Origin of the sequence: Pseudomonas sp. WS 5011, assembly GCF_012985775.1 — a bacterium.
GTDB classification, from domain to species: Bacteria; Pseudomonadota; Gammaproteobacteria; order Pseudomonadales; family Pseudomonadaceae; genus Aquipseudomonas; species Aquipseudomonas peli.
Window position 1 is genome coordinate 1 of record NZ_JAAQXA010000022.1, and the last position, 50,044, is coordinate 50,044.

47 protein-coding genes and 4 pseudogenes are annotated in these 50,044 nt (G+C 58.0%); 32 read left to right on the plus strand and 19 right to left on the minus strand.

Annotation, left to right across the window (positions count from 1 at the left end; all coding sequences use genetic code 11):
- Nucleotides 1-79 precede the first annotated feature (79 nt).
- The gene (locus HBN63_RS18470; protein WP_345940499.1) at nucleotides 80-424 is read left to right on the plus strand and encodes a histone-like nucleoid-structuring protein, MvaT/MvaU family; all 345 of its coding nucleotides are present in this window, start codon (nucleotides 80-82) and stop codon (nucleotides 422-424) included.
- A 275-nt stretch (nucleotides 425-699) separates the two neighbouring features.
- Nucleotides 700-894 (plus strand): AbrB/MazE/SpoVT family DNA-binding domain-containing protein, encoded by a 195-nt coding sequence (locus tag HBN63_RS21995; RefSeq protein WP_262499024.1) that lies wholly within the window; start codon nucleotides 700-702, stop codon nucleotides 892-894.
- 238 nt (nucleotides 895-1,132) lie between these two features.
- Here HBN63_RS21995 and HBN63_RS18475 read toward each other — a convergent pair whose 3' ends face one another.
- From HBN63_RS18475 to HBN63_RS18485, 3 genes are all read right to left on the minus strand, one after another.
- Nucleotides 1,133-3,043: a UvrD-helicase domain-containing protein gene (locus HBN63_RS18475; RefSeq protein WP_170050431.1), complete on the minus strand. Its 1,911-nt coding sequence runs from the start codon at nucleotides 3,041-3,043 to the stop codon at nucleotides 1,133-1,135.
- Nucleotides 3,040-4,962 carry an AAA family ATPase gene (locus tag HBN63_RS18480; protein ID WP_170050432.1) on the minus strand — a complete coding sequence of 641 codons (1,923 nt, stop codon included), beginning with the start codon at nucleotides 4,960-4,962 and terminating at the stop codon, nucleotides 3,040-3,042. The genes HBN63_RS18475 and HBN63_RS18480 overlap by 4 nt, the downstream gene beginning before the upstream one ends.
- A 221-nt stretch (nucleotides 4,963-5,183) precedes the next feature.
- Entirely contained in the window at nucleotides 5,184-6,566 is a 1,383-nt protein-coding gene (locus HBN63_RS18485; protein ID WP_170050433.1) for a hypothetical protein, read from the minus strand.
- 182 nt (nucleotides 6,567-6,748) lie between these two features.
- On the opposite strand from HBN63_RS18485, the gene HBN63_RS18490 reads away from it, so the two are divergent.
- Nucleotides 6,749-7,324: a hypothetical protein gene (locus HBN63_RS18490; RefSeq protein WP_170050434.1), complete on the plus strand. Its 576-nt coding sequence runs from the start codon at nucleotides 6,749-6,751 to the stop codon at nucleotides 7,322-7,324.
- On the opposite strand, the gene HBN63_RS18495 is transcribed toward HBN63_RS18490, so the two are convergent.
- Together HBN63_RS18495 and HBN63_RS18500 are read right to left on the minus strand one after the other, a co-directional pair.
- Nucleotides 7,317-8,093, minus strand: coding sequence for a hypothetical protein (locus HBN63_RS18495; RefSeq protein WP_170050435.1), 777 nt, complete (start codon nucleotides 8,091-8,093; stop codon nucleotides 7,317-7,319). The genes HBN63_RS18490 and HBN63_RS18495 overlap by 8 nt on opposite strands.
- Before the next feature lie 62 nt (nucleotides 8,094-8,155).
- Entirely contained in the window at nucleotides 8,156-8,548 is a 393-nt protein-coding gene (locus HBN63_RS18500; protein ID WP_170050436.1) for a hypothetical protein, read from the minus strand.
- A gap of 64 nt (nucleotides 8,549-8,612) precedes the next feature.
- Here HBN63_RS18500 and HBN63_RS18505 point away from each other — a divergent pair.
- From HBN63_RS18505 to HBN63_RS18530, 6 genes and pseudogenes are all read left to right on the plus strand, one after another.
- Nucleotides 8,613-8,747: pseudogene (locus HBN63_RS18505) on the plus strand (integrase); the annotation flags it as partial.
- A 162-nt stretch (nucleotides 8,748-8,909) separates the two neighbouring features.
- Nucleotides 8,910-9,677, plus strand: a complete 768-nt coding sequence (locus tag HBN63_RS18510; protein WP_170050437.1) for an efflux RND transporter periplasmic adaptor subunit — start codon at nucleotides 8,910-8,912, stop codon at nucleotides 9,675-9,677.
- The gene (locus tag HBN63_RS18515; RefSeq protein WP_170050438.1) at nucleotides 9,674-10,993 is read left to right on the plus strand and encodes an HlyD family efflux transporter periplasmic adaptor subunit; all 1,320 of its coding nucleotides are present in this window, start codon (nucleotides 9,674-9,676) and stop codon (nucleotides 10,991-10,993) included. The genes HBN63_RS18510 and HBN63_RS18515 overlap by 4 nt, the downstream gene beginning before the upstream one ends.
- The gene (locus HBN63_RS18520; protein ID WP_170050439.1) at nucleotides 10,994-13,093 is read left to right on the plus strand and encodes an HlyD family secretion protein; all 2,100 of its coding nucleotides are present in this window, start codon (nucleotides 10,994-10,996) and stop codon (nucleotides 13,091-13,093) included.
- 106 nt (nucleotides 13,094-13,199) lie between these two features.
- Nucleotides 13,200-18,596, plus strand: a complete 5,397-nt coding sequence (locus HBN63_RS18525; RefSeq protein WP_170050440.1) for a putative Ig domain-containing protein — start codon at nucleotides 13,200-13,202, stop codon at nucleotides 18,594-18,596.
- Nucleotides 18,597-18,652: 56 nt separating this feature from the next.
- Nucleotides 18,653-20,137 carry a TolC family protein gene (locus tag HBN63_RS18530; RefSeq protein ID WP_079742365.1) on the plus strand — a complete coding sequence of 495 codons (1,485 nt, stop codon included), beginning with the start codon at nucleotides 18,653-18,655 and terminating at the stop codon, nucleotides 20,135-20,137.
- Nucleotides 20,138-20,313: 176 nt separating this feature from the next.
- Here HBN63_RS18530 and HBN63_RS22000 read toward each other — a convergent pair whose 3' ends face one another.
- Nucleotides 20,314-20,493, minus strand: a complete 180-nt coding sequence (locus HBN63_RS22000) for a hypothetical protein (RefSeq protein WP_262499025.1) — start codon at nucleotides 20,491-20,493, stop codon at nucleotides 20,314-20,316.
- Between the two features lies 1 nt (nucleotide 20,494).
- Nucleotides 20,495-20,719, minus strand: coding sequence for an AbrB/MazE/SpoVT family DNA-binding domain-containing protein (locus HBN63_RS18535; protein WP_170050441.1), 225 nt, complete (start codon nucleotides 20,717-20,719; stop codon nucleotides 20,495-20,497).
- Nucleotides 20,720-21,110: 391 nt separating this feature from the next.
- Between HBN63_RS18535 and HBN63_RS18540 the strand changes: the two genes are divergently transcribed.
- The 6 genes from HBN63_RS18540 (at nucleotide 21,111) to HBN63_RS18565 (ending at nucleotide 25,494) form a co-directional block, all read left to right on the plus strand.
- Nucleotides 21,111-21,731 (plus strand): tyrosine-type recombinase/integrase, encoded by a 621-nt coding sequence (locus tag HBN63_RS18540; RefSeq protein WP_170050442.1) that lies wholly within the window; start codon nucleotides 21,111-21,113, stop codon nucleotides 21,729-21,731.
- Between the two features lie 201 nt (nucleotides 21,732-21,932).
- On the plus strand, nucleotides 21,933-22,760 hold the full coding sequence (locus tag HBN63_RS18545; RefSeq protein WP_170050443.1) for a radical SAM protein: 828 nt from the start codon (nucleotides 21,933-21,935) through the stop codon (nucleotides 22,758-22,760).
- Entirely contained in the window at nucleotides 22,757-23,356 is a 600-nt protein-coding gene (locus tag HBN63_RS18550) for an AAA family ATPase (RefSeq protein ID WP_170050444.1), read from the plus strand. The genes HBN63_RS18545 and HBN63_RS18550 overlap by 4 nt, the downstream gene beginning before the upstream one ends.
- An 8-nt stretch (nucleotides 23,357-23,364) precedes the next feature.
- The gene (locus HBN63_RS18555; protein WP_170050445.1) at nucleotides 23,365-24,108 is read left to right on the plus strand and encodes a haloacid dehalogenase-like hydrolase; all 744 of its coding nucleotides are present in this window, start codon (nucleotides 23,365-23,367) and stop codon (nucleotides 24,106-24,108) included.
- A 19-nt stretch (nucleotides 24,109-24,127) separates the two neighbouring features.
- Nucleotides 24,128-24,700 (plus strand): uracil phosphoribosyltransferase, encoded by a 573-nt coding sequence (locus HBN63_RS18560; RefSeq protein ID WP_170050446.1) that lies wholly within the window; start codon nucleotides 24,128-24,130, stop codon nucleotides 24,698-24,700.
- Between the two features lie 95 nt (nucleotides 24,701-24,795).
- Complete coding sequence (locus HBN63_RS18565) at nucleotides 24,796-25,494, plus strand: hypothetical protein (protein WP_170050447.1); 699 nt, start codon at nucleotides 24,796-24,798, stop codon at nucleotides 25,492-25,494.
- Between the two features lie 78 nt (nucleotides 25,495-25,572).
- On the opposite strand, the gene istB is transcribed toward HBN63_RS18565, so the two are convergent.
- Entirely contained in the window at nucleotides 25,573-26,322 is a 750-nt protein-coding gene (gene istB, locus HBN63_RS18570) for an IS21-like element IS1474 family helper ATPase IstB (RefSeq protein ID WP_033901416.1), read from the minus strand.
- Nucleotides 26,210-26,668: pseudogene (locus HBN63_RS18575) on the minus strand (IS21 family transposase); the annotation flags it as partial. The pseudogene HBN63_RS18575 and the gene istB, both read right to left, overlap by 113 nt.
- A 246-nt stretch (nucleotides 26,669-26,914) precedes the next feature.
- On the opposite strand from HBN63_RS18575, the gene HBN63_RS18580 reads away from it, so the two are divergent.
- Genes HBN63_RS18580 through HBN63_RS18590 form a run of 3 tightly spaced genes read left to right on the plus strand, consistent with a single transcriptional unit; the run spans nucleotide 26,915 to nucleotide 30,561 of the window.
- The gene (locus HBN63_RS18580; RefSeq protein WP_003089107.1) at nucleotides 26,915-27,154 is read left to right on the plus strand and encodes a ribbon-helix-helix domain-containing protein; all 240 of its coding nucleotides are present in this window, start codon (nucleotides 26,915-26,917) and stop codon (nucleotides 27,152-27,154) included.
- Nucleotides 27,154-27,564, plus strand: a complete 411-nt coding sequence (locus HBN63_RS18585; protein ID WP_003150546.1) for a putative toxin-antitoxin system toxin component, PIN family — start codon at nucleotides 27,154-27,156, stop codon at nucleotides 27,562-27,564. Before HBN63_RS18580 ends, HBN63_RS18585 begins: the two co-directional genes overlap by 1 nt.
- Nucleotides 27,565-27,567: 3 nt before the next feature.
- Nucleotides 27,568-30,561, plus strand: coding sequence for a Tn3 family transposase (locus HBN63_RS18590; protein WP_003299771.1), 2,994 nt, complete (start codon nucleotides 27,568-27,570; stop codon nucleotides 30,559-30,561).
- 12 nt (nucleotides 30,562-30,573) lie between these two features.
- Here the strand turns inward: HBN63_RS18590 and HBN63_RS18595 are convergent, their stop codons facing one another.
- Genes HBN63_RS18595 through HBN63_RS18605 form a run of 3 tightly spaced genes read right to left on the minus strand, consistent with a single transcriptional unit; the run spans nucleotide 30,574 to nucleotide 31,432 of the window.
- Complete coding sequence (locus HBN63_RS18595) at nucleotides 30,574-30,786, minus strand: GDCCVxC domain-containing (seleno)protein (protein WP_003089113.1); 213 nt, start codon at nucleotides 30,784-30,786, stop codon at nucleotides 30,574-30,576.
- Between the two features lie 7 nt (nucleotides 30,787-30,793).
- Nucleotides 30,794-31,069 carry a mercury resistance system periplasmic binding protein MerP gene (gene merP, locus HBN63_RS18600; RefSeq protein ID WP_003150552.1) on the minus strand — a complete coding sequence of 92 codons (276 nt, stop codon included), beginning with the start codon at nucleotides 31,067-31,069 and terminating at the stop codon, nucleotides 30,794-30,796.
- 12 nt (nucleotides 31,070-31,081) lie between these two features.
- Nucleotides 31,082-31,432: a mercuric transporter MerT family protein gene (locus HBN63_RS18605; protein WP_003089115.1), complete on the minus strand. Its 351-nt coding sequence runs from the start codon at nucleotides 31,430-31,432 to the stop codon at nucleotides 31,082-31,084.
- 74 nt (nucleotides 31,433-31,506) lie between these two features.
- Between HBN63_RS18605 and merR the strand changes: the two genes are divergently transcribed.
- Nucleotides 31,507-31,905: an Hg(II)-responsive transcriptional regulator gene (gene merR / locus HBN63_RS18610; protein ID WP_003089120.1), complete on the plus strand. Its 399-nt coding sequence runs from the start codon at nucleotides 31,507-31,509 to the stop codon at nucleotides 31,903-31,905.
- A 91-nt stretch (nucleotides 31,906-31,996) separates the two neighbouring features.
- Nucleotides 31,997-32,098, plus strand: a pseudogene (locus HBN63_RS22005) (isoprenylcysteine carboxylmethyltransferase family protein); the annotation flags it as partial.
- A 215-nt stretch (nucleotides 32,099-32,313) separates the two neighbouring features.
- On the opposite strand, the gene HBN63_RS18615 reads toward HBN63_RS22005, so the two are convergent.
- The 3 genes from HBN63_RS18615 to HBN63_RS18625 all read right to left on the minus strand — a co-directional run bounded on the left by HBN63_RS18615 (nucleotide 32,314) and on the right by HBN63_RS18625 (nucleotide 35,119).
- A complete protein-coding gene (locus HBN63_RS18615; protein WP_003463565.1) occupies nucleotides 32,314-33,234 on the minus strand; it encodes a cation diffusion facilitator family transporter in 921 nt (306 codons plus the stop codon).
- Between the two features lie 74 nt (nucleotides 33,235-33,308).
- On the minus strand, nucleotides 33,309-33,872 hold the full coding sequence (locus HBN63_RS18620) for a recombinase family protein (protein WP_003799980.1): 564 nt from the start codon (nucleotides 33,870-33,872) through the stop codon (nucleotides 33,309-33,311).
- A 218-nt stretch (nucleotides 33,873-34,090) separates the two neighbouring features.
- Entirely contained in the window at nucleotides 34,091-35,119 is a 1,029-nt protein-coding gene (locus HBN63_RS18625) for an IS30 family transposase (RefSeq protein WP_170050448.1), read from the minus strand.
- A gap of 190 nt (nucleotides 35,120-35,309) precedes the next feature.
- On the opposite strand from HBN63_RS18625, the gene HBN63_RS18630 reads away from it, so the two are divergent.
- From HBN63_RS18630 to HBN63_RS18650, 5 genes and pseudogenes are all read left to right on the plus strand, one after another.
- Nucleotides 35,310-35,705 (plus strand): GtrA family protein, encoded by a 396-nt coding sequence (locus tag HBN63_RS18630; protein ID WP_170050449.1) that lies wholly within the window; start codon nucleotides 35,310-35,312, stop codon nucleotides 35,703-35,705.
- Between the two features lie 16 nt (nucleotides 35,706-35,721).
- Nucleotides 35,722-36,672, plus strand: coding sequence for a glycosyltransferase family 2 protein (locus HBN63_RS18635; protein ID WP_143509477.1), 951 nt, complete (start codon nucleotides 35,722-35,724; stop codon nucleotides 36,670-36,672).
- Entirely contained in the window at nucleotides 36,672-38,087 is a 1,416-nt protein-coding gene (locus HBN63_RS18640) for a glycosyltransferase family 39 protein (RefSeq protein WP_170050450.1), read from the plus strand. The genes HBN63_RS18635 and HBN63_RS18640 overlap by 1 nt, the downstream gene beginning before the upstream one ends.
- Nucleotides 38,088-38,357: 270 nt before the next feature.
- Nucleotides 38,358-38,984, plus strand: a complete 627-nt coding sequence (locus HBN63_RS18645) for a LysE family translocator (RefSeq protein ID WP_170050451.1) — start codon at nucleotides 38,358-38,360, stop codon at nucleotides 38,982-38,984.
- 79 nt (nucleotides 38,985-39,063) lie between these two features.
- Nucleotides 39,064-39,294: pseudogene (locus HBN63_RS18650) on the plus strand (DUF4158 domain-containing protein); the annotation flags it as partial.
- A 206-nt stretch (nucleotides 39,295-39,500) separates the two neighbouring features.
- Here HBN63_RS18650 and HBN63_RS18655 read toward each other — a convergent pair.
- The 4 genes from HBN63_RS18655 to HBN63_RS18670 all read right to left on the minus strand — a co-directional run bounded on the left by HBN63_RS18655 (nucleotide 39,501) and on the right by HBN63_RS18670 (nucleotide 42,593).
- A complete protein-coding gene (locus HBN63_RS18655; RefSeq protein ID WP_345940500.1) occupies nucleotides 39,501-41,135 on the minus strand; it encodes a TrlF family AAA-like ATPase in 1,635 nt (544 codons plus the stop codon).
- A gap of 266 nt (nucleotides 41,136-41,401) precedes the next feature.
- On the minus strand, nucleotides 41,402-41,938 hold the full coding sequence (locus HBN63_RS21720) for a transposase (protein WP_223181886.1): 537 nt from the start codon (nucleotides 41,936-41,938) through the stop codon (nucleotides 41,402-41,404).
- 11 nt (nucleotides 41,939-41,949) lie between these two features.
- Nucleotides 41,950-42,345 (minus strand): type II toxin-antitoxin system VapC family toxin, encoded by a 396-nt coding sequence (locus HBN63_RS18665; protein WP_003159186.1) that lies wholly within the window; start codon nucleotides 42,343-42,345, stop codon nucleotides 41,950-41,952.
- Nucleotides 42,342-42,593 (minus strand): AbrB/MazE/SpoVT family DNA-binding domain-containing protein, encoded by a 252-nt coding sequence (locus HBN63_RS18670; protein WP_003108276.1) that lies wholly within the window; start codon nucleotides 42,591-42,593, stop codon nucleotides 42,342-42,344. The genes HBN63_RS18665 and HBN63_RS18670 overlap by 4 nt, the downstream gene beginning before the upstream one ends.
- Before the next feature lie 181 nt (nucleotides 42,594-42,774).
- Here HBN63_RS18670 and HBN63_RS18675 point away from each other — a divergent pair, with 181 nt between their 5' ends.
- The 7 genes from HBN63_RS18675 to HBN63_RS18705 all read left to right on the plus strand — a co-directional run bounded on the left by HBN63_RS18675 (nucleotide 42,775) and on the right by HBN63_RS18705 (nucleotide 49,929).
- A complete protein-coding gene (locus HBN63_RS18675) occupies nucleotides 42,775-43,341 on the plus strand; it encodes a recombinase family protein (protein WP_003159185.1) in 567 nt (188 codons plus the stop codon).
- Nucleotides 43,342-43,591: 250 nt separating this feature from the next.
- On the plus strand, nucleotides 43,592-44,722 hold the full coding sequence (locus HBN63_RS18680; protein WP_130202167.1) for a TniQ family protein: 1,131 nt from the start codon (nucleotides 43,592-43,594) through the stop codon (nucleotides 44,720-44,722).
- An 826-nt stretch (nucleotides 44,723-45,548) separates the two neighbouring features.
- Entirely contained in the window at nucleotides 45,549-46,175 is a 627-nt protein-coding gene (locus HBN63_RS18685; protein WP_130202166.1) for a response regulator, read from the plus strand.
- 158 nt (nucleotides 46,176-46,333) lie between these two features.
- The gene (locus HBN63_RS18690) at nucleotides 46,334-47,464 is read left to right on the plus strand and encodes a methyl-accepting chemotaxis protein (RefSeq protein ID WP_130202165.1); all 1,131 of its coding nucleotides are present in this window, start codon (nucleotides 46,334-46,336) and stop codon (nucleotides 47,462-47,464) included.
- Nucleotides 47,465-47,481: 17 nt separating this feature from the next.
- Nucleotides 47,482-47,847 (plus strand): response regulator, encoded by a 366-nt coding sequence (locus HBN63_RS18695; RefSeq protein ID WP_130202164.1) that lies wholly within the window; start codon nucleotides 47,482-47,484, stop codon nucleotides 47,845-47,847.
- A 5-nt stretch (nucleotides 47,848-47,852) separates the two neighbouring features.
- Entirely contained in the window at nucleotides 47,853-48,131 is a 279-nt protein-coding gene (locus HBN63_RS18700) for an STAS domain-containing protein (protein WP_130202163.1), read from the plus strand.
- Nucleotides 48,132-48,141: 10 nt separating this feature from the next.
- Nucleotides 48,142-49,929 (plus strand): chemotaxis protein CheA, encoded by a 1,788-nt coding sequence (locus tag HBN63_RS18705; RefSeq protein WP_170050452.1) that lies wholly within the window; start codon nucleotides 48,142-48,144, stop codon nucleotides 49,927-49,929.
- The last annotated feature ends 115 nt before the right edge of the window (nucleotides 49,930-50,044 follow it).

The window sequence follows — 50,044 nt, forward strand, 5'->3', positions numbered from 1 at the left end:
GACGCCGGGCACCTCAGACTAACAATGCCAGCCCTGCGTCGCTGCGCTCCGACTGCCTGTCCGAATGATCGTGGAACAGGTGTCCGGATCAGCGTGGGCTGAGTGTCCGAATGGCGTGGAATCCGCACTTGAAGTTCTCAAAGGCGACGGAAAGCTCAAACGCGAAATCGAATTTGAAACCAAACTCCGCGCTCTGCTGGCTGACTACAACTACTCCCTGCGGAACGTGATCGCTCTGCTCGACCCAAGTGCCGGCAAAGGTGCTGCTGCCCCTGCTAAAGGTGCTCGCCGTGAGCGCGCTCTGAAACGCTACAAGAACCCGCATAACGGTGAAGTAGTGGAAACCAAAGGCGGCAACCACAAAGTGCTGAAAGCTTGGAAAGAAGAGTTCGGCGCTGAGAAGGTTGAGAGCTGGCTGCAGTAAGCTGGTTTTAGGCTTTACAGAAGGGCCGCATTCGCGGCCCTTGTTGTCTCCGGATTGAGCAGGCAGGCGATGAAGAAAGGGCGTTCTGGACATTAGCGCTGACGGAGTACGGTGCTCGATCCCTTGAACTGCAAGTCTGAATCGCCCCTCGCCGCTGCTGGCCGGGAGTCGCCGGTTGTAACAGGCTGGTGTCGGCCAAATGCTGCCCCACCGTACGAAGCGAATCTGCCCGAGATGAAGCTGCCATACTGTGCATACTGCGTGAGGGCGAATCTATGACTACTACATCTGAAAGCTGGCGAGTTGTATGCCAAGACCCTGGGGATGGCAGCGGAGACGTCATCGTTGAGCTTCCATCCGAGCTACTTGAGCAGCTCGGATGGAGTCTGGGTGATGAGCTGTCAGTTGAGGCAGGAGAGGAAAACATTTGCCTGAAACTCAAGAAACGAGCTGATGGCACCTCGTCATAGCAATCCAAATAATGTTTGATTGTGGTTGACTGCTTCGCTTCAAGAACGGCTGCTAGCGGCCGTTCAGAGGCTCTATAGAATTTAGGTTGATTCAACTTTCAGGTTTCGAGGAACTGACAGGTTTGTCGAAACACATGCTCATCAGAGGGATTGATGTGCAGCAGCAGGAGACGCTGGTGAAGGTCTTCCGGGGAGCACATACATTTGCGTGACCTACGGGCGTCGTTGCAGATGGGGCTCATGCCAGATGAATTATGGTCCAACCTTGCCCCTGCAGTGCAGCTTTGCATTCTTCGCTAACCCTTCCAGCATTCACTGCCAAGCAGAGAAAACTCGTAGCACGCGACATGCCTACGTACAGATTGCGGAGCTGAGATAACTGCCCTTCTGGCAGTTTTGCTGCTCGAGCTTTAATCCCGGCAATGACAGGCAAGGCCTCTTCCAGATCGAAGCGGCGACTCGGATGGCCCAGTGACTCAAGTACGAGCGTGGCCAGGTGAGTTTCGCCTTTCATGGACGCCAAGCTACCAATCTGGATGTCGAGTCGGCGGCCATACTTTTCAACAGTACAAAATGTACTCTGCTTCTCTGGAATAACTGGTGCTGCAGGCTCCGAGAAAATCGGCATTGCGGCAAAGGCACCTACAGCCATGTGCCCAGGCAGCAGTGGCTGTAACCGTTCAAATAACATGATCGGGATAGCTCGTCGCCCTTCCTCGGTGACTGCGGACGCTCGATCCATACACAAATCGCGTAGCAACAAACGGAATCCCGAAACGTCTCCGCCGATCTCAATCAACTTACGGAGCAACTGGGAATCGGCCTTCAGGTCACGAACCACGTCAGCGCCTGCAGCTCGCAAAACGAGAAACATCGCTCGACGGACTTCGTCGACTCTAGCGGAGAGTGATGACTCTCCCTGCTTTGTTGAACCAGCCAGCAACGACCAGAAGCGCTCTAGCCTCAAACCGGGGGTATAAGTGCTGGCAATGGCCGGCCAGTAGTCGAGGAGTGTTCTACCAGCAGCGGACTTCGTCGCATCGCCTTGCTTCCGAGCACAGAGGGCTTTAACGGATCCCTCACTCAAAACCTTCTCATCAAACCGATCAATGACCTCCGCTCCGAAGGCTTCAATGACTTGGCCCACTCGTTCCGTCGAATAGACCATCAACATGGGCGCGTGGTGATCAACACCATCGCCAGTAACCGGAACTCCCGACATCTGTGCACTAGCAACAATTTGTGCAATGGCTGGTCCGAACCTTTTACTCGTCGAGATCGGAAGGGCATTCGCTCGCGGGAAAGTCAGGTTCTGAGCGCCCTCACTACTCCCTAGTATTCGCTGGTTGATGTCTCCGAAACGCTGAATGATCACTGTCTCGTCGAGGATCAGTTGGAGAAGTCGCTCCTGCACCCAGGATGTGTCCTGCATTTCGTCGATAAAGACGATGGGGAACCGTTGGGACAGTAAGGCTCGGACTTGCGGTGAGGCCACCAGTAATCGCTCAGCAAAAGCGAACATGTCCGCATGGCGATACACACCTTCCAGTGTCAGATCGCCCTTGATGCCTTGGATTACCGGACGTGTTTTCGAGCCTTCCTTAGGCAGTGCTCCGAATTCGCTAGCAACCTCCAGGTCAGCACCTCTATAGATCAAGCCCGCAACCATTGGCGCGACACTGGCGTTTTTCTCCATGTATGTGCGCAGAGTCCAATTCTTAGCGGCCATGGCGAGTGCTTTTCGGCTGAAGACATCGTTGTCGATAACTCCCACTTCGAGACCATTACTACGCAAGTATGGCAGGGCCAAAAAATGGTTCACGAACGCGTGAATGGTGCCGATGAAGTGGGGATGCGCCAATAAGCGGCTCCCTTCAACGCTGCCGCCGAGTCGCTTCTGTATCTCGTCGCGTGCAACATTCGTGTGGCTAAGCACGCAAACACCACTGCACTTGGACTCCCAGTTGCGAGCCAGCATCAAGAGCTTCGCGGCAAGGACAGTTGTTTTGCCGCTGCCAGGAGCCGCGTTGATGTCTCTTGAGCCGTTCTCTAGGAGTACTGCGCGACGCTCCTGATCCTCAAAATTTAAGTCAGGCGTCAGCAGGGCCAGAACCTCAAGGTCCAGTTCTGTGATAGCAGGGACCGTCACTTCACCACCATGCCGGTAAGGTGGTGAAGGGCGCGCTGTAGGTAAGGCGGTAGGCGAAGATAGAGGTCATCACCGACGCCATACTCACCAGTGAGAACTAGGTGAGCAGCATACTGAGCAGCGATTGCTTTAGAGGCATCGCCCTCGGCCAAAGGCTGATAGATGATCGAGGCAAGCTCAACTTCCGAGTGGCCAGCAGCCGCTAAAGCTGCCCACAGCTCCTTAGCTTCCGTGATCGTTGCCAGCTCATCTTCCTCCGTCAGTCGCTCTCCTCTTGAATCTGCTTTCTTGGCCAAATGAATGGCGTTATGCATGAGCTCTGCACAGCCGTACCTGGCCAAGTCGAACTCAAGAGTCCACTCGTCTGACACACACACCAGGGTACTCCCACCCTGGGCACGGTCTTGCTTAGCCTGGACAAGCGCTGTGAGCTCTTCGACCGAATAATCAGAGATGAAACGCTTGCGACCATTAGTGGGCCGAGAGATGTATACCGCCTCATCAGGGACCACGTCCCGGTCCGTAAGACAAACGACCGGGATAGGGATAGCGACCCCGTCAAATGGCTGCAGTATCCGGACATAGTGGTAAAGCCCCACGCCACCGACGTTTACGCAAGAGATACCGTGCTCATTGAATGAGCAACCTGAAGCTGCGGCTAGGGCGGGAAGCAACAACGCTTCGGCCGGCCCCTCAACAATAACTACACCACGGGCAAAGAATAGATTGGCTTTTGTGGCGTCGATGAAGCGCCGTAGGAAATCGTAGTCACTCTTCTTCAGCTTTGTTTTCCCGTGCGCCAAGCTGAACAGCTGTGCCCGATTCACCAGAGTCATGCTGGCAATGTCAGCCCCAGCAGCGAGCGACGGGCTGTGCGTTGTCATAACGATTTGCACTGGGCGACTGCCATCATCGGCCGCTTTTGATGTGCGCTCGAGCAATTGTTGAACACGTTCCTGCAACTGCGGGTGAAGGTGTGCTTCCGGCTCTTCGATCAAAAGCAGAGCAAGCTCTTCACCATCACGCAGCAATACCAGCTCAGTTGCCATAAAAAGCGCGTTGTTATAACCGAGTCCACGAACACAGCGTTCGTTGGGGTCGATACCTGGTGCTGGAAGCAGCCCAAGCTCAAAGCGCTCGAGGATGGGTTGAAGCCCAAGATCGGGGGTTATCTGGATTCGTGATGACAGCGCATCGTCGGCGAAGGCGAACTTGTTCAGATAGTTGTTGTTGATGTCGTCCTGAACATCCCTGATGACTTGGTGGTTTCCCAGGTGATGCTGAGCGAATGCCATCAGGCCAACCAGGTTATTAGGTACGGTGGCTGGGTTTGCGAGATCGAAATCATTCTGATTCTGGCCGTCAATGCTCCTGTGAGCGGCCAGAATCTGGGATAGGCGCGACTGCCTACCAGGTCGAAGTTCGGCTTCTGCGTCTCGCAAAGGCCTGAGGTAGGTCGCTCGGATAAGTTCGCGTACTGCAGTGCCTATTTCTTGGCCTGCGCCATTACGTCCAGCACATGTGACGGCTTCTACTCGACCTCGCTTGTTTCCCTTGGGTGCTACCCATCTGGCCTGCAGGTGAATGATCAAACTGCGACTGCCATCCTCTTCATGAGTCAGCCATTCAAGAACTGTCGCCTCCTGTGCGGGGGCCAAATCAACCAACGTGGCCTCTATGAACAGTGATCGAGCTCGGCCTGCCCCGTTGATATTAAAGTCAGACTCAAATAGGCGGATGAACTCATAACTGGTGGTCCACAGCACGTAACGGATCGCGTCGATGACCGAGGTCTTGCCGGAATCATTCTCCCCAACAAGGATGTTAAGTCCTGGAGACAGCTCCCAATCTAGTGCCGGCGACTGAGCGCCGTCACCAAACGCACGAAAGTTGGCTGCCCGAATCCGCTGCAGATGCATCGTTGCTTCCTTGTATGATTTAAGTGCTACCGAAGTATGTGCTCAGTGACCGACTGCCTTTGGCCGATATAGCCGCCTTCATCTAACGTCGTCTTTCAATCTCAATGACTGAAGCAGGACAGCCGGCCTTTGCCGTCTCATCGCTTTGGCAAAGCGCAGATTGGTGAACGTGATTTAACTCGGGGGCGATTACCTTCGCATTTCTTGAGACAACGTCTTAGTCACTGCGAGACCTTTGCCGCTTTGTCTTGTGCCCAATGAGTGGTGCCCTCAACCGCGGTTGCCGGGCCAGAAGCTAGCATCAAGGTCTGAAGAGGGAATAGATCCATCAAGTCCGGAATACGGGAAAAGTCTTGTACCGTCTCGGCCCATTCGTAGTTGTCCTCGAATGGGTAGTAATTGACGGCATGCACGAAGACCCCGAGCACTGTTGTGTCAGAAGCGTCGAAGCTGGAAATGTTGTCGACGTTCTTAACCCGACGAAGCTCTTCAATCTCCACTCCATCTCGAGTCTCAAACCAGACGTGCACAACGCCAGGGCGATCAGAAGGAATCTGGTTCACGCCATCATTTACCAAGCCCTTAAAGTGCCTAGAACGAAGGGATAGCGACACCTCATGGTCACAGCGCCATTGGGCCCCAACGCACTGGCCAACGTCTTTGACGAACATGTTGAGGATGTCATTATTGGTACCCGGTCGAATAACCTGTGCAGCGATGGTTGCGATGCTTCGCCTCTCATTACTGTCCACATCGCCGAATACCAGTAACTCGTGCTGAGGGCTATTGGCCCTGACTGAGAACGCCTTGTAGTGGTGCTTGAGGCTCTTCTTGTCGATGGCTCGTATTTGCCCACTGATCGACCCGGCTCTCACCCTTTCCCCTCCAGCCTTGATGGCCAGGCCCACAAATTTGATCACCTCGTCCGGTGACACATCGGCGACCTGGTCATGGAAAGTTAGGTCAACGGTGCTCCATGGCGCGGCCTTGAGCATGTGGTGGCTCAACTGAGTCCAGATGTTTGCCCAAGCCACCTCTTCGGACAGCGAGTACTTCGTCTGCTTGTCCGCCCGCTTGCATTCAACGTAAAACTCCAAGTCGCCAAATTTGACGAGCAGGTCTGGAGATTTCTTTTTCCCATTAGGCCAGGTGATGCTGTTTTCGGGGATGAAAGAAACCTCGTAGCCATTCTTCAAGTAGAACGAGGCGGTCAGCAGCTCAAATAGCTGCTTCTCGGGCTGATTGTTGTTCGCCAGCATCTTGTCGAGAACAGTGTCTATGTGGGGCACGCTGCGAAGCTGATCAGCGACTGCACCGATTGCCATGGCATAAGTGAACACGCGCCTGCTGCTATAGGTGGAGTCACTAAAAGGGAAGTCATGGGCCAGGTATGACGCGAGGATGTACCAATCGATGTCATCGTCTGCGGGTATGAAGAGCTGGGACTCTATCGGCAGCCTAATGTTGAAAGTCGATTCCTTTTCTCGAATGCGCTTCACATAGGCGGCTTTGCGCTCAGCCCAGACATCTTCGCCAAACCGATCCACAAGCAGCTTGTAAAACGCTTTGATTCTTGCGCGTTCAACCAGATCGACGTCATCCATAGGATCCCTTCATGATGTGAGCAGTGAGATTACCTCGGAAAAATATCAAACTGTACCTCGACACAACTGACTATCCTTTCATGACTGGGGGCCAATCTGAATGTTTTTAGTGAGTGGCAGAATCCACATGGTCACATGCCTTAAGATTTACACTCTGACTCCCAAAAAATGGAATTGACTTGATGGGTAAGCAGACAGTCCTCCTCGATAACAACGCATGGGACTTTCTAAAGGATCGCGAGGTCGACCTTCGAGCTGAGGCCGGTACTGACCTGCATTTCACTATCAGCCGCCTTGGTGAGATGGAAATACCTCCTAAAGGGCACACGTCTGCAGACGCTCGTGCTACCAATGCCTACGCGACTGAACAGTTGGCCAATCTGGCTGCAACTCCTGTTGAGTGGTTTGTGCTTGGCGACTTGAATGATCCGGATGCAGGCTCTGGCGGGTTTGGTGACCTTCAGCCCAACGGGGAGATCATTGGAGGAGGGTACATTGGCAGTCTTGAAGGGCAGGCCTACGTTGCCGACGACTCAAAGCACAAGAAACTCGGGGGAAGCTCTGGCACCGCCACTCGCCCCACAGGCCTTCTGCAGAACCAGACCGATATCGACTATGGCCAGTGGGCAATGGACATCCCCGTAGTTACCAAAAACATAAAAGACTTCAAGCACGCCAGGCTCGTCATCGACCTCAACAAATGGGTCACGGGCAGCTTTGGGGATTTCATTCGAACTGAGATGGCTGCGTTTACTTGATTCGTTCCAGATGATTCTTGAGCAGGAACCAACACATATTGAGAGCGAATGACCGGCCGAGACGGGACATCTGGTCTTGCGGAATGCCTACTGAACGGTGGGCTCCGACGCTCAGGAAGCCATATACCCCGGCCAATCCTTTCTCTTCCTCCAGCGATATCTCACCGCACTTACGCAGAAAGGCAATTACCTCACCCCATTTAGTTAGGTCATATGGTGATGGTGTCGCCTGCCGACTAGCTGCATTTAGAGCTATATCAGCGGCCAAGGTCTCCAGCGCAACTCGGGCGTGCACCAGAGTGGCGTTGAAATCAGGTGGACTGGCCCTGAAGGTACTTGCCGAGTCGTTGATTCTGGCGATGATTTCCGCCTTTCTTGGTGCCCAGAAATTACTAAGTGCCTGGATCAAGTCATCCTCAACAGGTGAGGCACCAGCAATGGATGGATCCGTTAGGACCAGTTTTTTGTTTTGGACTAGGTAGCCATCCAAGAGCAAGCACTGCGTCAAGTCGGCCATACGCTCATCAAACCGATATTTCGGATTGATTCTGGCCCGCAGATCACCATCTGATGCCACTACCTCGGAAAGCACCAGCATTGTTGTGTGTTCATCAAGCGATAGCAGCACACTTTCCAGCGCCCGCAGCAGCTGCAATGGAGGTAATGACACATCCGGCACATTGTATTTCTGCAGCAGAATACGGGTAACGTCGGGTTCCTGTAGGCCAAGAAACTGAACGAGCGAATATCGTGTCCTTGCTCCAATCATGCTGATCTCCGGGTTGATTGCTGGCTGGGGCGGCCGAGCTTACTAGGTGGCACCAGGTGCGCCTACACATCTACGTTCAACAGATCCCGGACAGCTGCAGAGTGTTTCATCCGGCCTTTCGTGGCAGTGACCTTCGAGGTTGTTGTTCTCACCTCAACGGTCATCCTATAGCCGTCAGCGTATGGCCGCCCGGTGAAGGCCACCCTCAACCAATCGCAGAAACGCTCTGCAAGCTCAACGCTGTCCAAGAACAGCTCCTTGTTCATCAAACGGCCTGTTGGTGACGGGTAGAAGTGGCCAACGTAAGCAGGACCATCTGCCAAGCACCCCGAGTGCCCCCCGGGGAGCAAGTTCACAGGTAATTTGTCTTCTTGGACATCGATGAGGATCGTCGCATATTCGACCGCTGACTTATTTGGAAAGTCTCCGGCGCTGCGCAACAGAGTTTCGGTCATCTCGACTCCTCCAAGGAGTTAATTTTCAGGCAGTGGCTACCAGTTGCAGTCCTTGACACTAGTCCTGATCTATCGCAGGACGAAGAACCTGCGGGCGGTTCAATTGCTGCTCGGCCATACGAAGCTGGAGAGCACCGTTCGGTATCTGGGGATTGAGGTCGATGACGCCCTGGAGATGGCGGAGCAGACTGAGGTTTGACCATGCATAGCGACGGTCGAAGTCAGCCCGTCGCTAACCGGCCAAAAGCAGCCACTCGAATGCACCTAAAAAGCGAGGGGCGACTCACTTCTCAACTACGTTCCTATTGCTCAGCTGTTCTCTAGTAAACTCCCGTGAGGCGTCGACATTAGGGAAGTCTGTATGAAAATTATGCTTTGGGCACTGCTAAGCCTAATGGCCACTTCAGCGTGGGCGGAGGAGCCACTGGATGACCCTCTGCTCGACATTCCAACTTCAGTAGGTACAGAGCGTGCCGCTCGCGGCGTATTACGTGCCCGCGATCAGGCAGTGCTCTCCAGCGAGCTGGCCGGACGCATCATCGAAATGCCCTACACCGATGGTCAGGACTTCAAGAAGGGTGATGTACTGGTGCGCTTTGACTGCAGCGCCTATCAGGCCCAGCTCAATGCAGCCCAAGCGGCGGGCCGGGCCGCGCGTGAAGAGCTCGCTCACAAAAAGCAATTGGCAGCCCTGAACTCGGTTGGCCGTTTTGAAGTGGCGCTTGCCGAAGCCAAGCAGGCCCAGGCACTCGCGGAAACACAGGTTTATCAGGTGCAGGTCAAACGTTGCAGCGTCACCGCCCCTTTCAATGGCAGCGTGGTGCAGCGACGAGTGCAACCCCACGAAAGTGTCGCAGGCGGCACGGCCCTGCTGGAGATCGTCGACAACCGCACGCTGGAAGTCCATCTGCTGGTGCCGTCGAGTTGGCTCGGCCGTCTGAAACCCGGTGCGACATTTCAGTTCACTCCGGATGAAACCGGTCAGCCCTTACAGGTCGAAATCAAACGTATGGGAGCACGCATCGACGAAGGCAGCCAGACCCTGCAGCTGATCGGCAGCCTGCCGCCGGAGACTCAGGGTCTGCTCGCCGGCATGAGCGGCAGCGCACAGTTTGCGGAGGCACAATGAGCGCGGCAGTACCAGGCCTCGCTGAACGGGTCTTCGCGCAGTTCCTACAGCTCGAACGCCAGGCCCGTGCGGCAAAGAACATCGATAGCTTGGCCTATGTTCTGGCCAATGACGCCCAAGGCCTATTCGGCTATCGCCATGCAGCCCTGCTGATTGCCGGCAAGGTGCGCGCACTGACCGGTGTCAGCGTGGTTGAGCCTAACGCTCCGTTTGTTGCCTTTGTCGAACACGCTGCCAGTCAGCTTCTGACTCAGGGCCGCTCGACACAGGCGCAGGTTATTCCTGCGGAGTCATTGGATACTCAATCCCAGGCTGACTGGCAGAGCCTGTCGGCGGCAGCCGTGTTCTGGTTGCCGTTACTAGATAAACAGCAACAACCATATGGCGGGCTGTGGATTGCCCGCGACCACCCCTGGACTGACGCCGAACAGGCGCTGCTGATACAACTGGGCGATGCCTACAGCCATGCCTGGCTGGCATTGCAACCTGGTAAACCCTGGCGTTTGCGCTGGCCGCGCAAGAAAGTCATAGGTGCCACGCTCGCCGCCTTGCTGCTGTTATTACTACCGGTGCGCCAATCAGTCTTGGCCCCGGCGCAGGTGGTTCCCCTGGGCGGCCAGGTAGTAGCCGCGCCGCTGGACGGAGTAATTACCGAGTTCCTGGTCAAGCCCAACCAGCCTGTGAGTAAAGGGGACATCCTGTTGCGCTTCGATGCCACCAGCATCAAGGCCCAGGCTGATGTAGCCGAACGCAGCCTGAATGTTGCCGAGGCGGAACTCAAAGCCAATAGCCAGCGGGCTTTTACCGACGCCGACTCGAGCGCACGGATTGACCTGTACGCCGCCCGTGTGGAACAGAAACGTGCAGAGCGCGACTATGCCCGTGAATTGCTGGCACGCAGTGATGTACGCGCCGAGCGCGACGGCATCGCGGTGTTCGCCGACGCCCAGCGCTGGACCGGCAAGCCGGTGCAAACGGGGGAGCGACTGATGGAAATCGCCGCCCCTGATCAGGCCGAACTGCGTATCGAACTGGCTGTAGCCGATGCCCTGGACTTCCAACCGGGCACCGAAATCGATCTATTCCTCGACAGCGCCCCCCTGCATAGCCACTCCGCGCGCCTGCAACGCAGTGCTTACGAAGCGCAACAGACGACCAGCGGCCAGCTTGCCTATCGTCTGGATGCCACGTTTGATCAGTCACCACCGCGGATCGGTCTGCGCGGCACGGCAAAAATCTATGGCGAACGCGGCCCACTAGCTTTCTACTTATTGCGGCGGCCGCTTGCCGCTCTGCGCCAGACGGTAGGACTGTAGATGCAACTGCCCGTCCTGCGTGCTGATCTGCAATTGTCTCCCGCCAGCCCGACGTTGGACGGCGCACCGCAATGGACCCTCGCCGACCCCTTGCGTGGTCGTTATTTCAAACTCGGCGCAGCCGCCATGCGCTTGCTGCGGCACTGGCAACTGGGCGATACCGAGCGTGTGTTGCACGCTGCCAATCGCGAGCCAGGCCTGCCGCTAGGTAACAGCGAACTGGAGGAGCTGCTGCGTTTTCTCCGTGGCCACGACCTGATTGCCGCCCTCGACAGCGAGCAGCGTGAAAGCTACGCCAGCAAATCGGCTCATCAGCGGCAGGGGCTGTGGCAGAAACTGCTGCATCAATACCTGTTTTTCCGTATTCCGCTGTGGCGGCCAGACGCCTTTCTCGACCGCACATGGCCCTGGCTCAATCGTCACGGACCAGGCCTGCTGCGCTACGGTTTGCCCGTACTGCTATGCCTAGGCGTGTTTCTGGCTGCCCGCGACTGGGAACGCTTTATCGCCACCTTCCCGCATCTGTTCAGCCTCGGCGGAGCTGTTTCCTTTGCTATCGCCCTGACCTTTGCCAAGCTCTGCCACGAGTTTGGCCACGCCTATATGGCCAAGCGTGCCGGTTGCCGCGTACAGAGCATGGGGTTGGCCTTTATGGTCATGCTGCCGATGTTCTACACCGATGTAAGCGACGCATGGCGCGTCAACGACCGTCGTTCCCGCCTGTTGATCGGCGCTGGCGGCGTACTCGCGGAACTGTTGCTGGCCTGCATCGCGTTGCTCGCCTGGTCATTGCTGCCGGACGGCCCAGCACGTACCGCGGCCTTTATGCTGGCCAGCGCCACCTGGATCACGACCCTGGTGATCAACCTCAACCCCTTTATGCGCTTCGACGGCTACTTCCTGCTCAGTGACCTGTGGGACGTGGACAACCTGCAGGGCCGTGGTTTTGCATTGTGCCGCTGGCACCTGCGCGAGACTTTGTTCGGCTTCGGCGAACCCGCGCCAGAACCCTGGTCAGCGAACATGCAGCGCAGATTGCTGATCTGGGGCTATGGCTCCTGGCTATGGCGCGCCGCACTGTTTATCGGCATCGCCGTGGCGGTGTACCACATGTTTTTCAAACTACTGGGCATCTTCCTGATGCTGGTAGAACTGGCGTGGTTTATCGGCCTGCCGATCTGGCGTGAGATGCAGGAGTGGTGGCAACGCCGTGAACAGGCGCATCCAGGCAAAAGCCTGCTGCTTGGCATAGCGTTACTCGGGTTGCTGGGCATTCTGCTGGTGCCCTGGCGCAGCGCTGTGGAAGTTCCAGCGTTTCTTGAAGCCAGCCGGGTCAGTGCGCTACATGCGCCGCTAGCTGCGCGCCTCAAGCAGCGACACGCCAGCAATGGCCAAGTGGTGCGCAGCGGCGAGCTGCTCTTGGAACTTGAATCCCCTGACCTTGAGTCGCGGCTGACCATCGTCCGCAGTGAAATCGAGATTCTTCAGTTGCAGCTCAAACGGCAGGCCGGGCGTAGCGAGACGGCGGCCGACAGCGCCATCCTCGAACAGAACCTGGCCACCGCCGTCGCCGAATACCGCGGGCTCGCCGCTCAGCGTCAACGCCTGCAGCTGCGCGCGCCACACGACGGCGTGGTGCGTGACCTGCCGACAGAGCTGGTCTCTGGGCTGTGGTTGTCGCCGCAACAGCCGCTGCTGCGCGTCGTCGCACAGCAGGTACGTCTGCGCGGCTACCTGGCAGAAGAATCATTGTGGCGTGTTGAACCCGGCAGCAGCGGCCACTTTATCGCCAGCGCCGACCCGTTGCGCCCAGCGCTGGCGGTGACGCTCAGCGAGGTGGACACCACCGCTGCTGCCTATCTCGACCAAGTCGCGCTGGCATCGGATCACGGCGGGCCGATTGCCGTGCGTCGCGACGAGCAGCAACGCGCTCAACCACTACAGGCCCAGTACGGTGTGCATCTGGCCCCGCAACAGGTGCTAACGGCCCCCGCGCAGCCGCAGCTAGGCATAGTCATACTCGACGGTCGCCGCGAATCCATCCTCGCCGCCGTCTGGCGCCGAGTCGCCGCCCTGGGGGTGCGCGAGAGCGGTTTCTAGTCCGTTCGGTCAGATTGGCCGTACGCGGCCATTGACAACAGCGACGCAAGCCAGCGAAATTCGCTGACTTAATTAGTGGCCGAATGCAATCAGAGGGATCTGCGCCATGTTCTGGAACAAGAATAAGAACACCGCGAACACCACCAGCGCAGCGCCTAGCCGCTCGCCCCTAGCTATGTCCCTCGAACCACGCATGCTGTTCGACGGCGCCGTGGCTGCCACCGTGGCCGATGCCGCCGCGAATCAGCCCACCGCGACTCCCGACGCTCAGGAAAGCACCCCCACCGATGCCTCCAACCACGACGGACTGGCAGCCACGCCTACCGCCGGCACCGCCGACCAGCGCCAGGAAGTGGTGTTCATCGATGGCCAGGTCACCAATAAGCAGCAATTGATCGACGGCCTCGCACCAGGCACCGAAGTGGTCGTGCTCGATAGCAGCCAGGATGGTTTGCAGCAGATCGCCGACTACCTGGAGGGGCGTGAAGGCATCGATGCGATCCATATTTTCAGCCACGGCGGCGCAGGCAAGCTATTGCTTGGCAACACCTGGATCGATGCAGGCACCCTCGATGCCCGCAGCGATGTATTGGCCCAGCTCGGAAGCGTGTTCAGCGAACAGGGCGACCTGCTGCTTTACGGATGCGATGTCGCCAGCGGCGATAAGGGCGCCGACTTCATTCAACGCCTGGCAAGCGCTACGGGCACCGACGTGGCGGCGAGCAACGATGACTCAGGCTCAAGCAGCGTTGGCGGCGATAGCGAACTGGAAGTGCACATCGGTGGGGTGGAGGCGGCAGCGCTGTCGCTGGAGTCCTATCAGGCAAAGCTCGATGGCGGCACCCTTGCCTACAGCATGACGGGTGACCAGGACTTCGGATCAGTATTCAACGACGGCGAAGGTGGCACCCTGGATCTGTCAGGACTTGATCTGAACATCTACTTTATCGACTCGTCCGGAAACACCGCTGGTAACGTGATCGGCTGGCATCCTGACGATGATCTTGATCAAAACGGCGATCCTCTGTATCCCGATATTCCTACGCTTGCATCGGATATTTACTGGAACGGAGGCGGAGCCCCCAATCCCCGTCCTGATCGCATGGTCATAGAATCTGCCGACGGCAGTCAATTCAACTTCGAAAGTATCACCCTCGTCGACCATCAGTGGTTTTCCTATCCCGGCTCCCCCTGGACCAGCAATGACATTCTGCATACGGTCACGGCCTACAGGGATGGAGCACAGGTTGCCTACGCGGAATTTTTCATACCGCTGAACACCGCTAGCGGCATCTACACCATCAACCAGACGAATGTGCTCAGCGACATAGACTTTCAGTCAGCCGACAAGATCGTGTTTGGTTATGCCGGCGCCAACAACGGCATGTACTACGGATTCAACAATGTCGTGATCGGCAGCTCCAATGCAGCCCCCGTACTCAGCGGCCTCAACGGCGACTCCGTGACCTTCACCGAAGGCGGCAGCCCCGTGCTGCTGGACACAAATACCCTTTCCACGGTGACCGACAGCGACTCGGCCAACTTCGACACGGGCAATGTCACCGTATCCATCACCGGCAACGGAGTGAGTGCGGAGGACGTACTGTCCATCCGCAACCAGGGCACAGGCGCCGGCCAGATCGGCGTATCCGGCTCGGTCATCAGCTATGGCGGCACGCAGATAGGCACGTTCAGCGGAGGTAATGCGGGCAGCAACCTGGTCATCACCCTCGACAGCGACGCCACGCCTGCTACCGTTCAGGCGCTGGTACGCAACCTGACCTACTCCAACAGCAATAACGACAACCCCAATAGCGCAGCGCGTACCGTACGAATCACCGTCAGCGACGGCGATGGCGGCACCAGTAGCAATGCCGATGTCACGGTGAATGTCACACCGGTCAACGATCTCCCAACTGTGGCCAACGCCATTCCCAACCAGAATGCCACCGAGGATGCGGCCTATAACTTCCAGTTCGCCACCAACACCTTCAACGACGTGGATGCCGGTGCCCTGACCTATACCGCGCAACTGACCGGCGGCGGCGCCTTGCCCGCCTGGCTCAGCTTCGATGCACTGACCCGCACCTTCAGCGGCACGCCACTCAACGCCCATGTCGGCACGCTGAGCATCGATGTCATCGCCAACGACGGCAACGGCGCAAACATTACCGATACCTTCGACATCGTCGTGGCCAATACCAACGATGCCCCCACTGTGGCCAACGCGACCCCCGATCAGAATGCCAGCGAAGACACGGCCTTCAGCTTCCAGTTCGCCGCCAACACCTTCAGCGACGTGGATGCCGGTGCCACCCTGACTTACACCGCGCAACTGGCCGGTGGCGGCCTCCTACCCGCCTGGCTCAGCTTCGACCCAGTCACCCGCACTTTCAGCGGCACGCCGAGCAATGCCAATGTTGGTGCGCTGAGCATCGATCTCATTGCCAACGACGGCAACGGCGGCAGCGTTACCGATACCTTCGGCATCGTCGTGGCCAATACCAACGATGCCCCCACACTGGCCAATGCCATTGCCAACCAGAATGCCAGCGAAGACACGGCCTTCAACTTCCAATTCGCCGCCAACACCTTCAGCGACGTGGATGCTGGTGCCACCCTGACTTACACCGCACAACTGGCCGGTGGCGGCCTCCTACCCGCGTGGCTCAGTTTCGACCCAGTCACCCGCACCTTCAGCGGCACGCCGAGCAACGCCGATGCCGGCACGCTGAGCATTGAAGTGACCGCCAACGACGGCAATGGCGGCAGCGTTAGCGATACCTTCGACATGGTGGTCAGCGCCGTCAACGATGCGCCGGTGATCACCGCGCCCCCATCCATCGCCATTTTCGAGGATGAGCCGGGCGACCTGAGCGGCATCAGCTTCAGTGACGTCGACGCCGGCACTTCGCCGGTGACCGTGACCCTGTCGGTCCCCAGCGGCAGCCTGAGCGCAACCAGCGCCGCTGGCGTCACCGTCGGCGGCACCAGCAGCGCCATGACCCTGACCGGCAGCATCAGCGACATCAACACGTTTATCTCGGCTGCTGGCGTTGTATTCACCACCGCCAGCAGCGTCACTTCGGACGTCACGCTGACCATCGAGATCAACGATGGCGGCAACTCCGGCAGCGGCGGCGCACTGACCGACAGCACCACGCTGACCCTGGATGTAACCGCGGTGAACGATGCCCCGGTCAACTCGATACCTGCGGCGCAGAGCGTTGACCAGGATGCCAGCCTGGTATTCAGTAATGGCAACGGCAACCAGATCAGCATCGGCGACGTGGATGCTGGCGCCAATAGTGTCGAAGTGACGCTCAGTGTCACCAATGGCGTGCTGACACTCGCCGGCACCGCTGGTCTGTCATTCACCACTGGCGATGGCACCGCGGACTCCAGCCTGGTCTTTAGCGGCAGCATTACCGATATTAACGCCGCCCTGGCCACCCTGACGTACTCGCCTACCAGCGGCTACAACGGTGCAGCTGTCCTGTCTATCACCACCAGTGACCTGGGCAGCAGCGGCAGCGGTGGTACACAGACCGATACCGATAACGTCAATATCACGGTCAACAGCCTCAACCCGCGGATAACCGATGTCAGCGCCTCCACACCGGATGGCAGCTACAAAGTGGGCGATACCATTACCATCACCACCACCTTCAACCAGGCAGTGACGGTCGACACCACTGGCGGCACGCCCACACTGCTGCTGGAGACAGGCCTCACCGACCGCATCGCGACCTATGTATCCGGCTCCGGCAGCAACACACTGACCTTCAGTTATACCGTGCAACCCGGCGACCTCAGCGCCGACCTGGACTACCAGTCCACTGCAGCCCTGTCGCTCAATGGCGCGACCATCCAGAACATCACCGCCGACAATGCCGTACTCACCCTGCCGACTCCGGGCACTGCTGGCTCTCTGGCCGCCAATGAAACCATTGTCATCGATGGGGTTGCAGCCACTGTCAGCTCGGTATCGGTACCGGCCAATGGCGTTTATGTAGCGGGCGACAACCTGGACTTCACCGTCAATCTGTCGGAGAACGTAACAGTCGATACCAGCGGGGGCACGCCCCGCATAGCGATCACCCTGGATACCGGTGGCACTGCCTATGCCAGCTACCTATCGGGCTCAGGCACAAGCGCACTGGTCTTCCGCCTGACAGTGGCTAGCGGTCAGATGGACAGCAACGGCATCAGTCTGGGCAGCAGCATTGATGCCAATGGCGGCAATCTGCGCGATACGGCTGGCAACAACAGCACCACCACGCTGAACGCAGTAGGCAGCACGACCGGCGTATTGGTCGATGCCGTTGCCCCGCAAATAAACGCCATCAGCCTGGACGCGGCCTCGCCCACCAATGCATCCAGCGTCACCTTTACCGTGACCTTCAGCGAAGATGTCAGTGGCGTCGATATTGGCGATTTCAGCCTGGCAACCAGCGGCAGCGTCAACGCCACACTGCAGTCGCTGACACAGATTGATCCACGTACCTATCAAGTAACGGTCGACACCATTACCGGGCTTGGCAGCCTGGGTCTGAACGCCACTGGTGCCGGGATCATCGATAACGCCAGCAACCTTATCAGCAATGCTTTCACCGGCCAGACCTACACCATCGACTCGCTGCGTCCCAGTGCCAGTATCGTCGTTGCCGACACTGCGCTCGCCGCAGGTGAAACCAGCACGGTGACCATCACCTTCAACGAAGCGGTCAGCGGCCTTACCAGCGCCGACTTCACCGTTTCCAACGGTGTACTCAGCGGTCTGTCCAGCGGCGACGGGGGGATTACCTGGACCGCCATATTCACCCCGACAGCCAGCGTCGAGAACACCAGCAACGTCATCACCCTGGACAACACCGGCTACACCGACCTGGCAGGCAATGCCGGCACCGGCAGCACCGATTCCAACAACTACGCCGTCGATACAGCGCAGGCACTGGTAATCGAGAATGGCGACCCGGAGTTCCGCGCCAACCCACCAAGTCAGCCACCCGCGTTACCACCTGCACCCTTGCAGCCAACGACCCCCGTGCCTTCACCGTCGACTACCCAGTCGCCACTCATTCCGCCACCACTGTTCGAGATACCAACCATCGGTAGCGGTATCCCAACCTTGGGCAATATCTTTATCAACCAAAACGCCCTTGCACCGAGCTATATTGCACAGGTCTTCGCCAGCAGCTCCAATGACATTGGCGGCGATGGCTCGGGAAGTGGATTCCTAGGCTTCGGTGGTGGAGATGGCGGGGTCTTCGGCTCCAGCTCACTCTCCAACATATTCGGCCAAGACAGCCAGCAGGAAACAGAACAACTGGAAGTCTTCGATGGCAAGAAATGGGGCAGTACCGAAGGATCTCGGCCTGGCACGTTTGGCGCACCAACGCTTAGCCAGCAACTGCACGAACTGCACGAGGTCGAGCAACGCCAGGTGCGCGAACTGGCCCAGGCACTGGGTCAGCTTGAGAGCGTACAAACACAAGCCTAAATACGACGACAAAATTAAATAACAAGATTCAAGCCGTTTTTAGGGGGCGGCCAAGGATGAATAAAAACCAAAAAATGCTCGGCGTAAGCCTGCTTGCGCTGGCCATCAGCGGTTGTGCCGTCACCAGTCAGCCCATCGACCGCAGTGTCAGCGAACAACGCGCCCAAACTGACCTGCAGAACATGTTCAAGGATCAGGAGCCGCTCAATGGCCCGCTGACCCTGCATGACGCCATGGCCCGCGCGGTCAAGTACAACCTTGAAAGCCGCCTTAAGGTGATGGAAGAAGCCCTGGCGCAGCGCCAGGTCGACCTCGCCACCTTCGACATGCTGCCGCGCATGGCGCTCTCCGCAGGCTACGCTGGGCGCGACAATGTCAGCGCCTCCAGCAGTGAGAGCATTCAGACCGGAACCCAGTCGCTTGAGCCCTCCACCTCGCAGGATCGCGACCGTGGAGTAGCTGACCTGACCATGGTGTGGAACGTGCTGGACTTTGGCGTGGCCTACGTCAGCGCTAAGCAGCAAGGCGATCAGCGCCTGATCGTTGAGGAGCGCCGCCGCAAGGTGCTCAATACCATCATCCAGGATGTGCGTTCGGCCTATTGGCGCGCCCTGGCGGCAGAACGCCTGCTCAGCCAGATAGACAGTTTGATGGTGCGGGTCGATCAGGCGCGCGATAACAGCCAACGCCTGAGTGAGCAACGCATCGGCGACCCGATTCAGGCCCTCAGCTACCAGCGTGCCCTGATCGAAGCCACCCGCCAGTTGGAAGATCAGCGCCGCGCTCTATCCCTGGCCAAAACCGAGCTGGCTACGCTGATCAACCTGCCAATCGGCAGTACTGTCAGCCTGGCGGCCAGCGATGATTACCCAGTGCCCCAGCTCAAGGTTGACCTTGGCGTACTAGAGCAGGAAGCCCTGGCTACCCGCCCGGAGCTGCGTGAGCAGGACTACCAGGCGCGCATCAGCGCCGCAGAAACACGCAAGGCGATGCTGCGTCTGTTGCCAGGTCTGGAGTTCTCGGCCGGCGGCCACTACGACAGCAACAGCTTTCTGGTTAACCAGAGCTGGGCCGACTATGGCGTGAAGATCACCTGGAACCTGTTCAATGTGCTGTCGGCCCCTGCCTCCATCAATGTCGCCAAAGCCGGTGAGCAAGTAGCCGAAGCACGCCGTCAGGCCATGTCCATGGCGATTCTGGCGCAGCTCTATGTAGCCAATGCCAACTTCAACGAATCACAGCGCCAGTTCCAGACCAGCCAACAACTGGCCGGACTCGATAGCCAAATCGTCGAGCAACTGCGTAACCGCTATAAAGCCCAGGGCATTGGCGAACTGGAGCTGATTCAGGGCGAACTGAATGCACTACAGGCCAACCTGCGCCGTGACCTGGCATATGCCGAATTGCGCAATAGCTACGGCCAACTGTTCGCCAGCGCGGGGCTTGACCCGCTGCCGGAACAACTGCCATCAAATGAGCTGATTGCAATTTCACAGGCGCTAGCTAACCAAGAGGCCCGCTGGCATGCCGGAGAGCTGTAGCTGTAAGCCTTAACCGTCGTTGAGTCGACTCGCAGAGATTCATATTAGAGGTTTGCCCCTAAGCGTCTGCTTTTGGCCGAGCGCTGACGCCCTAAACAGGCAGCGCTCGGCCAAACCGCATAGATTTCAGAGAGACATCTGAGGGCGACGTTCGCTGGTTATCTCTGATCGAACATTCATCGCGTGTACTGAAAATACGGAGTCGGCAGCGGAGGTTCGGTGCCCAAGCTGTCGGCCCAGGCCTGTACCGCTTGGTGGTCGATCACGCGACAAGCATCCACGTCAGCCAAGGCCTGGAGGGTCTGATCGAACCTTTCCTGCTCTAGCGACACAGCGCCCCCAGTCGGCTTACTCATCTCACGTACCTGCCGCTTCGTTATTCCGGTGCTCGACCAGCACCTCGAACGGATCAGGGATCTGCGGTGTTTTAGTTGGCATCAGACAGCGCGTCGTGCCTACGTACTCCTCGGCCAGATACAGAACATCGCCAATTCCGACGCCAAGTTGCGCAAGCAGGTCGTTAGGCAGTGGGACGATTAGGCTACCGTCTTCATGCTGCTCAACTTTCACCGTCCGGGTCATGCTTCCTTCGCCTCGCTTGTACGCCGAAAGAAATTAGCGTCCGTAGGGGGAGGTTACGGCGAACCGTCACCAGCAAGTCCCACGGCACAGGCTGACAAGATAGCAGAACGCCCATCATAAGCATGCTGATCCCCCTGTGTTCTCCTGCTCAGAAATTGGGCAGAAGCAATTGAACACCTGGATCAGTTTTCAATCGGCAGAGTAGCCTCAGAGTCGCCATGAATAGCATCCGGATGTTGATGCGCGCATGGTGCCCGAAAGCGTCTTTCCTAAGTTTTTCAAAAATATCAATTGGGCTGCTTCGAACGCAGCGCCACCGGCTACCTCTGGCCGGTTAGCGACAGCTGCTCTGGCTAGCCATGCTTGTCCTCCCACATGTGGAGGACTTGCCATGAACATCATTGCTACTTGCAGCCGTCAGCCCTGGAACAAAGGAAAGTTGGTCGGGCAGAAAACCCCGCTCCGACTGAAAGATATCTGGGCCATCCGAGTAAGGCTTCAAATTGCAGAACGAACCCGGGATCTGGCTCTGTTCGATCTGGCCATTGACAGCAAGCTTCGAGCCTGCGACTTAACCAAGCTCCGTGTGTGCGACATTGCTCATGGCGAGCATGTGTCATCACGAGCAATGGTTATGCAGCAGAAAACGAAGCGACCAGTGCAGTTCGAGATTACCGAGCAAACACGGTCTGCTCTCGCGGCCTGGATACATCAAGCCCAGCTCCGTAGCCAGGACTGCATTTTCCCGAGCAGGCTGCATACATCGGACCATCTATCCACTCGTCAATACGCTCGTATCGTCAAAGGCTGGGTAAAAGCCATAGGCCTTGATCCAGCCATGTATGGCACTCACACGATGAGACGTACAAAGGCATCGCTGATCTATCGCAGGACGAAGAACCTACGGGCGGTTCAACTTCTGCTCGGCCATACGAAGCTGGAGAGCACCGTTCGATATCTTGGGATTGAGGTCGATGACGCTCTGGAAATGGCTGAGCAGACCGAGGTCTGACCATATATTGCGACGGTCGAAATCAGACTGTCGCTAACCGGCCAATAGCAGACCCTCGTGGCTGTCTCCTTCCAGCTCACGGAACGAGCGAACAGGTCTGCGTCTTTTAACGGTGATGTATGATCGGCTGAAAGGGCGGATGAGCACTGGCCTGAATTTCGTGCTGGACGGCACGGTATTATTTGGATGTTTGGAGTCTCCATGATGGAGCTAATGGAAGAGACATTTCATATTCGAGAGCTGGAGATATCGATAACTTCACGTTGTACTCTAGCTTGCGCTCATTGTGGGTTCCTGGTTCCCAAACAGCCCTTGCCATCCATTGGTGAGCCTGTAGCTGAACTCGCCGAGACACTTGCAAACCTTTTCAAGGCGGGCGTCAGAGTTCAGAGCTTAGCTGTCCTAGGGGGAGAACCGACTATCGATGGGCGCTTGCTGGAGCGTGCATTGGCGAGATTTTCCGCAGTTGGCATTGCGGAGCGCTTGGAGGTAGTCACCAATGGCCTGACGCCGCGCGGGCTGACCAAGACCTCGTTACAGCATATCGATCGCTTGAGCGTCAGTGTCTATGGCCTGGGCGGCACGATTCTCGATCGTTATCGCACGTGGATTTCCCTTGTCGCACCCCATGTGGAACTTATTTTCCGGATGAATGACGAGGGCTGGGATCCCTGGAGCGATGAACGCGAAGTCTCAGATGAGCAAGCCCAAGCAATGTTTGATGATTGCTGGTATCGGCGCCACTGTGCCACGGTCGAGCGCGGCCGGCTTTTCATTTGCTCTCGAATCGCAAAACTGTCAAGGGACGATGAGGGGCTGGCCATCACCGCGGGGACCACGCTTGATGATGTGCGTGCGTATATGAACCGGATACTGTTTTTGCCTGCGTGTGCAACCTGTACACCTATGATGGGGCTTGAGTTAGTTCCAGCCGGAGTACAGCCGGATGATCGTATTCCCCGATTAGAAGCGAGGGCTATCGACTGGTTGGATGCAGAGATTCGAAGTGCGGAAGCAAGAATCGTATGAGCCAATACGCGGAGGTTATTTCCAAGAGAGTTGCGATCTGTGTTGGTGGTATTCCTGGGGCAGGCAAAACTACCCTGCTTCGCGCGCATGTGGAGCGTGAAATGCGGGACACGCAAGTAACGGGCTCATCCATCGTTAAAACGATTATTGCGCCATCATCCGTACATGATCTTGACGGCTGGGCTCCTGAGCGGCGCCGCGCCGTGCGTGAACAGTCCATTCACGAGTTGCGCCGGATTCAAAAGAAATGTGCAGGGCGCCTGCTCGTTGACGGACATTTCACCCTTCGAAACAGAACTACTGGCGTGCTTGAGCCTATTTTCACACCTGAAGACAAGGCGTTTTTCAAAGCCCTTGTGCTAATACACCCCCAGCCTAAGTCGGTGCTAGCGCAGCGAGAAAACGATGGGCGTTCCCGTGGCGCTGAGTCGATCGATGATATCTCTGCTCACATCGAGGTTGAGCTGCTGGAGGGGCGCAGACTTGCGAGAGATATGGGTGTGCCATTGCTCGAACTGGCCGAGTGTGATCTGCCCGAGCGGCTGCAGGCTATAGCTGAGTTCCTCGACAGGATTGCCCCATTGAATGCGTCATGAGACCTGGTTTGCCGACCCTTGCAGGCAAGGCCTTAAGCGAGGAGCTGGAAAGCTACATACCCTTGTGTAATGGGCACCCTTTGGGAGCCTGCCTCGTTTTGGATGCCGATCGGACTCTTTGTATCGAAGATACCGGGCTGCTTGTCGGGCGGGCGCTTGGGATTGAGGGCTCGATTCGACGCACTTTCGAACAGCTCGGCTACAAGGATGAGGCGTTTACCGCCGTTTCGGGTCTCTGGTCAGCAATCCCCAAAGAGGCGTATGTATCCGAGCTTGAGCGCGTGGCTGATGCCATTCGACTGCGGGCCTGCTGGCAAGAAATCCTGAACACCCTCGCCGACCAGGTTCCAGTCATGGTTGTGACCGCCGGCATTCCTCAGGTCTGGCGTCGCACCCTGTCGAATGCTGGCCATGACCGAATTCCTGTATTTGGAGGGTGTCACCAAGAGCTAGATAGATATGCAATTTCAGCCAGGTCCAAGGGCGATATTGTGGGGGCACTCAGAGAACTGGGATGGATAGTCATCGCTGCTGGCGATAGCCTTGTCGACCTACCGATGCTTACTGCTGCGGATATGGCGTTGTTCGTTCCCGACTCTAAGGGCAGTCCTGCATTGCGCTCCGAATTGGCTGGAGTGCCTTCTGTCCGTCATCTTCTGGTAGATGATCGGCGTTTTGATGGGCTACCCACATGCACCGCTGCGGAAGCGGCCGAGATGATCATTCAGGGAGGAAAATGGAGTGCTAATTGATCATTCCGACGAGACAATGATGCGTTTGCTCGTCAATACAACACGCCAAGCCGACCTGGCCGGGCCGGCTCTGGCTGAAGCGCACCGTAACGTCGGGCGTAGGTTGGCTGGATCAGTTGCGCGCCACCTTCTACTTGAAGATATTGCGATTAATCACGTTGCAGGTGCATCCACAGGTGTCCGGGTGAAAGCAGGAAGCGAGCCCATCATCGTGGCGCTTATGAGGGCCGGTCTTTTTGTTGCTGAGGGAATCTGGTCTTCCTTGCCCGGGAGTTCTTTTGTGCTCCACAGCGAAGATTCAAGCCTCGCTGAGTTGCCAGCTAAGGGGCGTACCGTAGTTGTAGTCGACAGTGTTATCAATACTGGGCGATCAATCCGGGAAGTTTTGAATGCCATTGAGCCCCTTCAACCGTCAAGCATAGCCGTAGCAACACTTGTTGCTTATCGGCGACATCTCAAGGTGTTGGTGGATGCGTTCCCCACTGTGGATTTTCATATCGCTCGTGTTTCAGACCGCTCTTACGTAGGCCAGGGCAGTACTGATACCGGAGCTCGACTTTTCGGCACGACTAGCTGGAAGTGCGAAGCCTGAGTAAAGAGGCTGAACACCGTGCGCCATAGGTTTGGACGGTATCTTGTCGCCAAACTTTTATTCCACTCTCGCCACACTTTCGCCTCTGGCCGCCTATGAACGACATCGAGTTTGCACAGAGCGTCAGCCCCGAACTGGCCGGGCTGTACGCGCAGGCTAAAGACCTGGCTTTTATCACTCCGGGGTACGCCCTTACCCACTTGCGCAGCTTTGCGGCTGTGTTCTGCGATGAGATAGAGCCGTCGGCAGGGTATGAGTCCAACATCGCCATCAAGATCGAAATGGTGCGCACCGCGCAGGGCTCATCCAGGAAGATACTGTCAGCTCTGGATACCTTGCGCGACAGTGGAAACAAGGCTGCACACCCGGAGGAATATGCTCCGTGCACCCTCGACTTTTCTGCGATGGTGACAAAGGGACTGCATCTCGCTCGTGAGCTTTTTGAGCATCTCTACTGGCTGAAAACAGGCAGCTCAATCACACCTGAATATGAGGTCATCGAACCCACCCTGCACATCCAGCGAGATCTCAGCCACAGAGCCATATTCGAAGAGGATGCGGAGGCTCGATATACGCTAGGGGTCTACTTCAAAGAGAAAGCCGATCGAGAGAAGCCAGTCTATGGGTGGATTCGCGTTGATGACGGCTATGGCGAGAAGTCTCGCGAGGCCATCGATCAGGCCACGCACTGGTTCAAATGTGCCGCCGAGAGTGATCATCCCGGTGCTCAATATGAATATGGCGCGTACCTGTTTCGACTCAAGGACAATCCAGACGGGTGCGGATTTCGGTGAACGTGACCGAGCGTTTCGCTAATACGTGACCGGTGCTTCCATCCCGGTTGCGCGGGTTCTGGATTGTAATCGCATCGGTCACGATGCGGTTTGTTCCTCGGATTTTTTCCGGCGCAGTGACTCGCCCTTCATCGTCAGCCGGTAGGCGTTGTGCACCAGGCGGTCGAGGATGGCGTCGGCCAGGGTCGGGTCATTGATCCAGCCATGCCAGTGTTCGAGGGGCAATTGGCTGGTCAGGATGGTGGAGCGGTTGCCGGCGCGGTCGTCGATCACTTCCAGCAGGTCATGCCGAGCCCCTTCCTCCAGCGGGGCCAGCGCCCAGTCGTCCAGCACCAGGACGTCGACCTTGGCCAGCTGTTGCAGGGTGCGGCCGAAGCTGCCGTCGCCGTGGGCGATACGCAGTTGTTCCAGCAGCCGTGGCGTGCGCAGATACAGGGTGGTGTAGCCCTGGCGGCAGGCTTGGTTACCCAGGGCGCAGGCCAGCCAAGTCTTGCCGGCGCCGGTCGGGCCGGTCAGCAGCAGGTTGTGTTGCTGGCGGATCCAGTCGCCGTTGGCCAGGCTGGCGATCAGGCGCTCGTCCAAGGCGCGACCCGGGCGGCGGTCGAGATCTTCCAGGCAGGCGTTGGCGTACTTGAGCTTGGCCTTCTTGCGCAGTCGCACCAGACGCTGGTTGTCACGCCAGGCCAGTTCGCGGTCGAGCAGCAGGCCGAGGCGTTCATCGAAGCTCAGGCTGTGGCTGGCCGGCAGCGTCCATTGTTCCTCCAGCGCGCGAGCCATGCCTTCCAGGCGTAGCTGGTGCAGTTGATTCAGGGTGTGTTGCGGCATCATCGAACAGCTCCTGTTGCGGGGGTTGGTAGTAGTCGGCGCCACGGACGTTTTCGTGGTGCTCGGGTAAGGCCGTTTCAGCCGCACGCTTGGGCAGCGGCTGCTGATCCAGGCCTTGCTGGAGCAGGTTGCGCACGCTGCGCCCGGTGAAGGCGCGCAGCTGGACGGCCCGTTCGGCGGCGGCTTCTAGCCGTGCATTGCCGTAGCGGCGGGCCAGCGAGAGCAGGCCAAGGCAGGCGCGGTAGCCCATCTCCGGGTGCGGCTTGTGGGTCAGCTGGTGATCGATCAGTTGGCGCGTGTAGGGGCCGATCCGCTCGCCCCAGTCGAGCAGGCGTTGCGGCGTCCATTGGGGTTTGGGGAGCAGTGGAACCAAAAACCAACGTAAGGCTTAGCTAGAGTTCACCGCTGCCGAAAATAGGGGCGGTTATCCAGACTTTGTTTTACTGAACGACTTTTCTGCACTGCTTTTCATGCGTTTGGACGGCCTGGCGTCAGTGCCTGCCAGGGTTCGACAAAAGGATCGTTTTGTCGAACCATTGCATCGCCCTTTGTGATTGGTGTATAAACACACAAACACCTATTAGCGGAGAACGCTATGAATACCATTCGCTGGAATGTCGCCGTCTCGGCCGACACCGACCAGTCGCTTCGGATGTTTCTGGCCAGCCAGGGCGGCGGCCGTAAGGGCGACCTGTCGCGCTTCATCGAAGAAGCGGTACGGGCACACATCCTGGAGCTGAGCGCTGAGCAGGCCAAGGCCGCTAACGCCCATCTGAGTGAGGCAGAATTGACCAACGCGGTTGACGAAGCGCTCGACTGGGCACGTAAGCGCTGATGCGGGTCGTGTTGGATACCAACATCCTGTTCAGCGCCCTGATCTCGCCACATGGCGCGCCCGATGCGATCTACCGTGCCTGGCGGGCGGCGCGTTTCGAGGTGGTGACCTCGCGGATGCAACTCGATGAAATTCGTCGAGCCAGCCGCTATCCCAAGCTTCAGGCCATCCTACAGCCCGCCAAGGTGGGCGCCATGATCAATAACCTGCAACGGGCTGTGGTACTGGAGCGCCTGACCATCGAGGTCGAAGCCGATGATCCGGATGACTCGTTTTTGCTGGCCATGGCCTTGGCGGGCGATGCGGACTACCTGGTAACCGGTGATCGCCGCGCCGGCCTGCTGCAACGCGGGCACATCGAACGCACGCGGATCGTCACGCCCGCCGTGTTCTGCGTCGAGGTGCTGTGATCAATGCCGGTCGGTTTTCTGACTCAAGAGCAACGCGACGGTTTTGGCCGCTATGTTGATTCGCCCAGCCGTGAAGAGCTGGAACGTTACTTCCACCTGAGCGATGAAGACCGTGAAGCCATCCAGGTGCTGCGGGGTAACCATAACCGTCTGGGTTATGCCGTTCTGCTGACCACCGTCCGCTTCGTTGGCGTTCTGCCGGACAAGCCCGCCGCCGTGCCGGTGGAAGTCCTGCAGGTGCTTTGCCGACAACTGGCGATTCCAGACCCCGACTGCCTCCAGCGCTATAGCGATCATCGCCGCTGGATACATGCCACCGATATTCAGAACCGCTTTGGCTATCGTCATTTCACCGATCCGGGCATCGGCTTTCGCTTGAGCCGCTGGCTGTATGCCCTCTGCTGGACGGGCACCGACCGGCCGGGAGTGCTGTTTGAGCGAGCCACCTCGTGGCTGTTCACACAGAAAGTCCTCCTGCCTGGTGTGTCTCAACTAGAGCGCTTTATCGCCCAGTTGCGCAGTCGGGTCGAAGAACGCCTCTGGTTTACGCTGGGCCGCAGCGTGACTGAGGAACAGCGATTGCAACTGCAAGACTTGCTGACGGTGGCCGAAGGCAACCGCAGCTCCCGGCTGGATCAATTGCGCTCCGGCCCGGTCATGGTCAGTGGCCCCGCGTTGATTCGGGCACTGCGCCGGCTCGATGACGTGCGCGGCATCGGCATCACCTTGCCGGCGGCGGCGCACATCCCTCCCAGCCGTATCGCCGCCCTGGCCCGCTTCGCCAACACGGCCAAGGTCACCGCGATTAATCGGCTGCCGGCGTCGCGGCGGATGGCGACACTGGTGGCCTTCGCACTCTGCCTGGAGGCGACTGCGCACGACGACGCACTGGAAGTCCTGGAGGCCTTGCTGCGCGACCTGTTCAGCAACGCGGAGAAGGCCGACAAGAAAGCCCGCATGCGCAGCCTGAAAGACCTGGATCGGTCGGCCGCGACGCTCGCCGCCGCGTGCAAGGTCGTGCTGGACAGCTCGATCAGCGATGACAACGTGCGCGCCCGGCTGTTCAACGACCTGCCGAGGACCACCCTGGAAAAGGCCCTGGAAGAGGTCAACGCGCTGATCCGCCCGGTAGATGACGTCTATTTTCTTGCATTGGAAGCGCGCTACCGCAGCGTGCGCCGCTTCCTGCCCGACCTGCTCAAGCACATCCGCTTCGGCTTCAGCCCGGCCGGCAAGGGCGTGGCGGCTAGTCTGGAGTGGCTGCAACTGAACCTGCCGCGCCGGAAGCCAGAGGATGACGCGCCGCAGGAGATCGTGGCCAAGGCTTGGCAGAAGCACATCACCCGCGAAGATGGCTCCCTCGACATGGGTGCCTATGTGTTCTGCACGCTCGATGCGCTGCGCACGGCCCTGCGCCGCCGCGATGTCTTCGTCTCGCCCAGTTGGCGCTATGCCGACCCGCGCCTTGGCCTGCTCGACGGTGCCGAATGGCTGGCGGCGCGACCGATCATCTGCCGGTCACTGGGCCTGACCATCGACGCCAAAACCACCCTGGACGCCTTGTCCGTCGAGCTGGATGCAACCTGGCTGGCAGTAGCCGCGCGCCTGCCCGACAACCCGGCGATTCAACTGAGCGAGAACACCGAGGGCAAGACCGAACTGTCGCTCGGGGCGCTGGACAAGCTGGACGAGCCCTGCTCGTTGCTGCAACTGCGGGCGGCCGTGTCTGACCTGATGCCGCGTGTCGATCTGCCGGAAATCCTCTTGGAAATCGCCGCCCGCACTGGCTTTTCCGAGGCCTTCACCCATGTCTCCGAACGCAATGCACGCGCCGACAACCTGGTCACCAGCCTCTGCGCGGTGCTGTTGGGCGGGGCCTGCAACACCGGCCTGGAGCCCTTGATCCGCACCGACAACCCGGCGCTGCGCCGTGACCGGCTGTCCTGGGTCAGCCAGAATTATATCCGCGACGACACCCTGTCAGCGGCTAACGCCATCCTGGTCGGAGCGCAAAGCCAACTGGAACTGGCCCAAGTCTGGGGTGGCGGCGAGGTCGCCTCCGCCGATGGCATGCGCTTCGTCGTACCGGTGCGCACCGTGCATGCCGGCCCCAATCCGAAGTATTTCGGCACCGGCCGGGGTGTCACCTGGTACAACCTGATTTCCGACCAATTCTCCGGCCTCAACGCCATCACCGTGCCCGGCACGCTGCGCGACAGCCTGGTGTTGCTGGCGGTCGTGCTGGAACAGCAGACCGAGTTGCAGCCGACGCAAATCATGACCGACACCGGGGCCTACAGCGATGTGGTGTTCGGGCTCTTCCGCCTACTTGGCTACCACTTCAGTCCGCGGCTGGCCGATGTCGGCGGTACCCGCTTCTGGCGCACGCGCCCGGACGCGGACTACGGCAAGCTCAACGGGCTGGCCCGCCAGTCGGTCAAACTCGACCTGATCGCCGAGCACTGGGACGACCTGCTGCGCCTGGCCGGCTCGCTCAAACTCGGCCGGGTGCCGGCGACTGGCATCATGCGCACGCTGCAAACGGGAGATAGACCCACCCGGCTGGCCCAGGCGCTGGCCGAATTCGGGCGGATCGAAAAGACTCTGCACACGTTGACCTATATCGACGACGAGTCCAAGCGCCGCGCCACCCTGACCCAGTTGAACCGAGGCGAAGGCCGGCACAGCCTGGCCCGCGCCGTGTTCCACGGCAAACGCGGCGAGCTCCGCCAGCGCTACCGCGAAGGCCAGGAAGACCAGCTCGGTGCTCTGGGCCTGGTGGTGAACATCATCGTGCTGTGGAACACCCTCTACATGACGGCGGCCGTGGAACGGCTCAAGCAGCACGGCTATCCAGTGCTGGAAGAGGATTTGGCCCGGCTATCGCCGCTGATCTACGAGCACATCAACATGCTCGGGCGGTATTCCTTTGCGGTACCGGAAGAAGTTGCGCGCGGCGAGCTGCGGCCACTGCGTAATCCAGACGACGACCTGTGATCCCCCTAAACGCTATGAGCAACACCCAAGCTGCTGCTGGATCGGCGGGCACTTCACCGAGCCGAACGAACAGAAAACGCAGCAATCCCCTGGGTTGGGGCGCAGCAGCGCCTTGCAGTTGCTGCACTCGTAATAGAACTGGCAGGCGTCCGTGGGCATGGTTTCCGGCTTGGCGAAGCCGCAGCGCGGGCAAGTCAGCACGGACTCAAGGACAATGGCGCTCATCGTGACCTCACTTCTGCACTGTGGAGGGGTATCCCGCGTTCGCGGTCGCCTCAGTCAGTGCCTCGGGCTGGGCCTTATCGGGATCGTAGGTGACGGTCGCCGTCTTCTGGTCGAAATTGACCTGGACGTCACTCACGCCGGACACCTTCTCCAGCGACTTCTTGACCGTGATCGGACAGAGTCCGCACGTCATGTTCTGCACGTCGAGCGTGACGGTTTTCGGGGGAGCCGCCAGCGCCACGAAGGGCAAGGCGAAAAGCACGGCGATCAGCAGTTTGCGCATGGTTAATCTCCTTCAGTAGAACAGCGGGGCGAGCCACGGCACGGCCAATAGGCCGAGCAGCAGCACGCTGACGATCCAGAACACGAGTCGCTGTCGCACGAGCGTGCGCGGATCGGCGCAGGGTGTACCTGGCGTACAAACCTGTGGCACCAGGTAGAGCTTGCGGAATGCCAATCCCAGGAACAGTAGAGTCAACCCGATGAAGAGGGGGCGTAGTGGCTCCATCATGGTCAGAGCGCCCACCCACGTACCGCCGACACCGAGTGCCAACAGCACCAGTGGCCCGACACAGCACACCGACGCACCGATGGCGGTCAGCGAACTCGCGACCAGCGAGCCTTTCCCGGTGAGTTGCATCCCCATTCCCATCTCCTGAGCCTGATTGCCTAGGTGCTATTCTAAACTCCGTACCAAAGTACGGAATCAAGGAGAAAGTGATGGCCACAGAGCTGACCATTGGCAAGCTGGCAGACGCCGCCGGGGTGAACGTCGAGACGATCCGCTACTACCAGCGACGCGGGCTGCTGGATGAACCAGCCAAACCCTTGGGTGGCCATCGGCGCTATCCGGTGGACATGGTGAAGCGACTGCGTTTCATCAAGCGGGCTCAGGCGCTGGGTTTCACGCTCTCGGAAGTCGGTGGACTGCTGACGCTGGATGAGTCGTGCGCCTGTGCCGAAACGCGAGCACGGGCTGCACGCAAGCTCGCGTTGATCGAGCAGAAGATGGCCGACTTGGTCGTCATGCAGCAACTGTTAGGCGAACTGGTGCAGCAATGTGATGCGGGAGACGGCGGAACGATCTGCCCGATCATCGAGGCACTGATCAGAGAGTAATGCCTGGCGGGTGAGCTGGAGATCGGAAAGCCCCTTTACGGTGGGATTCAGAGCTTACGTTGGTTTTTGGTTCCATTGCTCCCCAAACCCCTACATGAACCGTTTCCAGATCACACCCGAAGAGTGGGCGCTGGAAGCACTGTTCGGCGAATCATTCGCCCGCTACCGTGCACGAGTCCGCCGCTGGCTCTGAGCGTCGGCGGCGGTAGCGACTGGCGGGGCTTACTCGTCGCGGCAGCCTGCTGAAGGTGCCACGACCTAGCCTGATCTCCTCGTGGCGAGCTACTTTGGCCACATGCCGTTAGCATTTCTAAGGTCAAGGGCATAGCGCCAACGAGTGACGCACGCGAATTCGCTCCGTTGATATCGAGCTAACTGTCAGGTGACAGCGGTAAAAGCAAAGCAGGCTTATGCTTCGCTGCGATGATTGTCGGCCTGCCTGGTGTCGATACAAACACTGCCGTCTAGCTCCATTTCAAGTGTCGAGTGGCTGACTTTGAATTGCTCATGGAGTACTCGTTTTAAATCGGTCTTCACTCGTTCGATATCAGGCAGACTAGCCTTCTTTATGACAACGTGGGCTTCCAATGCAATTGTATGTTCCGCGATTTCCCAAACATGTACGTGGTGAACACTCTCAACATCGTCTACTTGCTCCATGACGTTGATTATATCGGCGATGGAAACTCCTTCTGGTGCGCCCTCCATCAACAAGTGAATGGTTTTAGGCAGCATGCTAAAGCCCTGCCAGAGCACGTAACCAGCAATCATCAATGTCACTACAGTATCCGTCCAGTACCAGCCGTACAAAAGAATCAATGTCCCGGCGACAACAACGCCGACGGAGGCTAGTGCATCCGATACATTATGCAGGAATGCCGCCTTTATATTCATGCTGTCCTTAGACATTGTGTAGGTGAGCAAGGCCGTGGCGATATCTACAATCAAGGCTATTCCCGCCACCACGACCACTGTCCAACCCTCAATAGGCTGAGGGGAATATAACCGACCTATAGCCTCGTAAATAAGGTAGAGACCGATGATAATCAACGAGACCAAGTTGATTAAGGCCGCTATGGTTTCACTGCGTCGGTAGCCGAAGGTTTTAAAAGCATCCGGCGGCCTGCGACCGATCTTACGCGCGATTAGCGCAATAACCAGTGATGCGGCATCGCTCAAATTATGTAGCGCGTCAGCTATAAGCGATAAGCTGCCAGAAAGTATTCCTCCAACAACTTGTGCCAGAGTTAACGCAGCATTAACGCCAATGGCAGCGATTAAACGCTTATCGCCTATGGCTTCGGTGTTATGGTTATGTTCGTGGGCCATTGGTTTTTACCGCTCCTAAAAAATAAAGTAAGACAAGGGTAGGGGTCGTCTCAGAAAACGGAAAATAAAGCACGTTAAGCTCCAATTTCGCGCAGGTACTGGTACAACGTTTCGCGGCTGATGCCAAATTCACGGGCCAGCTTTGCCTTTTGCTCGCCGGCCTTGACGCGTTGCAGAAGTTCAGCGGCGCGTTCGGGCGAAAGCGCTTTCTTGCGGCCCCTGTATGCTCCGCGCTGTTTGGCGAGCGCGATGCCTTCCCTCTGTCGCTCGCGGATCAATGCTCGCTCGAACTCGGCGAACGCGCCCATGACCGACAACATCAAGTTCGCCATCGGCGAATCCTCACCGGTGAAGGTCAGGCATTCTTTGACGAACTCGATGCGCACACCGCGCCTGGTCAGCTTTTGCACAAGGCGGCGCAGGTCATCGAGGTTGCGGGCCAAGCGATCCATGCTGTGCACCACCACCGTATCTCCTTCGCGCACGAAGGCCAGCAGCGAGTCAAGTTCCGGGCGCTGGGTGTCCTTGCCCGATGCCTTGTCGGTGAATACCTTTCCGACTTCGACCTGTTCCAGTTGCCGCTCCGGGTTTTGGTCGAAGCTGCTGACCCGGACGTAGCCGATACGTTGACCTTGCAAGATGCCCCCAAACAGAAAAGTGTCAGGAATAAATCTATGACCTTGCGCAGCTTGTGTCAATAAATTAAGCGATGGAGTCTATCCGGACGTTTCTGGGTAGGCTGTCCTGACGTCCGGTTAGGGCATAGTCTAAGCAGACAGGTCAACGCACTTGCATCATTTTGGTAGTTGTAGTATTATTTAAATATAGGCGGTTGCAGAAGCTGAGTGCAACACGGTTATTGATTTGAAGCTGGAGCATGATGCCGCATAGCCATGGCTTCCTGCATCACCTCGCCCATGACTTCGATCGGGCACTTGAAATCGAAGCGTTTACGGGGGCGCATATTCAGCTCCAAGGCGATGGCATTCAATTGCTCTTGACTGTGTACCGACAAGTCAGTCCCCTTGGGCAGGTACTGGCGGATCAGGCCGTTGATGTTTTCGTTGCTACCGCGCTGCCAGGGGCTGTGCGGGTCGCAGAAGTAAATAGCGACCCCTGTCTGCTGGGTGATTTCAGCATGCCGCGCCATCTCCCGGCCCTGGTCGTAGGTCATGCTCTTGCGCATCGCCAGCGGCATGCTGTTGAGCGCTGCACTGAAGCCCTCCATCGCCGAGGTCGCCGTTGCGTCGTTCATCTTCATCAGCATCAGGTAGCCACTGGTGCGCTCCACCAACGTGCCTACCGACGAGGCGTTGGCCTTACCCTTGATCAGGTCGCCCTCCCAATGCCCCGGCATCAGCCGGTCTTCGATCTCTGGCGGGCGAACATGAATGCTGGCCATCTCAGGGATCTGGCCGCGCCGATCCACGCCACCAGAGCGCGGCCGGCGCGTCGTCTTGCCTTGGCGCAGGCAGACGATCAGCTCCTTGCGCAACTCGCCGACCGGCAAGGCATAGATCGCGTTATAGATCGTCTCACGACAGACGTAGGCATCTCTGAGGTTGGGTATGGTCATGCTGCGCAGCTTGCCGGCAATCTGCTCGGGAGACAAACGCTTACGCAGCATGTGGGCCACCAGTTCGAAGCGCTCGCTGCCCGGCACAAGCTTGCGCTTGGGGCGACAAACCTGGCGCCGAATGTTCATCTGTTGCTGGGCGCAGCGGGCTGAGTAAGCACCACTACTGCCTCGATTGCGCTTCAGCTCTCGGCTGATGGTCGAGGGCGACCTGTCAATCAGGCGAGCAATGCCGCGCAGGCTGAAGCCTTGAGCTTGACTGAGTTGAATGATGGCGCGCTCTTCGACGCTGAGTTCGGAATAGGACATAGGGGCAGCACCGTACCGGAAAGGTCAGGTGTTGCACTCAGTTTTCGCGGCCGCCATCCCTAACAACTACCCAACACCAAAATTACAATTTGGTAATATCGACGCTCTTAAACATTTTTTTCACACGCCGGCTCCCATGAGTAGTTATAGTCAACACCATACAGCCTCTTGAACACATGCAGTTCTCTCAATGATATCGCCACCCTCTACAACCTTGCCTTACTATCTGATCGTTGGAATATTTGCCACTGGCGCTCATTACATAACACTTTTGTTATTGTCTCTGGTTCTGCCCGCACTCATTGCGACGTTACTGGGAGCAATAGTCGGGACTGTTGTTAGTTATCAGGGCAACAAGCGCTGGACGTTTACAAAGGCTCGCCCATCCGACACTTATCAATGGCTGCGCTTCAGCATCACGGCCTTGGTCTACAACGGTACAAACCTGGCCCTGATGGCGTTCCTGCTGGAGCAGTGGCCCCAGCGCCTATGGCTGATGCAGGTGATCACCACCTGTGCCCTGACGTTGATCACTTACCAAATCAACCAGTACTGGAGCTTTCGCCATGAATCGATCAAGAGCTGAGCGCTCCCCACGTCCGATGCTCAGTGTGATTGTCTGTTGTTATAACGAAGCCAAGGTACTGCCTTTTTTTCATAAGCGGCTAATGGCTGTACTTAAGACACTCAGCATTCGCTACGAAGTAGTGTATGTCAACGACGGCAGCCGCGATGAAACACTGGCGCTACTGGATGGTTATTGCCAGGCGCCTGGCGTTCGTTGTTTGAACCTGAGCCGTAACTTTGGCAAGGAAGCCGCCATGGTCGCCGGTATTGATTATGCGGTCGGGGATGCGTTGTTATTTATTGATGCCGACTTGCAAGACCCGCCCGAACTTATTCCACTCATGGTTCATCATTGGTTGACCGGTAGCGATATCGTCAATATGCAGCGCCGCAGTCGCCTGTCTGATACCTCAAGCAAACGTATCAGTGCCCACCTCTATTACAAACTGATGAACTTTTTGGCCGACAAGTTTGATGTTCCCGCAGACGTCAGCGACTTCCGCCTGATTGGCCCGGCGCCCCTGGCAGCGCTGCGCGGTATGCCGGAACGGACGCGTTTCATGAAGGGCCTGATCAGTTGGCTGGGGTTCAATACCATCGAGTTGCCCTATGACCGTGAGCCGCGTAGCGCCGGTCTCAGCAAATGGGGGCCGCTGGCGCTGATCGACCTCGGTATCGAAGGCGTATTGGCGCTGTCGCGCAAGCCGTTGCGCTGGTTCAGCCTGCTCAGCCTGATGATTTTCATCGCCACCATGGTGCTCATCATCCAGCAGATGAGCGTAAACACCGCCAATGCCCATCACGTGATCATGGGCATTGCTGCGTTCATTACCGTGGGCATAGCAATGATCGGCGAATACCTCGGGGCAACGTTGAGCGAAGTCAGGCAGCGTCCCATCTATCTACTCGACAACCTGCTCGGCGAAGCCCCTGAACGGCCGGAGCACCCCTGCCCGATACACCCTCGCGAACAAGAAAACCACTGATGATAACGACCCGTACGCTATGGCTGGTATTGATCGCCATTTTGGCCCTGCGCCTGGCAAGCCTGGGGCTGTACCCGCTGATGGACACCTCGGAAGCCCGCTACGCGGAAATGGCCCGCAAGATGCTGGTACTCGGCAACTGGGTAACCCCGCTGTTCGAGCTGGACGTACCTTTTTGGGGCAAGCCGCCACTGTCGTTCTGGACCCAGGCGCTGGGCATGAAGTTGCTGGGTATCAATGAATTCGCCATTCGCTTTCCGGCGTGGCTGCTGCATGTCGCCAGTTGCCTGATCATCATCCGGTTTGCCCGTGAGCAGGCCGATGAAAAAACGGCGGTATTGGCGGCAATTATCTTTTCCAGCTCAACCCTCGGCCTGTTGTCAGCAGGTGTGGTGTTGACCGACCCGGCATTGAGTTTCTCGGTACTGCTGGCCAGCTATGGCTTCTGGTGCGGCATGACACGGGGCGACCGCCGTTGGGCACTGGCAGGATTTGCCGGCCTGGGCCTCGGGTTGCTGGCAAAGGGGCCGTTGGTGCTGGTGCTGGTGGGGGCTCCAGCTGTGATCTGGACGCTTTACTACCGACAATGGCGTGCCTTTTTGCACTTGCCCTGGCTGCTGGGCCTTGCGTTGATGCTGGTGATTGCCGTGCCTTGGTACGTGATTGCTGAACAGCGCACGCCGGGGTTTCTCGATTACTTCCTGATCGGCGAGCACTGGAAGCGTTATGTGGTCAGCAAATGGGCCGGAGACTTGTACGGCAGCGCCCATGCCCGGCCCACGGGCGCCATCTGGATGGCCCTGATGCTCGCGCTTTTTCCCTGGACGCTGCTGTTGCCAGCGGTGTACTTCGCCCTGCGCCGCTCGGCCCTGTCGGGTCGCTACTATGGTTTTATCGCCCTGTGGGCCCTGGCTACGCCGGTATTTTTCACGTTCTCCAGCAATATCCTGTGGACTTACGTGCTGCCATCGCTGCCGGCCTGGAGCCTGCTGCTGGCTGGCGCACTCAAGGCTGTGCCCTGGCAAACCGGCAAAACCATCATTGGGTTGATCCTCGCGCTGCTGCTGCCGGTATGGCTGCTGATCGCTGCCATCGACGGCCGCGCCTTTGACCGGCCGAATAACCAACGTGATCTCGCCAGGGCCTGGCAGCAGTTGCAGGCAGAGCGTCCCGGAACCCTCTTTTACTGGGGCCGGCGCTCGTACTCGGGGGAGTTCTATACGCAGGGGCAGGCACGCCGGGTCGAGGACTTGGCTACCTTGCCCGTTGACCGCAGCTTTTACATCGCCCGTCGGGTACGTGACCTCAAGCGAGGCATCCAGGGCTTGCAGCCGTTCAATTGTGTCGAGCAACTGCGTGCCAGCCAAAGCGTGTTATTCAGGTGCGAACCACTGAAAGCACCCACTGACCTGTAGGAGCCGGCTTGCCGGCAACGCCCTGGCGACCAGCATCAACAGCGTTGCGTTACGGCTACCAGACCAGCTCCTGGCTGCCCCTTTGCCCCGATACATCATCAAGCTGGGGGCGCTTTCCGGGCTGGGAATCGACCATGCACTGATGCTGGGCCTGCAAGTGAAGACCGCGTTCTAAAGCGCTAGCGCATAGGCATCTGGATTAATCTTGATCTTGGACCTCCAGTTGGAACACGATGGCTGCCTTGAACCGTTGACGAAAGGAATCTCGTTATGTTCCCTCTGGACATCTGGCTGACCTATACCGCCGCCTGCCTGTTGCTGGTGCTTTCCCCCGGGCCGGACAACCTGCTGGCCATCGCCAGGGGCCTGAGCCAGGGGCGCATGGCGGCGGCCATTTCGGGGGTTGCGTCGGGCACCGGGATTCTGTTTCACGTAGCCACCGCCTCGTTGGGCCTGACCCTATTGATGCAGACATCCGCCGTGGCCTTCTGGGTCGTAAAAGTGATCGGCGCCAGCTACCTGGTGTGGCTGGGTATCAAGGTCTTGCGTTCGCGCAGCCTGATCAACTTCAAACCGGCGGCACGGCAATCGCTCAAAAGCATCTTCCTCACCGGCTTCCTGTCTGCGGCGCTTAACCCTAAGCCGGGACTGTTTGTGCTTGCGTTCATTCCACAGTTCGTCAACCCATCATTGGCGCCGGTCACTGTGCAGATGCTGGTCTACGGCACCTGGTTCGCCGCGTTGACCGCCCTGGGCTTTGCGCTCATGGGAATTTTTGCAACGCGCCTGTCGACCTGGCTGCAGCGCAAGCCAAAAGTTGTCAACGGCCTGAATGTCGGCGCCGGACTGACCTTCGTCGCGTCCGGGCTTTCGGTAGCAGCACTCAGCCAAAAATAACCCATGATTGCTCATGGGTTATTAGTTGCAGGCCTTACGCTCGGATCAGGTGATCAAAAGCACTCAGGGAAGCCTTGTCATGCCACGCCGTTCTATCCTGTCCATTGCCGAGCGTGACAGCCTGCTGGCATTGCCAGATACCAAGGAAGAACTGATTCGTCAGTACACGTTTAGCGACACCGACCTGTCCATCATTCGGCAGCGGCGCGGCCCGGCCAACCGCCTGGGCTTCGCCGTGCAGCTCTGCTACCTGCGCTTTCCCGGTGTCATCCTTGGCGTCGATGAGCCGCCGTTTCCGCCTTTGCTGAAACATCAATGCATTCTTAGAGGTAGGCCAAATGCAGGGGGTCAACGCGTTGAGTTCCTTGTTCAAAGGCCATACGCGTTTTGCCTTGGTGATGGATCAATCGCAGGCCATTCATGGGGTAGTTGCCAAAGCTCATCGCAGGTACTGAAAATGGAAGCCCCCCCCACCCCCGTGAGGGGGCGGGCCCGCCAATGTCTCTGAAGATAGGTTCAGATTGAAACCCGCAGACGTTTGGCGCGCTCTTTGAAAGCACGCTCACCGCCTTCTAGGATTTCGCAGACGTGCTGCCTAATGAGCGGGTTTTCGAGGCTACCGCTCACGTAGGTAATGAGCGGCAACTTGCCAGGTCTATGCGACCCGCACTTAGCCACGATCACTTGATCCGCATCAGTGTTAACTACCAGGTTGGCATTGTGTGTCACGATGATGATCTGACGCCGCTTTTTAGCATCACGGAAGCGATGTACCAGCTCCTCGAAGATCGACTGAGGGTCCAGGTTTTCTTCGGGTTGGTCGATGATCAGCGGCCGGTCGTCTTCCGCATCAATGGCCAGGTACAGCAATAGCAACACGATGCCGCGTGTACCAGGAGACAACTGCTCGATATCGACGCCGTCGTACTGCAAGCCATATCCGACAGTGATGTGATCGGTGCTGTAAAGCCAGTCGGAGATATCGCGCGCCCATGCGCGGAAGTCAGCATTCTCAGGCATGTGATCTCTGAGCGCCGACTCATTGGTTTTCACGAAGTCTAGTAAGGCTGTGGCAGCTTGGGTGGCGTCACCTGTCGACCAAGCTGATAGCAGCCCGGCGCGTGCGCATCGCAACAGTTCGCCGCGCCCTTTGAAGGGGCCATTGGTACGTAAGTCCAGGAGACTTTCACCTTTGGCTGCCCATCCTGCTAGGTCGACAACTCGGCGTACTGAGAATGACAGCTTTGACAGGGAGCCGGCGGCTCCATCAATGCGAGATTTGATGGGCCCATAGAGATCTACTAGCTCCTTTTCTTCATCGACGATGGCCTCGAAGATGGCTGCATATGCCGTACGACGTGCGTCGAGCAGTGCCCGTATACGCTCATCGGCTCCTTGGGCGCGTTCAATCTGCTGGAGCACTTTGTTAAGTGCAGTCTCTGCCCTGGTGATCTTGTCCGACAAGGTTGTGAAGCGCTTGGCGTTCTGTGTATCAACGCCAACCAGTGTACGTATGCGTGCCAGCTCTCGTTCCAGCAAGGAGAGAGACTGATTGGCAAGGCTCGAGTTCAGAGATATTAGTGCGACTGTTGGATCAGGGTTCGCCTGAACCATCGGATCAGTATTCGCGGGACCTTGCAGCTCAGCAATCAACAGGCTCGCCTGTTTGATTTGTTCGGTCAGAAGCAAGTCGACTGGGCCTACAAAGTCGAGTTTGAAGGCATCCCAGTCAGCGTCGCTTAAACCGGCGTTCTCGCGATCGCGCTTAAGGTCGGCGAGGAATGCTGGCGCTTGCCTGGAGCGGAAGTCACGCACGTCGTTTTGTAGGTTGAGCAGGGATTGATGCTTACGTACAGCCTGATCCACCTGCTGCCGTTTCGCGTCGACCGCAAGGGAGATTTGTTCATGACGTCTGGCCCGTTCTTCATTGCCCTTGGGGATCAGTGCGTCGCGATCAGTTTTGTCCTTATCAATAGCTCGTTTCTTCTCGTCGCGATCCTTCTCCAGTGCCTTGATGCCGTCCTTTCTAACGCGCTCATCGGTGAGGTCGGCGGATGCCCTAGTCAGCGCCTGCTGCTGCCGTTCCCGCATCTGGCGTGAGGAATCCAGGCGAATATTGGGGTTTGGGGAGCAACGGAACAGAAAGTGCACTTAAGCCCAGCGCCTGCCCGCAAACCCTTGTGGCGTCTGGTTAGTTCGGGAAAACCATCCTTTTGTCGAACCCTGGCAGGCACTGACGCCAGTGTCGTTTTCAGAAGGCGACTGCACCAGTTCACTGGGCTGGCCGCCGTGTGTGCATAGAACTTCTGACCGGGAACGGTCAGAAGTTCTATGCACGAAGCGCCGCGAGAGATCGGAATTGCTCAGAACTCTTGTGCACGGCGCGACAAAGCCGGAACCGCCGAAAATTCCGGCGATCAACCGGCAAGCTGCTTGATGCGCTCGGCCAGGCGGCCGAAAGCCTCGTTCACGTATTCCAGCACCTTGGGTTCTGCGCCCTGCGTGCGCAGCGAGTCTTTGAAGGCTTCCAGGTCGGACAGCCATTGCCGATGCAGGCGGCCCAGCTCGTCGAGCTGAGGCCGGAAGTCTTGGAGACTGCCGCTCGCACGAAACGCCTGGTAGCTACGCTCAAGCGTGGCCGCCGTGGTCAGCAGTTGCGCGCCCATTTGCTTGTGCTGTTCGGAGAACTCGGCCATGCCGTCATAGGGCCGCGAAGCCTTGCGGCGCTCGGCTTCGGATGCCTCTTCCATGATGCGGGCGTAGCGGTAGAACCCTGGGAACTCGCGGGACAGCGCCATGAGCTGCTGATCGGATGTGCCGACCCAAATCCTGTGCAGGTCAGGCCCGTACCCCATCATGCGATTGATGATGGCATGGGCCTCGCTGACACCCTGGGCGGCAAGCTGCTGCATGTGTTGGTCGATCTTCGCGGCCAGTCGGCGGAATTCGTTCATGCTCATGTCCGTCACAAAAGGCGCGTTGATTGCCCTTGCGCCGTGAGAAGTGCCACCGCCTTCTTATCGAAGGAAACGAAGGTTTCCCCGCCAAGCCAGTTGCCTTCGTAGGCAATGACGCCATCGGCAAAGTCTCCGCCCGCGTCGAGCACCAGCAAGCCAGCCTCCACGGCAGGCCGGTTCACTTCCACATTCGCGGCGGCCAGTAGTGCCCGGATCGCGCTGGCCGCGTCGGCTTGCTGGAAGCCGTAGACACGCAGCAGCACCCAAACAAATTCGCATAGGCACGGCAGCGCGACCGCGATCAACTCGGCGTCGGTCAAGACTGCGGCGGCAACGTCCGCTTGTGCGGGATCGTCACGCACAACCGCACGCACAAGGACGTTGGTATCGACTGCGACCTTCATTGCTTACCTGCCCAGCCTTGCGCCGCCGCCTCGTTGATTTCTTCGATGGTGGCAACCTTCTGCGTCTTGCCCGCGAGCAGGCCGACAAAGCTGGCTATCGTCCCTGCGGGCCGTGCCGCCTTGAGCACGCCCCGACCGTCTGGCAACAAGTCCAGCTCGATCTTGTCGCCTGGCCTGATGCCGAGGTGTTGCAGTACGTCCTTCCGAAACGTCACTTGTCCCCGTGCGGTAACGGTCAATGTGGTCATGGTGGTTTGCCCTCGCAATCAAGGTTGATGCTTCACATAGTAATGCAAAAATGCCTTACCGTCAATGTCCGTCAAACGATCATTAGTCGGCCATGCCGGACACTGTCCAGCAAAGTTATTGCACAACGGGTTGTCGGACATTAAGATAGGCGGACGGAATGACGGACAAGAGAGGCGGCAAATGGCACTGATCGGCTATGCGCGGGTATCGACGGCGGAACAGGACACCGCCTTGCAGACGGATGCGCTACGCAAGGCAGGCTGCGAGCGCGTTTTCGAGGACACGGCTTCCGGGGCCAAGGCCGACCGCCCCGGCTTGGCTGATGCGCTGGCCTACCTGCGCGACGGCGACGTGCTGGCCGTCTGGCGGCTGGATCGGCTCGGGCGCTCTATGCCGCACCTAATCGAAACGATAGGCGCGCTGGAAGCGCGAGGCGTCGGCTTCCGTTCTCTGACGGAAGCCATCGACACCACCACGCCAGGCGGGCGGCTCATCTTCCACGTGTTCGGCGCGCTGGGCCAGTTCGAGCGCGACTTGATCCGCGAGCGCACCAAGGCCGGGTTGACTGCCGCCGCCGCTCGTGGGAGGAAGGGCGGGCGAAAGCCGGTTGTCACCGCCGACAAGTTGCAGCGAGCGCGGGAGCACATCGCCAACGGGCTTAATGTCCGAGAGGCCGCTACACGGCTCAAGGTGAGCAAGACGGCCCTGTACACCGCGCTGCAATCCACCAGTGCAGCCGACTCCTGATATTCCGTGCAGTCGTCTTCTGAAAATGACAAAGGCCCCGCTCTGCGGGGCCTTTTCGTTCTCAAAACTCTTTATCAAAACTAAATTCTCAGATACCCTTGCTAAGTCGAGATTTTAGTTTTAGAAAATAAAAACTGTCGCTGAAAAATAAAAACTGTCGCATCTAGAGCAGGGGCCCTGGCTAAGATGCGACAGATGGCTGTCGCTGCAGCCGTCCCTTTAGACCTGACATCCTAAAATGTTGTGAATTATGTTATTGCGAATTCAACGTGAAGAGTCGCTACGGTCATTTATTGCGCGAAATATTTATGCAAACAGTTTAAGTCCAGCCACAAAAGAGCTTAAACGTATATCGAAGAACTCAATCGTGAGTAGCGAAGTTCTAAAAATTGGTAAGGCAATGGGATGGCTAGGTTGTTATGGCATGAATCGGCTACTCCATAATCACACTTTCTACCCTAGATTTGCATTTCTTCATGAAAATGAAGATATATCTTATTCTGAGAGTGAGTATGTTTATTGGAGCCATCGTTTCGAATTAGCTAAAGCGCCATCGCGATTTTGCCCTGAGTGTGTGAGAGATGATATTGCATATTTAGGGTTTTCTTACTGGCGAAGAGTGCACCATCCAGATATCAATGTATGTGCCAAGCATAACGTGTATCTTGAGGCTCAGTGTCCATTTTGTTCAGAGCCTTTTTCTTATGAAAAAAATGGATTAGACGTAATGTGGAAGGGGTGCAAAGGTTTACATTTAAGTGGAGCCCCCTCTAGGAAAAACCTTGAAGTTTCGGAGCTTAAGAAGGCAGAATTTTTTAGAGATGTTTTTAATTATGAGTCAGTAATATCTGTTGATGCTGTGCGTTTGGCATTGACGCAAAGAGCTGTTTTGAAAAAGCCGCATATACAAAAAGAGCTATTATCCGCTAAATATATGCATGAATGTATTGAGATACTAAAGGTTGAATTCAAGGAAGACTGGATAATCAAAAATAGTCCTATATCATCCTTAAGCGCTGATAATGTATGGGCCGCGACAGTAGCTCTTTATGAAGGATTCGATGACTTTATAAATCATGTTAAATGCTATGATTATAGACCTAGGAAAGTAGAGTCACTTTGGTCTACATATGAACATGGAACCTATAAGTTCGCCCAGTATATCCAAGAAGATTATGTATATGGGGTAGGGCACTGGTCTAGCACTCTTTCGTCAAAAGAGTTGATCGAATATCGCGGTGAGCCATTCGGACGGCCAAGACTATATCCCTGTTGTAATGACGTCCCGCCGTTCTATCAGACTGGACGTCTCCAGCCGACTCCAGTTGGGTGGCCACCTCCAAGTGTTCCTATACTGGCAAAGCATCCGTCAGAGTATTGAAGTAAAGGCTTTAATTAATTAGAGGAGCAGATGAAAAAATGGTCAGTCATGGGGGGAGAGGAGTCCATATCTGGCCGCCACTAGCCCCACAAGCTCTACTTGAGCAGGGACGAACGCTCTAGGTAGTGCGATCTAGCTCCGCTATTCGGCTCGATCAGCTTCGAGTCTGCAGGCGGTCGGCCTGCTGCCGCTCTCGGACCTCTGCCTGCTGTGCAATCATAGTCTGGATCTGGGTGTAAAGCTGGGCGTCCTCGTTGTCCCGGTCCGCGACGGTCACTACAAGCGCGTATGGCTCCTCATCCAGCACGTCGGGATGATTCCACTCGCGGTCCTGCCTGATCACTACCACGAACCATTTGTCATTGGGGTTGCGCCGCCTGAATGTCCAGCGCGAAGACTGAACCGTGCCGCGGCTTCTCTGCTGAGCCGAAATGTCGCGGTTAGGTACCGCATCATCATTCCGAGCCTCAGCATCGGCCTTGTTGGCCTTGTTGGCCTGGTTGAAGTGTTTTTGAACCTCATCCAGAGAGGCACCTTTAACCAGGCGGAAGCTGATCTTGGTGGCCAGATACTCGATCCTGGTCGTACGAACTGCCGGCGAGTAACCATATTCAGCAACAGCTGCATGCCGACCAACTAGCGCCTGTCCTAGTTTATGCCCAAGGGTTTGGCTGCAACCAGGAAATGTGGACGCACCTAACCCCAGAACCTAGCGCGGTTTTCTCTCCTGCCCCTCACCTCTCGCACAGTCAGACGCCCGGCTCTTTGCTTCAACCCACGACCCCGTACAATGCCGCCCTCATTTTCCCCCGCGTGTGGCTGATCCATGCCTAAAGAGATTGCAGCGCTGCCAAGCTCATTACCGGCTGGCACCGTCTTTCTTATCGACGACGACGACTTCATCCTGCAGGTACAAGCCGAATTGCTGCGCTCGGTTGGGCTGGAGGTTCGCTGCTTTACCTCTTCAGCCGACTTTCTACGCGCCTACGTCAGCACCCCCCGCGAATGCATCCTTTCTGACTTGCGCATGCCCGAAATCAGTGGATTGCAGTTGCAAGCGCGCCTGATTGAGCGCGGCCTGGATACGCCGATTATTTTTATCACCGGGCATGCCGATGTCGCCACCGCCGTCGAAGCCATGCGCCGCGGCGCTTTCGACTACGTGGAAAAACCGGTGCATGGCCAACACCTGCTGGACCGTGTCTATGCGGCCCTGAAACTCAGCAGCGAGCGTTACCACGAGCGCCAGGCGCGCATCACCCGTGAAGCCCGCTTAGCCCTACTGACCCCACAGGAAAGTAAGATTGCCGGCTGGGTTGTTGCAGGTAAATCCAGCAGAGAAATCGCCGAACTGGGCAACATCAGCGTGCGCACGGTGGAAAACCACCGGGCCCGCATCATGGATAAACTGCATGTCACCTCCGTGGTCGAGATGGTCCGCCTGCTGTTCTGAATGCGCATGCAGGGCGCTTCGCACCCCAAGTAAGACCAGGTGCCAAACCACATTGGGTAATTCCCGCCCCTTCTACTGAGTAGTTCTACTCACGCGCTCGTGCCACCAACTGCCCACACTTAGCCGCTTTGCAGTTAAGTGATACGGGGACGCTAGGCATGGGTAATCCAAAGGTGCTGGCAGGCTTGGGCCTGACCAACCTGCTGCTGTGCACGCTGCTGGCTGAATGGTGGTGGCAGGGCGCAGCCTGGGGGCTGGCCGTTTTTGCGCTCAGCGGTTGGAGCCTGGCGCGCACTGCGGGCGCGGCTGAACAGAGCAGTGAACTCAGTGATGAGCCAAACATCAACGCCGCTCAGACCCAACGCCTCAGCGACCTGCAAGCCCTGCTGCGCGGTGTTATCCCCACGTGGACGCAGCATCTAAACTTGGCGCGCAGCCAGGTCGGCGAGGCCATTATCGGGCTGTCCAGCGGCTTTGCCGGGGTCAGCCAACGGCTATTCACCGGCGCCCAGCAAAGCAGCAGCCTGCAAGGCGGCCGGGCGATCGAAACCATCCAGCAGGCCGAACAGGGGCTGCATCAGATCATCGATGCCCTGCACCAAACCCAGGCCTACCGCGCCACTCTGGTCAGCGAGATCAGCAGCATCGCCAGCCACACCCATGACCTCAGCCGCATGGCCGAGCAGGTCGGCAAAATCGCCGACCAGACCAACCTGCTGGCGTTGAATGCGGCCATTGAAGCCGCCCGGGCTGGCGAGAGTGGCCGCGGTTTCTCCGTGGTGGCTGACGAAGTGCGCAAGCTCTCGCGCCAGTCCGGCGAAACCGGCAAACACATTCGGGCAACCGTCAGCACGGTGACCGAGGCCATCGATAAAGCCCAGCAAATCTCGGCGCAATTTGCCGAGCGCGAGCGCAGCCTGGTTCAGCTGTCACAGAGCCTGGCCGAACGCATCGTCGGCGACTTCAACACCACCGCGCAAGAACTGCAGTACTCGCTGGATGAGCTGCACCAAGAACGCAGCCTGCTGGAAAGCGACGTCAATCAACTGGTCATGCACCTGCAGTTTCAGGACCGCGTCGATCAGATCGTCAGCCATATCGTCGATGACATGCAGCGCCTGGAGCAGGCCGGCGGCCAACTGCTCGATCACGACGCCTGCTTACCGCCCGTACAGAGCTGGCTCAGCCGCCTTTCCGCCACCTACACCACCCTTGAGCAGCAGGCGTTGCACGAGGGTCAGCACGCCGCCGGTCCAGCGAATAACGCCTCGTCTGTCACCTTCTTCTAAATGCGTTGAGGAACCCCATGAGCAAGACAATTTTAGTCATCGACGATTCAGCCAGCATGCGTCAGATGATCAGCATGACACTGCGCGGCGCAGGCTACAGCGTGGTCGAGGCCCAGGACGGCAAGGACGCGCTGAGCAAGCTCGACGGCAGCAAATACAACCTCATCGTCTCGGATGTAAACATGCCGAACATGGATGGCCTGAGCTTCGTCAAAGCGGCCAAGCAGTTGCCCGCCTACAAGTTCACCCCAGTGATCATGCTCACCACCGAAGCCGGCGAAGCGAAAAAAGCCGAAGGCAAGGCCGCAGGCGTCAGGGCCTGGATCGTTAAGCCCTTTCAGCCGCCCATGCTGCTCGACGCCGTTTCCAAGCTGGTGATGTGACGACCATGAGCAATCTGCCTGACGCACCCATCAGCCCCTTGATTTTGGGCGGTGCTTTCACCATCGAGCGCGCTGTTGCGCTGCAGCAACTGCTGCTCCAGCAGCTGCAACAGATTGGCCTGCAGGAGGTTTGCCTCAGTGGCATCAGTGAAATCGACTGTGCCGGCCTGCAACTGCTGCTGGCGCTAAAACACAGCAACCCGCACCTGCGCTTGAGCGCACCCAGCCCAGCCGTCGAGCAACTGCTGACGCGACTGCAGCTGACGGCGCTATTAAGTGATTGAGGAAGGCTTCATGGATATGCAAGCGGTACGCAACGTACTGATCGAAGAAGCCCGCGAGTTGCTGGCAGCGATGGAACAAGCCCTGCTTGAGGTCGAGACGCACGGCGCCGATAGCGAGCGGATCAATGCCATTTTTCGGGCGGCCCACACCCTTAAAGGCTCCTCAGGCATGTTCAACCTGCAGCTGGTGGTGGGCTTTACCCACCTGATGGAAAACCTGCTGGTGCGCGTACGTACCGGCGAACAGGCCATCGACGCACAGCTGATCAGCCTGTTGCTGGGCTGTGGCGACTACCTGAGCCGGCTGTTTGACAACGTGGCCGACGGTTTGGATGAACAAGACCCCGACCCGCAAACCCGCGCCCTGCTTAGCGCCGAGCTGCAACAGTACCTGACAATCGTCGCCCCCCTCAGTGCGACCGAGCCATTGCCGGGCGCAGCGCTAAACACGCACGTGCAGCATTGGCGGATCGAGTTGCGCCCCGAGCCACAGGTATTTCTCCACGGCCTGGATCCCATTGCGTTCGTCAACTACTTGGCCGGGTTAGGCGAAGTCCTGTGCCTTGAAGTGCTGCAAGACACGCTGCCGACCCTCGCCACCCTGGAAGCCGAGTCCTGCTACCTGGGCTTCGTGCTGGAGATCCTCAGTAGCGCGACACAGGCAAACATCGAGCAGGCGCTGGAGTTTATCGCCCAGGATTGTGCCATCCACATCAGCCAGCAGCCGCCTACCGAGCTGACTGCCGCCCCGACATGGACCCCGGAGCTGACAGCGGAGAGCGTTCAGGCGCTGGTGGAGCCGGGCGACAGCCTGCGCGCGCGCAGCCAGGAACAAGTGTTTATCAAGGTCGATGCTCGCAAGCTGGATCAGTTGATTGACTCGGTGGGCGAGCTGGTTACCCGCTCGGCCCGCAGCCGCACATTGGCGGAAGATGCCCCGCGCGAGGCGGTGAAAACCTTTATGGAAGAGGTCGACAGCTTCGTCGAACAGATTCGCGACCGCGCCCTGAGCCTGCGCATGGCGCCAGTCAACGAAGTGTTTCAACGCTTCCCGCGCGTAGTCCGCGATGTTGCGCGTGACCTCGGCAAACAGGTCGACCTTAACATTCGTGGGGCCGACACCGAGCTCGACAAGTCGCTACTCGACAAACTCAACGACCCGCTGCTGCACATCGTGCGCAACGCCCTGGACCACGGCCTGGAGCCGGCCGACGTACGCCAGGCCATGGGCAAACCGGCCCTTGGCACGCTGAGCCTCAACGCCTATCACGATTCCGGCTGCGTGGTACTGGAGATCAGTGACGATGGCCGTGGCCTGGACGCACAGAAGATCCGTGGCAAAGCCATCGAGCGCGGCCTGATCAATGTCGACAGCGACCTCGACGAACAGGCGATCTATCACCTGATCTTCGAAGCCGGCTTCTCCACCGCCGAACAGGTTACTGACCTGTCTGGGCGCGGTGTCGGCATGGACGTGGTGCGGCGCAGCATCGAAGCGCTGCGCGGCACCATCGAGATCAACTCACACCTGGGCAGCGGCACCACCTTCCGCATTCGCCTGCCCCTGACGCTGTCGATCATCGATGGTTTTCAGGTGGTGGTCGGCGAGGCGCACTTCGTAATCCCGCTGGAGCAAGTGGTGGAGTGCCTGGAACTCGGCGAGCGCTCTGGCAGCAACCAGATCGTCAGCCTGCGCGACTCGCCCCTGGCATTCGTGCGCCTGGCCGAGCTGTTCAACATCCCGGCGCAAGCCGGTGCCCGCGAATGCCTGGTGGTGGTGCAACACTGTTGGCGCTGATGGAAAATTGACCCACCCTGCCGATTGAAATTTGACCCAGGGCGGATTGCTGATTTTGTTACCAGCAACTGTGGATAAGTCTACCAGCGCAGCTGCTGTTGCCCCCACTCCTTCG

What these genes read in the sequence shown, in the direction of transcription:
- HBN63_RS21995 (WP_262499024.1), top strand. Translation starts at nt 700, where the DNA reads ATGACTACTACATCTGAAAGCTGGCGAGTTGTATGCCAAGACCCTGGG.
- HBN63_RS18480 (WP_170050432.1), bottom strand. Translation starts at nt 4,962, where the DNA reads ATGCATCTGCAGCGGATTCGGGCAGCCAACTTTCGTGCGTTTGGTGAC.
- HBN63_RS18485 (WP_170050433.1), bottom strand. Translation starts at nt 6,566, where the DNA reads ATGGATGACGTCGATCTGGTTGAACGCGCAAGAATCAAAGCGTTTTAC.
- HBN63_RS18490 (WP_170050434.1), top strand. Translation starts at nt 6,749, where the DNA reads ATGGGTAAGCAGACAGTCCTCCTCGATAACAACGCATGGGACTTTCTA.
- HBN63_RS18495 (WP_170050435.1), bottom strand. Translation starts at nt 8,093, where the DNA reads ATGATTGGAGCAAGGACACGATATTCGCTCGTTCAGTTTCTTGGCCTA.
- HBN63_RS18500 (WP_170050436.1), bottom strand. Translation starts at nt 8,548, where the DNA reads ATGACCGAAACTCTGTTGCGCAGCGCCGGAGACTTTCCAAATAAGTCA.
- HBN63_RS18510 (WP_170050437.1), top strand. Translation starts at nt 8,910, where the DNA reads ATGAAAATTATGCTTTGGGCACTGCTAAGCCTAATGGCCACTTCAGCG.
- HBN63_RS18515 (WP_170050438.1), top strand. Translation starts at nt 9,674, where the DNA reads ATGAGCGCGGCAGTACCAGGCCTCGCTGAACGGGTCTTCGCGCAGTTC.
- HBN63_RS18520 (WP_170050439.1), top strand. Translation starts at nt 10,994, where the DNA reads ATGCAACTGCCCGTCCTGCGTGCTGATCTGCAATTGTCTCCCGCCAGC.
- HBN63_RS18525 (WP_170050440.1), top strand. Translation starts at nt 13,200, where the DNA reads ATGTTCTGGAACAAGAATAAGAACACCGCGAACACCACCAGCGCAGCG.
- HBN63_RS18530 (WP_079742365.1), top strand. Translation starts at nt 18,653, where the DNA reads ATGAATAAAAACCAAAAAATGCTCGGCGTAAGCCTGCTTGCGCTGGCC.
- HBN63_RS22000 (WP_262499025.1), bottom strand. Translation starts at nt 20,493, where the DNA reads ATGAGTAAGCCGACTGGGGGCGCTGTGTCGCTAGAGCAGGAAAGGTTC.
- HBN63_RS18535 (WP_170050441.1), bottom strand. Translation starts at nt 20,719, where the DNA reads ATGACCCGGACGGTGAAAGTTGAGCAGCATGAAGACGGTAGCCTAATC.
- HBN63_RS18540 (WP_170050442.1), top strand. Translation starts at nt 21,111, where the DNA reads ATGAACATCATTGCTACTTGCAGCCGTCAGCCCTGGAACAAAGGAAAG.
- HBN63_RS18545 (WP_170050443.1), top strand. Translation starts at nt 21,933, where the DNA reads ATGATGGAGCTAATGGAAGAGACATTTCATATTCGAGAGCTGGAGATA.
- HBN63_RS18550 (WP_170050444.1), top strand. Translation starts at nt 22,757, where the DNA reads ATGAGCCAATACGCGGAGGTTATTTCCAAGAGAGTTGCGATCTGTGTT.
- HBN63_RS18560 (WP_170050446.1), top strand. Translation starts at nt 24,128, where the DNA reads ATGCGTTTGCTCGTCAATACAACACGCCAAGCCGACCTGGCCGGGCCG.
- HBN63_RS18565 (WP_170050447.1), top strand. Translation starts at nt 24,796, where the DNA reads ATGAACGACATCGAGTTTGCACAGAGCGTCAGCCCCGAACTGGCCGGG.
- istB (WP_033901416.1), bottom strand. Translation starts at nt 26,322, where the DNA reads ATGATGCCGCAACACACCCTGAATCAACTGCACCAGCTACGCCTGGAA.
- HBN63_RS18580 (WP_003089107.1), top strand. Translation starts at nt 26,915, where the DNA reads ATGAATACCATTCGCTGGAATGTCGCCGTCTCGGCCGACACCGACCAG.
- HBN63_RS18585 (WP_003150546.1), top strand. Translation starts at nt 27,154, where the DNA reads ATGCGGGTCGTGTTGGATACCAACATCCTGTTCAGCGCCCTGATCTCG.
- HBN63_RS18590 (WP_003299771.1), top strand. Translation starts at nt 27,568, where the DNA reads ATGCCGGTCGGTTTTCTGACTCAAGAGCAACGCGACGGTTTTGGCCGC.
- HBN63_RS18595 (WP_003089113.1), bottom strand. Translation starts at nt 30,786, where the DNA reads ATGAGCGCCATTGTCCTTGAGTCCGTGCTGACTTGCCCGCGCTGCGGC.
- merP (WP_003150552.1), bottom strand. Translation starts at nt 31,069, where the DNA reads ATGCGCAAACTGCTGATCGCCGTGCTTTTCGCCTTGCCCTTCGTGGCG.
- HBN63_RS18605 (WP_003089115.1), bottom strand. Translation starts at nt 31,432, where the DNA reads ATGGGGATGCAACTCACCGGGAAAGGCTCGCTGGTCGCGAGTTCGCTG.
- merR (WP_003089120.1), top strand. Translation starts at nt 31,507, where the DNA reads ATGGCCACAGAGCTGACCATTGGCAAGCTGGCAGACGCCGCCGGGGTG.
- HBN63_RS18615 (WP_003463565.1), bottom strand. Translation starts at nt 33,234, where the DNA reads ATGGCCCACGAACATAACCATAACACCGAAGCCATAGGCGATAAGCGT.
- HBN63_RS18625 (WP_170050448.1), bottom strand. Translation starts at nt 35,119, where the DNA reads ATGTCCTATTCCGAACTCAGCGTCGAAGAGCGCGCCATCATTCAACTC.
- HBN63_RS18630 (WP_170050449.1), top strand. Translation starts at nt 35,310, where the DNA reads ATGATATCGCCACCCTCTACAACCTTGCCTTACTATCTGATCGTTGGA.
- HBN63_RS18635 (WP_143509477.1), top strand. Translation starts at nt 35,722, where the DNA reads ATGCTCAGTGTGATTGTCTGTTGTTATAACGAAGCCAAGGTACTGCCT.
- HBN63_RS18640 (WP_170050450.1), top strand. Translation starts at nt 36,672, where the DNA reads ATGATAACGACCCGTACGCTATGGCTGGTATTGATCGCCATTTTGGCC.
- HBN63_RS18645 (WP_170050451.1), top strand. Translation starts at nt 38,358, where the DNA reads ATGTTCCCTCTGGACATCTGGCTGACCTATACCGCCGCCTGCCTGTTG.
- HBN63_RS21720 (WP_223181886.1), bottom strand. Translation starts at nt 41,938, where the DNA reads ATGAACGAATTCCGCCGACTGGCCGCGAAGATCGACCAACACATGCAG.
- HBN63_RS18665 (WP_003159186.1), bottom strand. Translation starts at nt 42,345, where the DNA reads ATGAAGGTCGCAGTCGATACCAACGTCCTTGTGCGTGCGGTTGTGCGT.
- HBN63_RS18670 (WP_003108276.1), bottom strand. Translation starts at nt 42,593, where the DNA reads ATGACCACATTGACCGTTACCGCACGGGGACAAGTGACGTTTCGGAAG.
- HBN63_RS18675 (WP_003159185.1), top strand. Translation starts at nt 42,775, where the DNA reads ATGGCACTGATCGGCTATGCGCGGGTATCGACGGCGGAACAGGACACC.
- HBN63_RS18680 (WP_130202167.1), top strand. Translation starts at nt 43,592, where the DNA reads ATGTTATTGCGAATTCAACGTGAAGAGTCGCTACGGTCATTTATTGCG.
- HBN63_RS18685 (WP_130202166.1), top strand. Translation starts at nt 45,549, where the DNA reads ATGCCTAAAGAGATTGCAGCGCTGCCAAGCTCATTACCGGCTGGCACC.
- HBN63_RS18690 (WP_130202165.1), top strand. Translation starts at nt 46,334, where the DNA reads ATGGGTAATCCAAAGGTGCTGGCAGGCTTGGGCCTGACCAACCTGCTG.
- HBN63_RS18695 (WP_130202164.1), top strand. Translation starts at nt 47,482, where the DNA reads ATGAGCAAGACAATTTTAGTCATCGACGATTCAGCCAGCATGCGTCAG.
- HBN63_RS18700 (WP_130202163.1), top strand. Translation starts at nt 47,853, where the DNA reads ATGAGCAATCTGCCTGACGCACCCATCAGCCCCTTGATTTTGGGCGGT.
- HBN63_RS18705 (WP_170050452.1), top strand. Translation starts at nt 48,142, where the DNA reads ATGGATATGCAAGCGGTACGCAACGTACTGATCGAAGAAGCCCGCGAG.